The sequence below is a fragment of the Streptosporangium sp. LJ11 genome, assembly GCF_051918945.1.
Taxonomy (GTDB): Bacteria; Actinomycetota; Actinomycetes; order Streptosporangiales; family Streptosporangiaceae; genus Streptosporangium.
In genome coordinates, this window is record NZ_JBPXMB010000006.1 from 169,292 (window position 1) to 225,406 (window position 56,115).

The 56,115-nt window shown below is 71.1% G+C and carries 49 protein-coding genes (2 of these 49 only partly in view); 25 read left to right on the forward strand and 24 right to left on the reverse strand.

Annotated elements, in window-relative coordinates; translation table 11 throughout:
• Positions 1-384: the 5' end (the start) of a fumarylacetoacetate hydrolase family protein gene (locus tag ACTOQ3_RS11435; RefSeq protein WP_440083326.1), read on the reverse strand. Its footprint begins 465 nt before the window's first position; 384 of the gene's 849 nt are visible here — the first part of the coding sequence; the start codon lies at positions 382-384; its stop codon lies beyond the left edge, outside the window.
• 162 nt (positions 385-546) lie between these two features.
• Here ACTOQ3_RS11435 and ACTOQ3_RS11440 point away from each other — a divergent pair, with 162 nt between their 5' ends.
• The 4 genes from ACTOQ3_RS11440 (at position 547) to ACTOQ3_RS11455 (ending at position 5,701) form a co-directional block, all read left to right on the forward strand.
• Positions 547-2,847: a phosphoketolase family protein gene (locus ACTOQ3_RS11440; RefSeq protein ID WP_440083327.1), complete on the forward strand. Its 2,301-nt coding sequence runs from the start codon at positions 547-549 to the stop codon at positions 2,845-2,847.
• 199 nt (positions 2,848-3,046) lie between these two features.
• Positions 3,047-3,994: a TIGR03557 family F420-dependent LLM class oxidoreductase gene (locus ACTOQ3_RS11445; RefSeq protein WP_440083328.1), complete on the forward strand. Its 948-nt coding sequence runs from the start codon at positions 3,047-3,049 to the stop codon at positions 3,992-3,994.
• Between the two features lie 19 nt (positions 3,995-4,013).
• Positions 4,014-5,195 (forward strand): zinc-dependent alcohol dehydrogenase, encoded by a 1,182-nt coding sequence (locus ACTOQ3_RS11450; protein ID WP_440083329.1) that lies wholly within the window; start codon positions 4,014-4,016, stop codon positions 5,193-5,195.
• A 32-nt stretch (positions 5,196-5,227) separates the two neighbouring features.
• Positions 5,228-5,701 (forward strand): hemerythrin domain-containing protein, encoded by a 474-nt coding sequence (locus ACTOQ3_RS11455; RefSeq protein WP_440083330.1) that lies wholly within the window; start codon positions 5,228-5,230, stop codon positions 5,699-5,701.
• A 124-nt stretch (positions 5,702-5,825) separates the two neighbouring features.
• Here ACTOQ3_RS11455 and ACTOQ3_RS11460 read toward each other — a convergent pair whose 3' ends face one another.
• The 4 genes from ACTOQ3_RS11460 to ACTOQ3_RS11475 all read right to left on the reverse strand — a co-directional run bounded on the left by ACTOQ3_RS11460 (position 5,826) and on the right by ACTOQ3_RS11475 (position 9,903).
• Positions 5,826-6,113, reverse strand: a complete 288-nt coding sequence (locus ACTOQ3_RS11460; RefSeq protein ID WP_440066564.1) for a Fe-S cluster assembly protein HesB — start codon at positions 6,111-6,113, stop codon at positions 5,826-5,828.
• A 280-nt stretch (positions 6,114-6,393) separates the two neighbouring features.
• Positions 6,394-7,767 carry an FAD-dependent oxidoreductase gene (locus ACTOQ3_RS11465; protein WP_440083331.1) on the reverse strand — a complete coding sequence of 458 codons (1,374 nt, stop codon included), beginning with the start codon at positions 7,765-7,767 and terminating at the stop codon, positions 6,394-6,396.
• 130 nt (positions 7,768-7,897) lie between these two features.
• Positions 7,898-9,484, reverse strand: coding sequence for a multicopper oxidase family protein (locus ACTOQ3_RS11470; RefSeq protein WP_440083332.1), 1,587 nt, complete (start codon positions 9,482-9,484; stop codon positions 7,898-7,900).
• Positions 9,436-9,903 carry a hypothetical protein gene (locus ACTOQ3_RS11475; RefSeq protein ID WP_440083333.1) on the reverse strand — a complete coding sequence of 156 codons (468 nt, stop codon included), beginning with the start codon at positions 9,901-9,903 and terminating at the stop codon, positions 9,436-9,438. Before ACTOQ3_RS11475 ends, ACTOQ3_RS11470 begins: the two co-directional genes overlap by 49 nt.
• Before the next feature lie 573 nt (positions 9,904-10,476).
• On the opposite strand from ACTOQ3_RS11475, the gene ACTOQ3_RS11480 reads away from it, so the two are divergent.
• The 5 genes from ACTOQ3_RS11480 to ACTOQ3_RS11500 all read left to right on the forward strand — a co-directional run bounded on the left by ACTOQ3_RS11480 (position 10,477) and on the right by ACTOQ3_RS11500 (position 16,760).
• Positions 10,477-11,505 carry a LacI family DNA-binding transcriptional regulator gene (locus ACTOQ3_RS11480; protein WP_440083334.1) on the forward strand — a complete coding sequence of 343 codons (1,029 nt, stop codon included), beginning with the start codon at positions 10,477-10,479 and terminating at the stop codon, positions 11,503-11,505.
• Between the two features lie 289 nt (positions 11,506-11,794).
• Entirely contained in the window at positions 11,795-13,168 is a 1,374-nt protein-coding gene (locus ACTOQ3_RS11485) for an ABC transporter substrate-binding protein (protein WP_440083335.1), read from the forward strand.
• A 71-nt stretch (positions 13,169-13,239) separates the two neighbouring features.
• Positions 13,240-14,157, forward strand: a complete 918-nt coding sequence (locus tag ACTOQ3_RS11490; protein ID WP_440066576.1) for a carbohydrate ABC transporter permease — start codon at positions 13,240-13,242, stop codon at positions 14,155-14,157.
• Positions 14,158-14,173: 16 nt separating this feature from the next.
• Positions 14,174-15,154 carry a carbohydrate ABC transporter permease gene (locus ACTOQ3_RS11495; protein WP_440083336.1) on the forward strand — a complete coding sequence of 327 codons (981 nt, stop codon included), beginning with the start codon at positions 14,174-14,176 and terminating at the stop codon, positions 15,152-15,154.
• Between the two features lie 40 nt (positions 15,155-15,194).
• Positions 15,195-16,760 (forward strand): glycoside hydrolase family 13 protein, encoded by a 1,566-nt coding sequence (locus tag ACTOQ3_RS11500; protein WP_440083337.1) that lies wholly within the window; start codon positions 15,195-15,197, stop codon positions 16,758-16,760.
• Between the two features lie 589 nt (positions 16,761-17,349).
• On the opposite strand, the gene ACTOQ3_RS11505 is transcribed toward ACTOQ3_RS11500, so the two are convergent.
• Both ACTOQ3_RS11505 and ACTOQ3_RS11510 read right to left on the reverse strand, forming a co-directional pair.
• The gene (locus ACTOQ3_RS11505) at positions 17,350-17,958 is read right to left on the reverse strand and encodes a TetR/AcrR family transcriptional regulator (protein ID WP_440083338.1); all 609 of its coding nucleotides are present in this window, start codon (positions 17,956-17,958) and stop codon (positions 17,350-17,352) included.
• A gap of 183 nt (positions 17,959-18,141) precedes the next feature.
• A complete protein-coding gene (locus tag ACTOQ3_RS11510) occupies positions 18,142-18,522 on the reverse strand; it encodes a winged helix-turn-helix transcriptional regulator (RefSeq protein WP_440083339.1) in 381 nt (126 codons plus the stop codon).
• Between the two features lie 129 nt (positions 18,523-18,651).
• Between ACTOQ3_RS11510 and ACTOQ3_RS11515 the strand changes: the two genes are divergently transcribed.
• The 3 genes from ACTOQ3_RS11515 (at position 18,652) to ACTOQ3_RS11525 (ending at position 20,933) form a co-directional block, all read left to right on the forward strand.
• On the forward strand, positions 18,652-19,056 hold the full coding sequence (locus ACTOQ3_RS11515) for a RidA family protein (RefSeq protein WP_440083341.1): 405 nt from the start codon (positions 18,652-18,654) through the stop codon (positions 19,054-19,056).
• Positions 19,057-19,262: 206 nt separating this feature from the next.
• Entirely contained in the window at positions 19,263-20,153 is an 891-nt protein-coding gene (locus ACTOQ3_RS11520; RefSeq protein ID WP_440083492.1) for a lysostaphin resistance A-like protein, read from the forward strand.
• 15 nt (positions 20,154-20,168) lie between these two features.
• Positions 20,169-20,933, forward strand: a complete 765-nt coding sequence (locus tag ACTOQ3_RS11525) for a helix-turn-helix domain-containing protein (RefSeq protein WP_440083342.1) — start codon at positions 20,169-20,171, stop codon at positions 20,931-20,933.
• 200 nt (positions 20,934-21,133) lie between these two features.
• Here ACTOQ3_RS11525 and ACTOQ3_RS11530 read toward each other — a convergent pair whose 3' ends face one another.
• Positions 21,134-22,171, reverse strand: coding sequence for a GTPase family protein (locus tag ACTOQ3_RS11530; RefSeq protein ID WP_440083343.1), 1,038 nt, complete (start codon positions 22,169-22,171; stop codon positions 21,134-21,136).
• 137 nt (positions 22,172-22,308) lie between these two features.
• On the opposite strand from ACTOQ3_RS11530, the gene ACTOQ3_RS11535 reads away from it, so the two are divergent.
• Positions 22,309-25,830 (forward strand): AAA family ATPase, encoded by a 3,522-nt coding sequence (locus ACTOQ3_RS11535; protein ID WP_440083344.1) that lies wholly within the window; start codon positions 22,309-22,311, stop codon positions 25,828-25,830.
• Between the two features lie 4 nt (positions 25,831-25,834).
• On the opposite strand, the gene ACTOQ3_RS11540 is transcribed toward ACTOQ3_RS11535, so the two are convergent.
• Positions 25,835-26,605: an SDR family NAD(P)-dependent oxidoreductase gene (locus ACTOQ3_RS11540; protein WP_440083345.1), complete on the reverse strand. Its 771-nt coding sequence runs from the start codon at positions 26,603-26,605 to the stop codon at positions 25,835-25,837.
• A 205-nt stretch (positions 26,606-26,810) separates the two neighbouring features.
• On the opposite strand from ACTOQ3_RS11540, the gene ACTOQ3_RS11545 reads away from it, so the two are divergent.
• Positions 26,811-27,809: a LacI family DNA-binding transcriptional regulator gene (locus ACTOQ3_RS11545; protein WP_440083346.1), complete on the forward strand. Its 999-nt coding sequence runs from the start codon at positions 26,811-26,813 to the stop codon at positions 27,807-27,809.
• A 358-nt stretch (positions 27,810-28,167) separates the two neighbouring features.
• Here the strand turns inward: ACTOQ3_RS11545 and ACTOQ3_RS11550 are convergent, their stop codons facing one another.
• Positions 28,168-30,150, reverse strand: a complete 1,983-nt coding sequence (locus ACTOQ3_RS11550) for a hypothetical protein (protein WP_440083347.1) — start codon at positions 30,148-30,150, stop codon at positions 28,168-28,170.
• A gap of 226 nt (positions 30,151-30,376) precedes the next feature.
• Here ACTOQ3_RS11550 and ACTOQ3_RS11555 point away from each other — a divergent pair, with 226 nt between their 5' ends.
• Positions 30,377-30,706: a zinc finger domain-containing protein gene (locus ACTOQ3_RS11555; protein WP_440083348.1), complete on the forward strand. Its 330-nt coding sequence runs from the start codon at positions 30,377-30,379 to the stop codon at positions 30,704-30,706.
• 17 nt (positions 30,707-30,723) lie between these two features.
• Here ACTOQ3_RS11555 and ACTOQ3_RS11560 read toward each other — a convergent pair whose 3' ends face one another.
• Positions 30,724-31,893: an MFS transporter gene (locus tag ACTOQ3_RS11560; protein WP_440083350.1), complete on the reverse strand. Its 1,170-nt coding sequence runs from the start codon at positions 31,891-31,893 to the stop codon at positions 30,724-30,726.
• A 125-nt stretch (positions 31,894-32,018) separates the two neighbouring features.
• Positions 32,019-32,777 (reverse strand): DeoR/GlpR family DNA-binding transcription regulator, encoded by a 759-nt coding sequence (locus ACTOQ3_RS11565; RefSeq protein ID WP_440083351.1) that lies wholly within the window; start codon positions 32,775-32,777, stop codon positions 32,019-32,021.
• Positions 32,778-32,834: 57 nt separating this feature from the next.
• Between ACTOQ3_RS11565 and ACTOQ3_RS11570 the strand changes: the two genes are divergently transcribed.
• Positions 32,835-33,824 carry a helix-turn-helix transcriptional regulator gene (locus ACTOQ3_RS11570; protein ID WP_440083352.1) on the forward strand — a complete coding sequence of 330 codons (990 nt, stop codon included), beginning with the start codon at positions 32,835-32,837 and terminating at the stop codon, positions 33,822-33,824.
• Positions 33,825-33,965: 141 nt separating this feature from the next.
• Positions 33,966-34,709 carry an alpha/beta fold hydrolase gene (locus ACTOQ3_RS11575; protein WP_440083353.1) on the forward strand — a complete coding sequence of 248 codons (744 nt, stop codon included), beginning with the start codon at positions 33,966-33,968 and terminating at the stop codon, positions 34,707-34,709.
• 246 nt (positions 34,710-34,955) lie between these two features.
• Here the strand turns inward: ACTOQ3_RS11575 and ACTOQ3_RS11580 are convergent, their stop codons facing one another.
• The 3 genes from ACTOQ3_RS11580 to ACTOQ3_RS11590 all read right to left on the reverse strand — a co-directional run bounded on the left by ACTOQ3_RS11580 (position 34,956) and on the right by ACTOQ3_RS11590 (position 38,955).
• Positions 34,956-36,113 (reverse strand): LLM class flavin-dependent oxidoreductase, encoded by a 1,158-nt coding sequence (locus tag ACTOQ3_RS11580; protein ID WP_440083354.1) that lies wholly within the window; start codon positions 36,111-36,113, stop codon positions 34,956-34,958.
• 45 nt (positions 36,114-36,158) lie between these two features.
• Positions 36,159-37,382, reverse strand: a complete 1,224-nt coding sequence (locus tag ACTOQ3_RS11585) for an SfnB family sulfur acquisition oxidoreductase (protein WP_440083355.1) — start codon at positions 37,380-37,382, stop codon at positions 36,159-36,161.
• A 205-nt stretch (positions 37,383-37,587) separates the two neighbouring features.
• A complete protein-coding gene (locus ACTOQ3_RS11590; RefSeq protein WP_440083356.1) occupies positions 37,588-38,955 on the reverse strand; it encodes a S41 family peptidase in 1,368 nt (455 codons plus the stop codon).
• 88 nt (positions 38,956-39,043) lie between these two features.
• Between ACTOQ3_RS11590 and ACTOQ3_RS11595 the strand changes: the two genes are divergently transcribed.
• On the forward strand, positions 39,044-39,697 hold the full coding sequence (locus ACTOQ3_RS11595; protein ID WP_440083357.1) for a response regulator transcription factor: 654 nt from the start codon (positions 39,044-39,046) through the stop codon (positions 39,695-39,697).
• Positions 39,694-40,839 (forward strand): sensor histidine kinase, encoded by a 1,146-nt coding sequence (locus tag ACTOQ3_RS11600; RefSeq protein ID WP_440083358.1) that lies wholly within the window; start codon positions 39,694-39,696, stop codon positions 40,837-40,839. The genes ACTOQ3_RS11595 and ACTOQ3_RS11600 overlap by 4 nt, the downstream gene beginning before the upstream one ends.
• Before the next feature lie 271 nt (positions 40,840-41,110).
• On the opposite strand, the gene ACTOQ3_RS11605 is transcribed toward ACTOQ3_RS11600, so the two are convergent.
• From ACTOQ3_RS11605 to ACTOQ3_RS11615, 3 genes are all read right to left on the reverse strand, one after another.
• Complete coding sequence (locus tag ACTOQ3_RS11605) at positions 41,111-42,142, reverse strand: aldo/keto reductase (RefSeq protein WP_440083359.1); 1,032 nt, start codon at positions 42,140-42,142, stop codon at positions 41,111-41,113.
• Positions 42,143-42,552: 410 nt separating this feature from the next.
• Positions 42,553-43,350 (reverse strand): SDR family NAD(P)-dependent oxidoreductase, encoded by a 798-nt coding sequence (locus ACTOQ3_RS11610; RefSeq protein WP_440083360.1) that lies wholly within the window; start codon positions 43,348-43,350, stop codon positions 42,553-42,555.
• 242 nt (positions 43,351-43,592) lie between these two features.
• A complete protein-coding gene (locus tag ACTOQ3_RS11615) occupies positions 43,593-45,191 on the reverse strand; it encodes a DHA2 family efflux MFS transporter permease subunit (RefSeq protein WP_440083361.1) in 1,599 nt (532 codons plus the stop codon).
• A gap of 125 nt (positions 45,192-45,316) precedes the next feature.
• Here ACTOQ3_RS11615 and ACTOQ3_RS11620 point away from each other — a divergent pair, with 125 nt between their 5' ends.
• The gene (locus tag ACTOQ3_RS11620; RefSeq protein ID WP_440083362.1) at positions 45,317-45,853 is read left to right on the forward strand and encodes a MarR family winged helix-turn-helix transcriptional regulator; all 537 of its coding nucleotides are present in this window, start codon (positions 45,317-45,319) and stop codon (positions 45,851-45,853) included.
• 33 nt (positions 45,854-45,886) lie between these two features.
• Here ACTOQ3_RS11620 and ACTOQ3_RS11625 read toward each other — a convergent pair whose 3' ends face one another.
• Genes ACTOQ3_RS11625 through ACTOQ3_RS11635 form a run of 3 tightly spaced genes read right to left on the reverse strand, consistent with a single transcriptional unit; the run spans position 45,887 to position 48,226 of the window.
• Positions 45,887-46,519, reverse strand: a complete 633-nt coding sequence (locus ACTOQ3_RS11625) for a maleylpyruvate isomerase family mycothiol-dependent enzyme (protein ID WP_440083363.1) — start codon at positions 46,517-46,519, stop codon at positions 45,887-45,889.
• A gap of 55 nt (positions 46,520-46,574) precedes the next feature.
• Positions 46,575-47,876, reverse strand: a complete 1,302-nt coding sequence (locus ACTOQ3_RS11630) for an RNA polymerase sigma factor (protein ID WP_440083364.1) — start codon at positions 47,874-47,876, stop codon at positions 46,575-46,577.
• Between the two features lie 2 nt (positions 47,877-47,878).
• Complete coding sequence (locus tag ACTOQ3_RS11635; protein WP_362697082.1) at positions 47,879-48,226, reverse strand: YciI family protein; 348 nt, start codon at positions 48,224-48,226, stop codon at positions 47,879-47,881.
• A 403-nt stretch (positions 48,227-48,629) separates the two neighbouring features.
• On the opposite strand from ACTOQ3_RS11635, the gene ACTOQ3_RS11640 reads away from it, so the two are divergent.
• The 3 genes from ACTOQ3_RS11640 to ACTOQ3_RS11650 all read left to right on the forward strand — a co-directional run bounded on the left by ACTOQ3_RS11640 (position 48,630) and on the right by ACTOQ3_RS11650 (position 51,510).
• Positions 48,630-49,655, forward strand: a complete 1,026-nt coding sequence (locus ACTOQ3_RS11640; protein ID WP_440083493.1) for an LLM class flavin-dependent oxidoreductase — start codon at positions 48,630-48,632, stop codon at positions 49,653-49,655.
• A gap of 460 nt (positions 49,656-50,115) precedes the next feature.
• On the forward strand, positions 50,116-50,664 hold the full coding sequence (locus tag ACTOQ3_RS11645; protein ID WP_440066619.1) for a hypothetical protein: 549 nt from the start codon (positions 50,116-50,118) through the stop codon (positions 50,662-50,664).
• A gap of 15 nt (positions 50,665-50,679) precedes the next feature.
• Positions 50,680-51,510 (forward strand): hypothetical protein, encoded by an 831-nt coding sequence (locus ACTOQ3_RS11650; RefSeq protein WP_440083365.1) that lies wholly within the window; start codon positions 50,680-50,682, stop codon positions 51,508-51,510.
• 64 nt (positions 51,511-51,574) lie between these two features.
• On the opposite strand, the gene ACTOQ3_RS11655 is transcribed toward ACTOQ3_RS11650, so the two are convergent.
• From ACTOQ3_RS11655 to ACTOQ3_RS11665, 3 genes are all read right to left on the reverse strand, one after another.
• Positions 51,575-51,979 (reverse strand): ATP-binding protein, encoded by a 405-nt coding sequence (locus tag ACTOQ3_RS11655; protein WP_440083367.1) that lies wholly within the window; start codon positions 51,977-51,979, stop codon positions 51,575-51,577.
• Between the two features lie 246 nt (positions 51,980-52,225).
• Positions 52,226-53,740: a M1 family metallopeptidase gene (locus ACTOQ3_RS11660; RefSeq protein ID WP_440083368.1), complete on the reverse strand. Its 1,515-nt coding sequence runs from the start codon at positions 53,738-53,740 to the stop codon at positions 52,226-52,228.
• A 5-nt stretch (positions 53,741-53,745) separates the two neighbouring features.
• Positions 53,746-54,327, reverse strand: coding sequence for a hypothetical protein (locus ACTOQ3_RS11665; RefSeq protein ID WP_440083369.1), 582 nt, complete (start codon positions 54,325-54,327; stop codon positions 53,746-53,748).
• Between the two features lie 279 nt (positions 54,328-54,606).
• Here ACTOQ3_RS11665 and ACTOQ3_RS11670 point away from each other — a divergent pair, with 279 nt between their 5' ends.
• Both ACTOQ3_RS11670 and ACTOQ3_RS11675 read left to right on the forward strand, forming a co-directional pair.
• On the forward strand, positions 54,607-55,395 hold the full coding sequence (locus ACTOQ3_RS11670; protein WP_440083370.1) for a MerR family transcriptional regulator: 789 nt from the start codon (positions 54,607-54,609) through the stop codon (positions 55,393-55,395).
• 161 nt (positions 55,396-55,556) lie between these two features.
• Positions 55,557-56,115, forward strand: the 5' portion of a protein-coding gene (locus ACTOQ3_RS11675) for an alpha/beta fold hydrolase (RefSeq protein ID WP_440083372.1). 239 nt of this gene lie beyond the right edge of the window; the window shows 559 of its 798 coding nt (coding positions 1-559); its start codon is at positions 55,557-55,559; its stop codon lies off the right edge, out of view.

Below are 56,115 nucleotides of genomic sequence, written 5' to 3' on the forward strand. Positions count from 1 at the left end.
GGCCAGCTCGACCTCCCAGTCCAGGCCGGCCTCGTCCGGCGGCACCGGGACCGGCGTCCCGTCGACCGCGAGCGACGCCGTCCACCGCCCGAAGATCGCCGGTGTCTCCGGAATCGGGAAACCACCCTCGGCGGCGTGCGCCCGGTAGTTCAGCCCGACGCACACCACCCGCGCGGAACCGGCCACCGCCGGGGCCGGGCTCAGCTCGCCCAGCGCCCGCTCGTGCGGTCCCGGCTCGCCGCCGGCGAGCTCGCGCGCCCTCGCGGTCCAGCGGGGCAGATCCTCGTAGAACTCACCCGCCTCGGCCAGCGGCGCCACCCGGTCTCCACCGGTCAGCACGCCCACCCGGACCTGGCGCCCATCCCGAAAACCGACAAACCTCATCGTTCACTCCCGATGTTCCCGGTGACGGGAACCACAGCAGCCTCGAGCGCACCCATACGTCACTCTAGACTCATCCGGAGATCTTCGTACATTTCACCCCAATGCGGTAGGGGGAGTTCGCCGTACGGGGTTTGAACGCCTCAATTGAGGAACTGTCGATGTATGGACGCACTCGCGCACGTCGACGCCTACTGGCGCGCGGCCAACTACCTGTCGGTCGGCCAGATCTACCTGCTGGACAACCCGCTGCTGGCCGAGCCGCTGAGACCGGAGCACATCAAACCCCGGCTGCTGGGGCACTGGGGGACCACGCCGGGGCTGAACCTCTGCTTCGCCCACCTGAACCGGATCATCGCCGAACGCTCTCAGGACATGATCTACATCGCCGGTCCCGGGCACGGCGGCCCGGCGGCGGTGGCGCACGCCTGGCTGGAGGGTTCCTACACCGAGCGCTATCCCGACATCTCCCGGGACGCCGAGGGGATGCGGCGGTTGTTCCGGCAGTTCTCCTTTCCCGGTGGCATCCCCAGCCACGTGGCGCCCGAGACGCCCGGCTCGATCCACGAGGGCGGCGAGCTCGGATACTCCCTGGCCCACGCCTACGGGGCCGCGTTCGACAACCCGGACCTGGTGGTGGCGTGTGTCATCGGTGACGGGGAGGCCGAGACCGGGCCGCTGGCGGCCAGCTGGCACAGCAACAAGTTCCACGCGCCGGGCCGCGACGGCGCGGTGCTGCCGATCCTGCACCTGAACGGCTACAAGATCGCCAATCCGACCGTGCTGGCCCGCATCCCCGAGGCCGAGCTGGTCAAGCTCATGGAGGGCTACGGATACCGCCCGCATCTCGTGTCCGGGGACGAGCCCGAGGCCGTGCACCAGGCCATGGCCGAGACCCTGGAGACGGTGTTCGACCAGATCGCCGAGGGCGGCCGGCCGCCGATGATCATTCTGCGGACGCCGAAGGGGTGGACCGGGCCGCGCGAGGTCGACGGCCTGCCGGTGGAGGGCACCTGGCGCTCGCATCAGGTGCCGCTGTCGAGGGTGCGCGACAACCCCGAGCACCTGGCGATGCTGGAGGAGTGGATGCGCTCCTACCGGCCGGAAGAGCTGTTCGACGCCGAGGGGCGGCCGATGGCCGAGGTGGTGGGGACGGTGCCCGAGGGGTCTCTGCGGATGAGCGCCAACCCGCACGCCAACGGCGGCGAACTGCTGCGGCCGCTGGCGCTGGGCGACTTCCGCGAGCACGCGGTCGAGATCAAGTCGCCCGCCACCGCCACCAGCGAGCCCACCCGGGTGCTGGGCGCCTTCCTGCGCGACGTCATCGCCGCCAACCCGCGGACCTTCCGGCTGATGGGTCCCGACGAGACGGCCTCCAACCGGCTGCAGGCGGTCTTCGAGGTCACCGACCGGGCCTGGAACGCCGAGGTGCTGCAGACCGACGAGCACCTGGGGGCGGGCGGCCGGGTGATGGAGGTGCTCAGCGAGCACCTGTGCCAGGGCTGGCTGGAGGGCTACCTGCTGACCGGCCGCCACGGCCTGTTCAACTGCTACGAGGCGTTCATCCACATCATCGACGCGATGTTCAACCAGCACGCCAAGTGGCTGGAGTCCTCCCAGAAGATCCCCTGGCGCAGGCCGGTCGCCTCGCTGAACTATCTGCTGTCCTCGCACGTGTGGCGCCAGGACCACAACGGCTTCTCCCACCAGGATCCCGGCTTCCTGGACGTGGTGATGAACAAGAAGGCCTCCGTGGTGCGGGTGTACCTGCCGCCGGACGCCAACACGCTGCTGTCGACGGCCGACCACTGCCTGCGCTCCCGCGACTACGTCAACGTGATCGTGGCCGGCAAGCAACCGGTGCTGGACCTGTTCACCATGGACGAGGCGATCGCGCACTGCACGCGGGGGCTGGGCGTGCTGGAGTGGGCCAGCACCGACGCCGGGACCGAGCCGGACGTGGTGCTGGCGTGCGCGGGGGACGTGCCCACCCTGGAGACGCTGGCGGCCGCCGCCCTGCTGCGCGAGCATCTGCCCGAGCTGCGGGTCCGGGTGGTCAACGTGGTGGACCTGATGCGGCTGCAACAGTCCTCCGAGCACCCGCACGGCATGTCCGACGCCGAGTTCGACACCCTGTTCACCGCCGACCGGCCGGTCATCTTCAACTTCCACGGCTACCCGTGGCTGATCCACCGCCTGACCTACCGCCGCAACGGCCACGCCAACATCCACGTGCGCGGCTACAAGGAGGAGGGCACCACCACCACGCCGTTCGACATGGCCATGCTCAACGACATCGACCGCTACCACCTGGTGATGGACGTCGTCGACCGGGTCCCCGGGCTGGCCGGGCGCTCGGCGCACCTGCGCCAGCACATGGCCGACGCCCGCCTGCGCGCCCGCGCCCACACCCGCGAGCACGGCGAGGACCCGGCAGAGATCCGCGACTGGGCCTGGCCGTACTGATCAGGCCGTACTGATCAAGGCCCCTGACCCCTGCCCCGATCGCGGGGCAGGGCCCCGGTCGAGCTCGCCGCCGGGTTGCGCGGCTTCCTCGGGGAGGTCAGGGGGGAGATCGCGCCCACCCCCGCACACCCCCTCGTTTGACCTTCGCGGATGGGGTAAGGGAGACGTCACTGCAGCTCAGATGATCGGGGAGGGGAAAATGACCACGTTCGGATACTTCTTGTCGAGCGAGGAACACGGGCCGGCGGAGCTCGTACGGCAGGCCAAGCTCGCCGAGCGGGCGGGCTTCGAGGGCCTGTGGATATCCGACCACTTCCACCCCTGGCTGGACGTGCAGGGCCAGAGCCCGTTCGTCTGGTCGGTGATCGGGGCGGTGGCGGAGGCGACCTCGCTGCCCATCACCACCGCCGTCACCTGCCCGCTGGTCCGCACCCACCCAGCGATCATCGCGCAGGCCGCCGCGACCAGCGCGGCGCTGTCCGGCGGCCGGTTCCGGCTCGGCGTGGGCACCGGTGAGGCGCTCAACGAGCACATCATCGACTCGCACTGGCCCCCGGCCTCCGAGCGGCTGGAGATGCTCGAGGAGGCGGTCGAGCTCATGCGGGAGCTGTGGAGCGGGAAGCTGGTGACCCACCGGGGAGAGCACTACCGCGTCGACACAGCCCGCCTCTACACCCTTCCCGACGAGCCGCCGCCCGTCTACATGTCCGCCTTCGGGGACAAGGCCGTGCAGCTGGCCGGGCGCATCGCCGACGGCTACATCTGCACCTCCCCGAGCGCCGAGCTGGTGGAGAAGTTCCACAAGGCGGGCGGCGCGGGCAAGCCCTCCCAGGGCGGGCTGAAGGTCTGTTACGCCGCCGACGAGGCCACCGGCCGCAAGACCGCGCACCGGATCTGGCCGACCCAGGGCATCCAGGGCGAGGCCTCGCAGCTGCTGCCGCTGCCCCGCCACTTCGAGGAGCTCGCCGAGATGGTGACCGAGGACGATATCGCCGCCCCCTGCGGCCCCGATCCCGAGGTGCACGTCAGGGCGATCAAGGAGTACGTGGACGCCGGCTTCGACGAGGTCTACATCAGCCAGATCGGCCAGGAGCAGGACGCCTTCTTCGACTTCTACGCCAAAGAGGTCCTGCCCCGGCTGCGCTGACACCCCCGAGGAGAAGATCATGAAAGCTCTCACCTGGCACGGCAAGCGCGACGTACGGGTCGAGGAGGTTCCCGACCCGGTGCTCAAGGAGCCGAACGACGCGATCATCAAGGTCACCACCACCGCGATCTGCGGCTCCGACCTGCACCTGTACGAGGTGCTGGGGCCCTTCATGGGACAGGGCGACATCCTCGGCCACGAGCCGATGGGCGTCGTGGAGGAGGTCGGCCCCGAGGTCACCGCCGTCAAGCCGGGCGACCGGGTGGTCATCCCCTTCAACATCTCCTGCGGTCACTGCCACATGTGCGGCCTGAACCTCTTCGCCCAGTGCGAGACCACCCAGGTCCGCGACCAGGGGATGGGCGCGGCCCTGTTCGGCTACACCAGGCTGTACGGCGAGGTCCCCGGCGGGCAGGCCGAGTACCTGCGGGTCCCGCAGGCGCAGTTCGGCCCGATCAAGGTCCCCGAGGGGCCGCCGGACGAGCGGTTCGTCTACCTGTCCGACGTGCTGCCCACCTCCTGGCAGGCGGTGGCGTACGCCGACATCCCCGGCGACGGGAGCGTCACCGTCTTCGGGCTCGGCCCGATCGGGCAGATGACCTGCAGGATCGCCAGGCACCTCGGCTACCGGGTCATCGGCGTCGACGGGGTGCCCGAGCGGCTCGCGATGGCGCGCAGGCACGGCGCCGAGGTGCTCGACGCCTCCGTGACCGGCGACATCCCCGAGGCGGTCAGGGAGCTGACCGGCGGGCGCGGCACCGACTCCGTGATCGACGCGGTCGGCATGGAGGCGCACGGTTCCCCGGTCGCCAAGTTCGCCCACGCCGTCACCGGCCTGCTGCCCGACGCGATCGCCGCCCCGCTGATGTCCAACGCGGGCGTGGACCGGCTGGCCGCGCTCAACCAGGCCGTCGACACGGTACGGCGCGGCGGCACGATCTCCGTCGTCGGCGTCTACGGCGGCATGGCCGACCCGATGCCGATGCTGAGGATGTTCGACAAGGGCGTCACCCTGCGGATGGGCCAGGCCCACGTCAAGCGCTGGATCGACGACCTGATGCCGCTGGTGACCGACGACTCCGACCCCCTCGGGGTCATGGACCTGGCCACCCACCGGCTCCCCCTCGACCGGGCGCCGCACGGTTACGAGATCTTCCAGAAGAAGCGGGACGGGGCCATCAAGGTCCTGCTCAACCCCTGATCACACCGGCACATGTCGTTGGAAGGAGAAAGATGGACGCGATCGTTCTGCTCAAGGACGACCACAAGACCGTCGAGAAGCTGTTCAAGGAGTTCGAGAACGCGGGCGAGCGGGCGTACAAGAAGAAGCGGGAACTCGTCGACCAGATCATCGAGGAGCTCACCGCCCACGCCCACATCGAGGAGCAGATCTTCTACCCGGCCGCCCGCGAGAGCGTTCCGGAGACCTCCGACCACGTCCTGGAGAGCGTCGAGGAGCACCACGTGGTGGTCTGGATGCTCTCCGAGCTGGCCAAGCTCGATCCCAAGGACGAGCGGTTCGACGCCAAGGTCACGGTGTTGATCGAGAACGTCCGCCACCACGTCGAGGAGGAGGAGCAGGAGTGGTTCCCGCAGGTGCGGGAGGCCATGGGGCGCAAGAGGCTCCAGGAGCTCGGTGAGGAGATGGAGAAGGCCAAGCCCACGGCGCCCAGGGACCCGCTCGCCCTGAGCAGCGCCCGCGCCTGACCTCGCCCGCGCCCTGAGGGCCTGACCTCGCCCGCGCCCCGCGGAGAGGTCCCCGGGAAGAGCACGCACGGGCCCCGGTCCCGCGAGGGGACCGGGGCCCGCGTGCCGGGTCCACCCGGAGTGGTCAGTGATGCTGTTCGGTGACGAGGAACGCGACGCCGCCCCCCTCGTCGACGTCGGCGTCCAGCGACTTGTCGTCGAGCATGTCCACGACCTGCGGGTCGAGGAAGATCCGTGCTCCTTCCGACTCCACCACCCTGTCGGCGGATTCGGGGTGTTCCGCGATCGAGAGCACGAGCGATCCGGTCCCGTCGCTCTGGGATGAAATGCGAACCCCGGTATCCGGAGAGTCTGTCACCTGCGAGCTGAGATCCCGGATTACCTGGGCAGCCGTGTCCGTCAATGTGAGCATTGCTCCTCCTTGTCGGTATCGGGCCTTCGATTCTTCGCCCTTGCCCGCTCTCATCCGGCCCAACCATCTCCCCGGTGTTTCCCGCGACCAGGCGATCACGCGAGCGCGCCGCGACCCGGCCGGGCCGGGCCGGCGGTTGACGGCGTGGACGACGGCGCGGACGACGGTGTGGTTTCGGCGGCGGACCGACGGCGGTGCGGAGCCACCGGGCTCTGGTGGATCATGTCTCTGCCGCGTCCCCGGGCGACGGCGGGTGCCGGGCCGGTGAGCCACCGAGCGGTCAGGCCTTCCCGTCGAGGCGGTCGATGTGCTCGGCCGCCTTGCGCGCGGCGATCAGTACGGGGTCCCACACCGGGGCGAACGGGGGAGCGTACGACAGGTCGAGCCCCGACATCTCCTCCACCGTCATCTCGTGCCAGATGGCGACGGCCAGGGCGTCGATCCGCTTGGCCGCGCCCTCCTGGCCGACGATCTGGGCGCCCAGCAGGCGGCCCGTCCCCCGGTCGGCGATCGTCTTGATCTTCATCTCGCGGGCGCCGGGGTAGTATCCGGCGCGCGTGGTGGACTCCACGATCCCGCCGACCGGCTCGAACCCGGCCTCCTGCGCCGCCGCGGTCGTCAGGCCGGTGCGCGCCACCTCGTACTCGCAGATCTTGGACACCGCGGTGCCCACGACGCCGGGGAAGGCGGCGTGCCCGCCGCCGATGTTGATGCCCGCGACGCGTCCCTGCTTGTTGGCGTGGGTGCCGAGCGCGATCGCCACCGGCCGCCGGGAGACCCGGTGGAAGTTCTCGACGCAGTCACCGGCGGCCCAGACGCCCTCCACCGGGGTCCGCATCCGCCGGTCGGTCACGATCCCCGAGGTCTCGCCGACCGGGATGCCCGCGGCCTCGGCCAGCGCGCTGTTCGGCCGGGTGCCCAGCCCCAGGACGACCAGGTCCGCGGGCAGGGTCCGGTTCTCGGTGCGGGCCGCCGTGACCCGCCCGCCGGACTCCTCGAAGCCCTCGATGCGCTCGCCGAGGTGCACCTTCACGCCCAGGTCGCGCAGGGCGTCGGCGACGAGGGCGCCCATGTCGGGGTCGAGCGTGCCCATCGGCTGCTCGGCGGCGTCGACGAGCGAGACCTCCAGCCCGCGCCGTACCATCGCCTCGGCCATCTCCAGGCCGATGTAGCCGCCGCCGACCACCACCGCCCTGCGCGGCTCGTCCTCCAGGGCCCGTAGCAGCGCGATGCCGTCGTCCAGGGTCTGTACCCCGTACACCCCCTCGGCGCCGGCGCCGGGCAGATCGGGGCGGGCCGGCACGGCGCCGGTGGCGACCACGAGCTGGTCGAACGGCTCCCAGCCCCGGCCGCCCCGCTCGTCGCGCACGGCCACCGCGCGCCGGTCCAGGTCGATCTCGACGACCTCGCTGCGCAGCCGCAGGTCGATGTCCAGCTCGTCGCGGAACACCTCCGGGCGCCGGCTGATCAGCGACTCCACGTCGGTGACCTCCCCGCCCACGAGGTAGGGGATGCCGCAGGCCGAGTAGGAGGCGTGCGCGCCCTTCTCGAAGGCGACGATCCGCAGATCGCCGGGCCCGCGCCGGCGCCTGGCCTGGGAGGCCGCGCTCATCCCCGCGGCGTCGCCGCCGATCACCACCAGTCGTTCCGCCATCGTTCCCATCCCCCCTGTGGACCGCCGATGGTACGGCTTCCTCGGCAGGAGGCTCCCAAACGGCCGCTTCGCCACGCCGCCGCGCTCATCGAGACCTCGGCCGGACGGGCCGCGACGTGGCACCGGAGCGCTAGACCACCTCGAAGTCGGCCATCATCGCCATGTCCTCGTGTTCGAGGTTGTGGCAGTGCATCATGTAGCGCCCCCGGAAGCCCTCGAAGCGCACCAGGACCTCCACCACCTCGTACGGGCGGAGGTCGACGGTGTCCTTCCAGCCGCCGTCCGTGGCCGCCGGGGCCCGGCCGTTGCGTGACAGCACCTGGAAGTGGGCCATGTGCACGTGCACGGGGTGGTGGAAGTCGCTGGTGAGGCGCCAGACCTCGGTGGTGCCGAGCCGGGGGCGGGCCAGCGGGCTGCCGGGCCGGAACGGCAGCCCGTTGATCGTCCAGGCGGCGTCCGGGCCCTGCCCGGTCCTGCGGAAGTCGAAGAGCCGCGAGGCGGCCGCCGACGACCTGACGGCCGGTTCGACCGCCGCCAGGCGCCCCGGCACCGCGCCGTCCTCCCGGGCCCGGCGCGCGACGCGGAAGCGCATCACGTCGCGCGCCGGGCCGGTGCCGAGGGTGTTGACCATCGTCACCTCGGTGCCGACCGGGTAGGCGGAGAAGTCGACGACCACGTCGAACCGCTCGGCGGGGGCCATCGTGATCGCCTCGTGTGCGACGGGGGCGGCCAGCAGCCCGGCGTCGCTGCCGACCTGGACGAACCTGCCGCCGGGGGTGAGCTCCAGCCGGTAGCGGCGGGCGTTGGAGGCGTTGAGCAGCCGCAGCCGGTAGCGGGTGGCCGAGACCTCGAGCACCGGCCAGGGGGCGCCGTTGACCAGGATCACGTCACCCTCGACGCCCTCCATGTAGGCGGCCTCGACCCCGGCGCTCACCAGCAGGCTGGGATCGGTCGCCGGGTAGCGGAACGAGCCGTCCTCCTCGAACGCGCGGTCGCAGATCATCAGCGGGACGTCCCGCTCGCCCCTGGGCAGCGGCAGCGCGTCGTCCTCGTCGTCCCCGACGATCATGAATCCGGCCAGCCCCCGCCAGACCTGCGGGGCGGTGAAGTCCATCCGGTGGTCGTGGTACCAGAGCGTGGCGGCCCGCTGGTCCAGCGGGTACGCGTAGTCCCTGGCCCCGGCGTGCAGCGTCCACTGTGACGGATCCATGCGCATGCCGTGGTGGGAGTGGCCGCCGGGCGGGGGTCGGAAGCCGCGGCCCTCGGCCACCACCAGGTCGGTGGGATAGCCGTCGGAGCCGGCCGGGGTCACCCCGCCGTGCAGGTGCGTGGAGGTCGGCACGGGCAGCTCGTTGCGGACCCGGACCGTGACGGGGCTCGCGCGCCGCACCTGGAAGGTCGGCCCGGGGAAGGTGCCGTCGAACCCCCAGACCTCGGTCGTCGTCCCCGGGACGATCTCCACCTTCGCAGGACGCTGGACCACCTCGTAGTGTCCCGGCCGCGCGGGACGCGCCACGGCGGGGATCGGCAGCGGGACGGTGAACGGCCTGGGCAGCGGCAGCGCGCTGGACAGGACCTGGCCCGCGGTCTCGGCCGAGACCGCACCGCATCCGGCCGCGGCCAGGCCCGTCACGCCGAGCGCGCCGCCCAGGAAACGCCTTCTGGAGATCACGCGGCCGCCCTCCGCCGACCCCGCCACGTCCAGGCGGTCATCCACACGGCCAGGCCGAAGATGACCATCGCCAGCGGGATGTGCGCGGCGACCATGCGCTCCTGACCCAGCACGATCTGGGCGTTCACCAGCGCCAGTTGCAGGACGCTCACCCCGAGCGGCCACAGCGGGCCGCGTCCCGGTCGCCACAGCGCGATCGCGGCGATGAGCTGCAGGCCCACCAGCGCCGTGGTCACCATGGCGCCGAGATTGTGATGGGCCAGCAGGTCCACCTTCCCGGTGACGAACATGCCGGCGGTGACCGCCTGGCCGAGCACGGTCACCAGGTGCAGGGTGGCGGTGACCCGCAGGGACCAGACGATCCAGGCGGGCACGCGGGCCGGATCGGTCCGGGCGGGCACGCGGGCCGGGTCCGCGGGGACGGGCACGCGGGCCCGCCCGGTCGGAGCGGGTGGGGAACTCATGGACACCTCCGTCGGATTTCGGTGTCCAGGTTCCCGGTCCGGGGCGCGGGCGTCGTCATCCCGGCGAAGCGCTCGGCCGTACTTCTCGTGGTGTACACGGGGCCGGTCGCCCCCGGGTGTACGACCGGGGGAGTACGGGTGCCGCGCGGCCCGCCTGACGTCCGCACGCCCCGAAGGGGTGACCCGGCCATGTGGCCGGGTCACCCCTTCGTCCGTCGGTGGCCGTGTGGCGATGCCGCCGTCTCGGCAGAAGAGCGGTATCAGATGATACAAAAACCACAGGATGACGAACAGCTGACCGCAATATTTAGTCCTTATTCCGCAAAGAAGTGCTCGTCGTGCGTTCCCTGCTGTCGTGGATGTGACGCCGAGTGGATCCCCTCAGGCTCCGCAGGCAGGTGGAGCTGCCCGGCGAGGCCGCGCGAGCAGCGAGTTGAGGTCCGGCAATCGACTTCATCCGGGCATGAAGCCCACATCTCGGACTGTCATGACACGTCATCCCCGCGAGCCGGTATGACACCGATCCGCAAAGCGGATGTAAACGCTTGCGAAAGCCGCCGTATGCTTGCGGGTATGACGCGGAGGCTTGCTGAGGTGGCCAAGAGGGTCGGGATGAGCGAGGCGACGGTCAGCCGCGTGCTCAACGGCAGGCGCGGCGTCTCCGAGTCGACCAGGGACGCCGTGCTGACGGCGCTCGACGCCCTCGGCTACGAGCGCCCGACCCGGCTGCACCGCGACCGCGCCCGCCTGGTCGGCCTGGTCTTCCCCGACCTGCACAACCCGGTCTTCCCCGCGTTCGCCGAGGTCGTCGGCGGGGCGCTCGCCCAGCAGGGGTTCACCTCCGTGCTGTGCACGCGCACCTCGGGCGGGCTGCAGGAGGCCGACTACGTCGACCTGATGCTGGCGCAGCACGTCTCGGGCGTGGTCTTCGCCGGAGGCGCGTACGCCGACGGGGACGCCTCCCACGAGCACTACGCGCGCATCCTGGAGCGGCGCCTGCCCGCCGTCCTGGTGAACGCCTCGGTCGGACACCTCGGTTTCTCCCAGGTCTCCTGCGACGACGTCGCCGCCGCCGAGATGGCGGCCGGACATCTGCGCGCCCTCGGGCACGAGCGCGTCGGGATGCTCCTCGGGCCTGCCGACCACATGCCGTCACGCCGCAAGCTGGAGACCTTCGCCGCCTACGCGCGGGCGCACGGCATGGACTTCGGCGACCGCTTCGTCGAGCACGCCATGTTCTCGATGGAGGGCGGCCAGGCCGCCGCCACCCGGCTGGTGCGGCGCGGGGTCACCGGCCTGATCTGCGGTAGCGACCTGCTCGCGCTCGGCGCGGTGCGCGCCGCCCGGCGCGAGGGGCTGGCGGTGCCGCGCGACGTCTCGGTGATCGGGTACGACGACTCGGCCATGATGAACCGGACCGACCCGCCGCTGACCACGGTGCGCCAGCCGATCGAGGCGATGGGCCGCGCGGCCGTGGACCTGCTGGTCGCCCAGATCGACGCCGCCGCCCTGCCGGGGGGCGAGCTGCTGTTCGACCCCGAACTCGTGGTCCGCGCCTCCACCGCGCCGGCGGCGCCCAGGGCCGGGGCCGTACCGGCCTGACCGTTCCCGAACCGCCGCCGGCTCCTCCCGCCCTCTTCCCGGCAGTCGTCTCTAAAAATTTCGACAGGAAGATGACGTCACCAAGCATCTTCCCGCAAGTGGATGACTCCACTCCGTGTCATGTCCGTGTAGCCCCAGGTGGGGCGGGGTTCTCGCGCGCGGCGGAGGTGTTACCGGAAGATGGCCGATGGATCACTGTCACTTTTTTGCATCTGAATTGACGGGCTCTTGCTAGTTCCTGCACGCCTCTATATGTTTCTCGCAACCGACCCGCCAAGGAGTGCCTCGGATGAAATCCCCCAAGCTCTCGATGCTGCTCGCCGCAGCCATCGCGCTCACCGCCGCCGGGTGCGGCAACGACGACAGCGGATCACAGGCCGCGGAAACCAAGCCGAGTGCCGCCGGGGCCGAGGCTCCGGTCACGATCTCCGTCGGCTGTCAGCCGCCGAAGAGCAACCCGCTGGAGCGCACCGCCTGGGACGAGGACGTGGCAGCGTTCAAGAAGCTGCACCCGCACATCACGATCGACAGCAAGGACGCCTTCCCCTGCATCAACCCGGACACCTTCCAGGCGAAGCTGGCCGGTGGCTCGATGGAGGACGTCTTCTACGTTTACTTCACCGACATCAAGAAGATCATCGCCGCGGGCCAGGCCGCCGACATCACCCCGTACGTCGGCGGCATCAAGTTGCTGAACGACATCAGGCCCGACGTCCTGGCCACCTTCAAGGAGGGTGAGAAGCTCTACGGCCTGCCCAGGAACAACTACTCGATGGGCCTGGTCTACAACCGCAAGCTCTTCACCCAGGCCGGTCTCGACCCCGCCGCACCGCCCAAGACCTGGGCCGAGGTGCAGGCGGCCGCCAAGAAGATCAGCGCCCTCGGCCCCGGATACGTCGGTTTCGGCGAGTACAGCGCCGGCAACACCGGCGGCTGGCACTTCGCCGCCTCCCTCTACGGGCGCGGCGGCGAGATGGTCACCCCCGACGGCAAGTCCGCGGCCTTCAACAGCCCCGAGGGCAAGGCCGTCCTGGAGAACCTCAAGACCATGCGCTGGACCGACAACAGCATGGGCGCCAAGCAGCTCCTCCAGTGGGAGGACCTGATGCGGATGATGGGCGGCGGCAAGCTCGGCATGATGATCGGCGCCCCCGACGTCGTCCAGGCCGTCAACAACGACTTCAAGGGCAAGTTCGAGGACTACGGGGTCACCGCCCTGCCCGAGGCAAAGGCCTCGCTCAGCGGCGGCGACGGCTACATGATCAACCCCAAGGCCACGCCCGAGAAGATCAAGGCCGCCATGCTGTGGCTGGAGTTCCACGAGCTGACCCCCGGTCAGGGCCAGTTCAACTACGCGCGCAGCAAGCAGCAGGGCCGCCCCGTCGGCCTGCCGATCCCCGACCTGTACGGCGACACCGCGCCGGGCAAGGAGATCACCGAGCTGCGCAAGGCGAACGCCACCGTCCCCGTGGAGAACTTCGCCCCCTTCGTGGAGGGTTCCGCGGCCATCCAGAACAAGCTTGAGCCGCCGAAGTCGCAGGAGCTCTACGCGATCCTCGACGTGGCCATGTCGGCGGTGCTGACCAGGCAGGACGCCGACATCGACAAGCTCCTCGCCGACGCCGAGGCCAAGGCGAACAAGGTGCTGGCGAAGTCGAGCTGACCTTCTGACACCCGGGGTGCCGGCCCGTCGGCCGGCACCCCGACACTCATGTTGATATCGGGAGTCAACCGATGACCACTTTGACCGTGAAAGGTCCACGGCGGCGAAAGCCGGGAGCGTTCCGGCGAGGGCTGCGACGCAACCTGACCGCCTACGGGTTCCTGTGCGCGGCGCTGATCTGTTTCGCCTTCTTCTCCTGGTACCCCATGGTGAGGGAGGTCCTGCTCAGCTTCCAGCAGACGAACTTCGTCGACGACCCCACCTGGGTCGGCCTGGACAACTTCCGTACCGTGACGGAGGACTCGGCGTTCGCCCAGGCGTGGATCAACACCATCGCCTTCACCGGCCTGGCGCTCGTGTTCGGCTACGTCGTCCCGTTCGTGGCGGCGATCGTCCTGAACGAGCTGCGGCACGCGCGGGCCTACCTGCGGTTCATCGTCTACCTCCCGGTGATGCTGCCGCCCGCCGTCGGGGTGCTGCTGTTCAAGTGGTTCTACGACCCGGGCGCCGGCCTGTTCAACCAGATCCTGGACCTGGCGCACCTGCCGGCCCTGAGCTGGCTCGACTCCACCGACACCGCGCTGATCTCCCTCGTCATCGTCTCCACCTGGATGAACCTGGGAACCGGCACGCTGATCTACCTCGCCGCGCTGCAGAGCATCCCCGGCGAGCTGTACGAGGCCGCGGAACTGGACGGCGCCGGGCTCTTCAAGCGGGTCTGGCACGTGACGATCCCGCAGACCAGGCTCATCCTGCTGGTGATGCTGCTGCTGCAGATCGTGGCGACCATGCAGGTCTTCATCGAGCCGTACCTGCTCACCGGCGGCGGCCCGGAGAACGCGACGCTCACCGTCGCCTACCTCATGTACCAGTACGCCTTCAACTTCGGCGACTTCGGCGCCGGAGGCGCGCTCGGGCTGATGCTCATGGTCGTGCTGATGGTGTTCTCCGCCTTCTACCTGCGCCTGTCGCGGGACAACCAGAGCTAAGGAGGCAGCTGAGCCGATGTCGAACCTCACCGTTCAACCACGTCGCCCGGCTCCCGCCCCGCCGCAGGAGCGGGGTTCCGGGAAGAGTGCCCGGCGGCCGCGCAAGCCCAAGGAGCCGACCAGGGAGTTCCGGAGCCTGGTCTCCCCGCACACCCTCACCACCCCGCACGGGCGGCTGATCTACCGCGCCGTGCTGACCTTCGTGGTGCTCCTGTTCACCGCCGTGTTCGTGTTCCCTCTCTACTGGATGGTCACCGGCGCGCTCAAGACCCCCGAGGAGCTCGCCCAGATCCCGCCGAGCTTCTTCCCGACGTCGTTCGACTTCGGCGTGTACGCCGAGGCGTGGGACCAGCTGGACCTGGGGTTGTTCCTCACCAACACCGTCATCTACGCCGGCGGCGCCTGGCTGTTCACGCTCGCCGTCGACGTCTCGGCCGCCTACGCGCTGTCGAAGCTGCGGCCGGTGCTGGGCAACCTGGTCCTGGGCATGATGCTGGCCACACTCATGATCCCGCCGATGGTCATCCTGCTGCCCGCCTACCTGACGGTCAAGGACATGCCGATCTTCGGCTGGGACCTGCTGAACACCCCGTGGGTGATCTGGCTTCCCGCCGCGGCCAACGGGTTCTTCATCTTCCTGCTGAAGCGTTTCTTCGACTCGATCCCCAGGGAACTGCTGGAGGCCGCCCAGATCGACGGCGCCTCTCCGGCGCGTATCCTCTGGTCGATCGTGCTGCCCGTCTCCCGGCCGATCCTCGGAGTGGTGTCCATCCTCTCCGTGGTCAACGTCTGGAAGGATTTCGTCTGGCCGCTGCTGGTGCTGCCGGACGGGGAGAAGATGACGATCAGCGTGGGCATCGCCTCGCTCTCGGCGCAGATGCCGCAGAACGTGCTGATCGCCTCGCTGGTGATCGCGAGCATCCCGACGATGATCGTTTTTTTCGTCTTTCAGCGCAGCATCATGGCCGGCCTCACCGCCGGCAGCCTCAAGGGCTGACCTCGTCACCCACCCACAGCTACTAAGGAGTTGTTCCAGCATGTCCGAAACGTGGTGGCGGGGAGCCGCGATCTACCAGGTCTATCTCCGGAGCTTCGCCGACGGCAACGGCGACGGCGTCGGCGACCTCGCGGGACTCCGCGCGCGCCTGCCGTACCTCTCCGACCTGGGCGTCGGCGCGATCTGGCTCAACCCCTGGTACCCGTCGCCGATGGCCGACGGTGGGTACGACGTGGCCGATTACCGTGACATCGAGCCATCGTTCGGCACGCTCGCCGAGGCGGAGGAGTTCATCGCCGAGGCGCATGCCCTGGGCATCAAGACGATCACCGACATCGTCCCCAACCACGGCTCCCACCGGCAGAAGTGGTTCCTGCAGGCGCTGGAGGCCGGGCCGGGCTCCGCCGAGCGGGAGCGCTTCCACTTCCGCGCGGGCCGGGGGGAGAACGGCGAGCTGCCGCCCAACGACTGGCAGTCGATCTTCGGTGGCCCCGCGTGGACCCGGATCGCCGACGGCGAGTGGTACCTGCACCTGTTCGCCCCCGAGCAGCCCGACTTCAACTGGGACAACCCGGAGGTCGTCGAGGAGTTCCACGACGTGCTGCGGTTCTGGTTCGACCGGGGGGTGGACGGCATCCGGATCGACTCGGCCGCCCTGCTGGTCAAGGACATGGACAGCCTGGGAGGCGAGGAGGCCTACACCGACCTCGACGGCGTCCACGAGATCTACCGCGGCTGGCGCAGGGTGGCCGAGGAGTACGAGGACAGGATCCTGATCGGCGAGGTGTGGCTGCCCGACCAGGAGCGGTTCGCCCAGTACCTTCGCCCCGACGAGATGCACACCGCGTTCAACTTCGACTTCCTGGCGTGCACCTGGGACGCGGCCGCGCTGCGCGGGTCGATCGACCTGACCCTGGCCACGCACATCCCGCTGGGCGCGCCCCCCACCTGGGTGCTGTCCAACCACGACGTGACCCGCCCGGTGACCAAGTACGGCAGGGCCGACACCTCCTTCAGCCACGCCGACCGCAAGCACGGCATGCCCTCCGACCCGGTGCTGGGCGAGCGCAGGGCGCGCGCGGCCGCGCTGCTGGCGATGGCGCTGCCCGGCGGCCTCTACGTCTACCAGGGCGAGGAGCTGGGGCTGCCGGAGGTCGAGGACATCCCCGACGACCTGCGCCAGGACCCGATCTGGATCCGCTCGGGCCGCACCGACCGCGGCCGTGACGGCTGCCGGGTGCCGCTGCCGTGGTCGGGCGACGAGCCGCCGTTCGGGTTCGGCGCCGGGCCGACGTGGCTGCCGCAGCCGCTGGAGTGGAAGGCGCTGACGGCCGAGGCGCAGGCCGCCAACCCCACGTCCATGTTCACCCTCTACCGCGCCGGGCTGCACCTGCGCCGCGAGCTGCTCGGCGACGGCACGCTGACCTGGCTGGACGCGCAGGACGAGGTGCTGGCCTTCCGCCGAGAGTCCGGCCTGGTCTGCGTGGTCAACCTCGGCCAGGAGCCGGCCTCCCTGCCCGAGCACGAGTCGGTCCTGCTGGCCAGCGGCCCGCTGGAGGGGAACCTGCTCCCCTCCGACACCGCCGTCTGGCTCCGTACGGCCTGACCCCGCACCCCTCGGGACTCCCGACTCGGGGCCGCCGGCGTCCCGGCGGCCCTGGGCGCCCCTGACCGGCCGGACCCCGTTGGCCCCGGTGATCAGTGTGACGGTCATGGGTTTCACACGGTCCGATCGTCGATGAACTCGTACATCTGATCGAACCTGTGGGCGCTGAGCTCATCGATGTAGCGCGGGTGGAACCCGCGCAGATCACTGTCGGACATCAGATGTCCCTTTCTGTACGGCAGTTGCAGGGCACCGGGTAAGGCGATCCCGGTGCCCTCGAGAAGCCCATGGGAGTCGACCTGCGTCGATTTCCGCATCGATCACTTCAGAAGGGCGTGGACCTGTGGGGACGGAGACGGGTGACCGCGGTCAACGGTCATGCGAAACCGGCCGGGACGGCTCGTGAACGTCGGGAAGCGTCACAGCCCGGCCAGGCTGCGCAGAACGCAGGAGTCGTCGCTTCAAGAATCAGCCGGGCACCTTGACCGAGACGCGGCAGGGGACTCTCCACCGGCAGCGCCTGATGCTCTTGGTGCCGAACCAGGTTGACAAACACAGGCTGTCCGCGAAGGCGGACACCGGGCGGTTCTCAGCAGGGTGGCCAGTTGCGCAGGGCGGCGTCGGCCATGTCCTGGAGTTCGTCGCGGCCGACGCCGCCGGCGGCTTGCACGGCGATGCCGTAGGTCAAGGCGGTGACGTAGCGAGCGAGCAGCGCCGGGCTGGTCCCCGGTGGTAGGTCGCCGTCGTCGACGGCTCGTTCGAACCGTTCCCGGATGCGGGAGTAGCCGCTGTCGCGCCACGCGACGAGGAGGTCGCGGGCTCCGCGGCTGGAGTCGCCGGCGGCCAGGGCGCCTTGGACGCCCAGGCACCCGTTGGGACCGGTCGGGCGGGTGGTGGTTCGGACGGTGCCGGCAAAGATCGCGGTGACGACGCCGAGGGCGGTCGGCTCGTCCAGGGCTCGGGCCAGGTAGGCGCTCGGGCCCTCGGTGTAGCGCTCCAGGGCCTTGCGGAAGAGCTCCTCCTTGTTGCCGAAGGCGGCGTACATGCTGGTGGTGGAGATGCCCATCGCGTCGGTCAGGTTGGCCAGACTGGCCCCCTCGTAGCCCTGCTCCCAGAACATCAGCAGGGCGCGCTCGAGTGCCTCGTCGGCATCGAATCCCCGCGGCCGGCCGATCGGGCGGGGCTTCCCGGTCTCCACTCCCGCAGTCTAACCATTCTGTAGTGATCGATGCAGAATACGCTGACCTCTGCTTCCACCTCGATCGATATCGATGCGGAAGCAGAGGGTACTCCACACGGGACTGCGTGAAGGCAAGACCACTCCGGTCAGCCGATCAGGTCTTCAGGGGCGTCCTTCGTCCTGTCCACGTGAACCGAGCCGTCAGGCGTCGAAGCGCCGGCGGGCGGTCTCGATGTGGCCGAAGTGCTGGTGGGTCCAGCCGCAGATGAGGTCAACCGTCGCGCGCAGGGCCTGGCCCGGCGCGGTGAGGGTGTACTCGACCCGCGGCGGCACCGTGGGATACACCTTCCGCTCGGCCAGGCCGTTGCGCTCCAGCATGCGCAGATTCTGGGTGAGCATCTTGTGGCTGATGCCCTCGACCTCGTCGCGCAGTTCGCTGAAGCGGAGGGTGCGCTCACCGAGAGCCTCGATGATGAGCAGCGCCCACTTGTTGGCGACATCCGAGAAGATCTCCCGCGCCAGGGAGTCCGCGCGCCTCAGGTCCGCTTCGTCGGCCGTGCCCGCGAACTGCTTGGTCACCATGAGGTTCCCCAGTCTCTAAAAAGTGCGTTCTTCCACGTCAGCGCACACTCTCCTATGGTTTCCGAGTAACCGCAAGAGAGCACGGGCGCCCCTCCGGCGCCTCGATCACATAACCGATCAGGAGATCTCGTGACTGTTTCGCTCATCAACCCCGACAGGCATGTCCAGGTCCCGCTCTACCACCACGTCGCGGTGGCGAGGGGGAGCAGGCAGGTTCACATCGCGGGACAGGTCGCCTGGGACGAGAACGGCGAACTCGTGGCACCGGGCGACCTCGCCGGGCAGGTCACCCAGGTCTACCGCAACGTCGCCAAAGCGCTGGACGCGGCCGGAGCGACGTTCCACGACGTCGTCCGCGTCACGTGGTACGCCGCAGGCTGGAAGAGAGAGATGTACGACACCTTCAACGCGGGCGTCGAACAGGCGGCCCGCGAGTTCGACATCGCCACGCCACCGGCCGCGCTGATCGGAGTGGACGTGCTTTTCGAGCCCGGCATCCTCATCGAGGCCGAAGTCACCGCGGTCATCGACTGAAGCGGTCACACCAGGTGCGAGTAGCGGGGACCTGCGACGTCCGGGCGACTTGAGTGTGCCCCCAGGGCATGGTGTTCGCTCATGAGCGCGGCAACCGATTCGACCCCGAGAGGAAACCCTTCCCGATGGATGTGCCAGGACCCGACGATCTCCGAGACGCGACGAGTCGCCCGAACCCCGTGGCCTCGAGCAACCCGGGCCCCTTGATGCAGGAGCGCTCCCGGCCGGCCGTCGACGACTCCCGGCCGTTCGGCGCGCACCTCCGCATGAGCTGGTGGAAGCCGCTCGTGGTCATCATCGTGCCGCCGCTGGTGATGGTGGTCCTGCAGATCCTGCTCTACCAGATCGTCGGCATCGTCGAGGGCAGCGGCGACCCGATGGCGGCCACCTTCACGCCGTTGAAGTTCCTGGCCGTCAACGTCAGCGTGGGCGCGGCCGGTGCGCTGGCGATCGGGCTCCTGGCGTGGACGGCGAAGGTGCCGTGGCGCAGCCTGATCAGCTCACCGCGAGCGTTCGACGCGCGCCGCTTGACGCAGTACCTTCTCGGCGCGGCGCCGCTGCTGGGCGCCGGGATCGGCGTCGTGGCCCTGGTCGCCCCCGACGCTCCGGGCTGGACCGCCTTCGGCGTGAGCGCCACGACGATCGCCATGCTGGTGATCACCCTCCTGACCACTCCGATACAGGCCGCCGGGGAGGAGCTGATGTTCCGAAGCGCCGTGCTGCCCGCCGCCGCATCCTGGGTGCGTGCGGTTCGCCCGGCGCTGGTCGTCGGGCTCGTGGTCTCCAGCCTGGCCTTTGCCGTGGTCCACGGGTCGACCGACCCCTGGCTGTTCGGCTACTACGTCGTGTTCGGCGTCTGCACCGGGCTGATGGCGATCATCAGCAGGGGCGTCGAGGCGCCGGTCGCGTTCCACGTCGCCAACAACGTCGTGGCGACGACCGTCAATACACTGATGGCGGACGGCGAGGCGTTCCCTCTCGACCGATCCACCGACACCGGCGACGCGTCCCTGCTGATCCTCGCCGCCGTCAACGTCGGCATGGTCGTCCTGGTCTGGCTGCGCGAGCGGCGTCGCCGGACCCGCGGAACCGCATGAGGAGGCGGGCAACCCATGACCTGGAGCACTCGTGAGATAGCCGAGCTCGCGGAGACCACGGTGAAGACGGTGCGCTACTACCACGAGATCGGCCTGCTCGACGAGCCTGACCGCGAACCCAATGGCTACAAGCGGTACGAGGTCCACCACCTGACGCGGCTGCTGCAGATCAGGCGACTGACCGGGCTGGGCGTGCCGCTCGCACAGGTGGCCGCGATGGGAACGGACGCCGACGGTCAAGCCTCGATCTTCCGGACCGTCGACGCCGAGCTCGAGGCGACGGTGGAGCGACTCCAGAAGATCCGGCAGGCACTGGCCACGCTGTCCGAGCCGGGCGCGTCAGCGGACGTGCCGACCGGGTTCAGCGGCGTTGCGGAGCACCTGCGCGACAACGATCGCGCCCTCCTCACGATCTACGCCCAACTGTTCTCGGACGAGTCGATGGACGCCGTACGGCGGACCCTCGAGGCACGCCCCAACCTCGCACTCGACGAGGAGTTCCGCGACCTCCCCGAGGACGCCGACGACACCACGAGGCAGGCCCTCGCCGAGCAGATCGCACCGTTCATCGACGGCGCGACCACCGATCACTCGGTCACGTTGGAGCTCAAGGCCTCCGCGCCGCGGCAGGTCCGAGCTGCCCGAACCGCCCTCGGCCGTGCCCTCGAAGCCCTCTACAACCGCGCTCAGATCGACGTGCTACGCCGGGCACAGATGATCAGCACAGCCGGTGGCGATGTACGCTCAGGGCCGCGCGACGGAGTCGGTGGAGGGGAGTAACACCCGGAAGGAATCTCCCTGAGACGCAGCACAGCGTGCCGGCAGAACTCCGCCGCACCGCTCGGTCGATCTCACCGGCGCGCGGGGCGCGGATCACCCGCCGGGGCACTCCAGGGGCGACGCTCGTCGAATTGCCGCCGAGCCTGACGCGGACCGGATCCTCGAAGCCATCGACGGCGAGGAGCCGCAAGCTCGGTCGTTCACGGCGGAGAAGCCGACAGCGGGATCTCGGTGAGGTCGAACGCCTTGGCGCCGCGCTCGCCGTCCCAGATCATCATGTTGCCGTACGTGCGCGCCGTGGCCACCGGCACGGCGGAGAGCTCGTCGACGTCCTGGAGAAGGCGCCGGAAGCGGAAGACGGCCGTCGGGCCGAGCCTGTTCACGACGCCGGTCATCAGCCGCGTGAGATTGAACCTGAACAGCGCCGAGCAGGGCAGCACGCGATGGTTGTCGCGCAGGCGGGAGAAAACCTCCCGGTGTGCCGGATAACGCGCCGAGTAGGCGTCGCACACCCGCTGCGAGAAATAGCCGCGATAGTGGACACCGCGCCGGTCGAAGCCGAGCCTTTCGTCGGAGACGGTGAACTCCCCGGTGCCGTAGGTGCTCGTGAGGAGGATGTCCGCGCGGGGTTCGAGAAAGACGCTCTCGTAGTAGGCGGCCTTTTCCTCCAGGCGTCGCAGGAGTGCCCCGCCCGGGGCGAAGGTGCCTCGCTCCCCGCGCATGTCGAAGATCCACGGGGGCGGGGTCAGGGTGTCCGCCTTGGTGAGGAGGAAGGTCAGCTTGCTCATGACGAGCCGCCGCGTCTCGATCGCGACACCGTCGAGCAGCCCGCTCAGGCACTGCTCGTCGTAGGCGGTGGAGCGGCTGTCGGCGTGGAAGGCCCAGATGACGACGTCGCACTGGACCAGCCTCTCCAGGTACATGGCCAGGTAGGTCTCGTCGGCGGCGGCGGACTCCCCGATTCCCGGCATGTCCCAGAAGGTCAGCATGTGGCCCGAGGCGCCGGGTACCGAGACCGGCTCCGGTCTCCGGGTGACCGGCCGGACGTGACCGACGGCGAGATCGGTGCCGAACAGGCAATTCAGCAGCGAAGTCTTACCTACTCCCGTTTGTCCCATTATTGCCACACTTAGTGGTTTATCTAATTCGGCACTTCTTCCGCGCCGGCCATTCTCTCCGGCCTTTCTCCGCGGGCCGTCGCCCGGCGGGCCGATGGAAAAATCATCGATCTTGGCCATGCGGTCATCTCCTGTGACATCGTTGTCGAGCGCTTCGAGCTGCTTTTCACGCTCCTGTCCACGATGGGGCGGACGACCTTGCGACGACCTTGCAGCCGGAGCCGTCGCCGGAAAACACGAATCGATCCCCCCGGGCGGTGGACGTGGCGAGCTTCGAGATCAGGTTGTTCGGCGCGGTGGACATCGTGATCGACGGGGTGCCGCAGAAGATCAACCCGCAGCTGGCGAAGACGCTGGCGATGCTGGTCTCCGCCCGCGGCCCGATCTCCCCGGCCGCCCTGGCCGCCGGGCTGTCGGAGCCCTCCGCGGACAGGCACGTGGAGGTGGCGCCGCCGGTCTCGCGGCTGCGCGGGCTACTGCGCGGCAGCGGGCTGGACATCCCGCGGGCCAGGCGCTCGCACGTCTACGAGCTGGTCGAGGACGCCCCGGGCCGCCTCGCCGCCACCGTCGACACGCGGAGGTTCGAGGCGTACCTGCGCGACGGGCGGACGCTGCTGGAGAGGGGCGACCTCGCCGCGTCCCTGCGGACGTTGCGGGAGGCCCTCGGGGAGTGGTCCGGCGACCCGTTCGCGTCGCTGGCGGGCGGGTGGATCCCGCCCAGGGTCTGCGAGAGCTACCACGCCCGGCTGCGGGAGCGGCGCCGGGAGCTGATCAGGCTCGTCGCCCGCGTCGCCATCCGGCTCGACCTGCTGGGCGACGCGGCGTTCCTCACCGGCGAGGTCGCCGCCGAAGGGCAGGAGGACAGCGGCCCGCTGTGGCTGCTGCGCTTCCTCATCACCCTGCGCGACGAGGGAGCGGTCACCGCGAGGGAGCTGATCGAGCGGCGCCGCGCGATCTCCCCGGGGGACGACGCGGTGAGCCGGGCGCGGGACCTGCTGGCCCTGCGCGGGCACGGCCTCGGCCGCCCGCCGTCGCCGCCCCCCGCCGCCCGCGGGCACGCCTACGGTCACGGTGGCCCGCGGTCCCTGATCGGCCGCAGGGACGAGGTCCTCCGGCTCTCCGCGCTGGCCGGGCGGCTCGAACGCGGCGAGCCGGTGGCCCTGGCCGTCTGCGGCGTCCCCGGAGTCGGCAAGACCAGGCTGGTGGAGGAGCTGGCCGTGCTCCTGCCCCCGAGGATGCGCATGGTGACCGTCCCGTGCCAGGAGTTCGGCGACCTGCAGCCGTGGCGGGTGCTGGTCGGGACCCTCTGGGAGGACCTGCGGCGCGACCTGGCCGCCCCGGCCGTCCCGCTCGGCGCCGAGGAGCGCGAGACGCTGGAGGGCCTGATGTCGGCGGGCCTGTTCGTCTCGCTCGGCGGGCCCGGCCACGAACGCGATCCGCGGCGGCTGGTCGCCCTCCTGGTCTCCCTGCTGCGCCTGACCGCCGGCGCCGGTCTCCTGGTCGCCTTCGACGACGCCCACCTGCTCCGCTCCGACGCCGAGGAACTGCTGCACAACGTGCGGGAGGCCCTCGGGGAGGCCCCCGTCGGCTTCGTGCTCACCGACCGCTCCGAGCCGTCGCGCCGGCGGGGACGGATGGACGTGCTGGCCCTGTCCCGGCTGGGGGCCGCGGAGGTGGCGGAGTGGCTGGGCGCGGCGTGGGGCCGCGAACCGACGCGCGCCGAGACCTGCAGGGCCGTGGACGAGACCGGGGGGCTGCCGCTGGACCTGTGCCGGATCACCGAGGCCGGTGACCTCCCCCGCGACCGCCCCCGGCACGACACCGCCTCCAGCCCGATGTTCCGCTGGCTCGCCGCGGCGGCCGTCACCGCCCTGGGCAGGGAGATCGACCCCGATCTCGTCGCGGGCATGCTGGAACTCGACACCCGGGAGGCGAACCGCAGGCGCGCGGTGGCCGTGACGGCCGGAACGGTCGTCGACCACCAGGGACTGCGCTTCGGTCACGACACGGCCAGGGAGAGCCTGCTCCAGGAGCTGAGGCGCCATCCGGCACTCGCCATGGAGCTGCACCGCCGGGCGTTCGAAAGCCTGGACGAGCGGATGGCGCGGACGACCGGGGACGGCTGGATCGACCCGGCGCTGCCGGTGCGCGTCGCCGAACACGCCCGCTCCTCGGGAAGCGGGCTGGCCCGGGAACGTGTCGCCGCGGCCTGCCTGGGCGCCGCGCGGGCGCAGCAGCGCGGCTTCGCCACCGAGGGGGCGATCACGTGGGCGCTGGCCGGGCTGGAGCTGCGGTGCGACACCGAGACCCGGACCGGCCTGCTGATCACGCTGGGGGACGCGCGCACCGACGCCGGCGACCTGGAGGAGGCCGAGCGCCTGTACCTGCGGGCCCACCGCGACGGCGAGAGCCTGCCGAGGCTCGCGGCGGTGGCGGCCATCAGGCTGGCGCGCCGCTGGTCGGATCCCGGACAGGCCGACCGGCAGCTGCTGCACGTGCTGAGCGACAGCCTGGAGGCGCTCCGCGACGACACCGGCGAGGAGGCGGTCCCGCTGCGGCTGCAGCTGCGGGCGCATCTCGCCCACAAGCTGACGATGGCGGTCAGCGACAGCCTCGACCCCACGTACGCCGGCCTGCGGCCCGGGGTGGAGCTGGCCCGCGCGACGCTGCGCGAGCTGGAGGAGTCCGGGGCCGGGCCGCTCATCCGCTGCGAGGTGCTGAACGAGTGCAGATGGGGCCTGTACGACTTTGCGCACCCGAAGGAGCTGCTGGGCATCGCCGAGCGGCTCCAGGAGGCGAGCATCCAGGCGGCGTCCGCGCACTTTCGCAGCGAGGCCATGGTCGCCCTCACGATCGACCAGCTGAGGCTGGGCCGCCTAAGAGAGGCCGCCGCCACCGTGGCCGGTCACCGCAGGCACGTCGCGCGCAACCACCGGGTCTTCGGCCCCTGGCTGCAGACCACCCTCGACACGCTGATGGACGTGTGGCACGGGGAGTTCGGCCGCGCCGAGGAGCGCGTCCTGGCCGAGTGGGAGCAGCTCGGCAAGGAGGGCGAGAGCGGGGGAGTGGCCGCCGACACCCTGCGGCAGACCCTGATCGGGCAGCACTACTGGCTGCTGCGTGAGCAGGGAAGGCTGGGAGAGCTCTTCGGCTCCGGGCTCGCCAGGCAGGTGGTGGAGTACGAGTACTTCCCGATCTGGCGCGCGGCGCTCATCCTGGCGCTCTGCGAGATCGGCGGGCACGAGGACGCGAGGGACCGGCTGAGGGCGTTCTTCCGTGAGACCTCCGATCTCGGCGCGCTGCCGCCCGACGGGTGGTCGGTTCCGACGCTGGCCCTGCTGGCCGAGTCGTGCGCGCTCCTCATCGAGGCGGGCCACGGCGATCCCGAGCTGTCGCGGTGCGGCGCCCTCGTGCGAGAGCGGTTGTCGGCCCATCGGGGGCAGATCGCGCTCGCCGGGTGGCCCACGATCCTGCTGGGGCCGACGGACCGCTATCTCGGGCTGCTCGCGCTGGCCGAGGGGGACGCCGAGGAGGCGCTGCGGTGCTTCGACGAGGCGCTCCCGCTCGCCGGCGCCGCCTCACCGCTGATCGCGCACCTCCACCTCGACCGTGCCAGGGCGCTGCGCCTGCGGGACGGCGCGGGCGCCTCGGGGGTCCTCTTCGGAGACGCCTTCGGAGGCTCCGAAGAGGATTCCGCCCGCCTGCTCCGCCGCGCGCTGCGCCTGGCCGAGCGCCTGGGCATGGCCGGGGTCGCCGCCCGGGCCCTGTCGCTGCTGTGACCTCCTACGACTCGGGATCGCGCGCGAGCACCGACCGCCCGCCGTCGACGGGCACGGTCGCGCCGGTGACGAAGCCGGCGTCGTCGGAGAGCAGGTGGGCGATCACGGCCGCGACCTCCCGGGGCCGCGCCACCCTGCCCAGCGGGTGCGACAGCGCCATCTCCCGCTCGATACGGGCCGCGCCGGCAGGCCCCTGGGCGCCGAGGAACTCCGCGTAGCGCTCGGTGTCCACCGAGCCCGGCGCCACGGCGTTGACGCGGATGCCGCGCGGGCCGTACTCGACCGCGAGCGCACGGGTCATCCCCTCGACGGCCGCCTTGGCGGTGACGTACGGCAGGCAGCCGGGGACCGCCTGCCGCGCCTGGTGCGAGGAGACGTTGACGATCGCGCCCGGGGTTCCCGCCGCGAGGAAGCGGCGGACCGCGGTCGCGCACCCGACGACGGCGGCGTTCAGGTTGGCCGCGATGAGATCCAGCACCTGTCCGGTCGTGGCGGAGTGGAGGGAGGCGTCCCGGAACACGGCGGCGTTGTTGACCCAGCCGGAGAGGGGGCCCGCGGCCCGCGCGAGCTCGGCGGCCCGCTCCGCCACGGTCTCGTCGGCCGCGTCACCGGCGACACCGGCCAGGCGTGCGCCGGCGGGGTGGCCGTCCAGCCAGGTCAGGGCCGCCGGGTCGCGCTCGACGGCGACGACGGCGCCGCCGTCGCCGAGCAGGCGCTCGACCACCGCCCTGCCGATGCCGCGACCCCCTCCCGTCACCACGTACGAACGGCTCATGCTCTTCCCCTCCCGCCGACGCGCTCCCGCCCGCCGCGACGCGGACCGGTGTTCCTCTCCCGCCCGGACGCAGGGCTGTTCCCTCCCCATGAGACGTGATCGTCCGCGAAAATGTCAACTACTTCTATCGAAGCACTTCGATAGCTTCGGGCGCTTGATACGATTCCTGCCGGCGGCGAGACCGCGCTTTCGGAAGGAGGGCCGCATGGCGACACGGACGACCATCTACGACGTCGCCGCCGCGGCGGGCGTCAGCATCTCCACCGTGTCGCTGGTCCTCAACTCCCCGGCCCGGGTCAGCCAGGCGACCAGGCACAAGGTCCTCGCGGCGGCGGACGCGCTCGGCTTCGTCCCCAAGCAGGACGCGGTCGCCAAGGCGCGGCGCGGCGTGGGGCGCGTCGGTGTCATCGCGCCGTTCACCTCGTACCCGTCCGTCGCCCGGCGCCTGAACGGCATCCTGCGAGCCGTCGGCCACCGGCCCCTGGAGGTCGTCCTGTTCGACCAGGAGTCGGCCGCGCAGAGCTCCTCGCCGTTACTCGCCAGCCTGCCCGTCACCGGCCGCCTGGACGGGCTCATCGTCGTCAGCCTCTCCCTCGACGAGGCGGTGGCCGACCGTCTGACCGACCTGCGGCTACCCGCGGTCCTGGTGGACGTCCGCCATCCCCGCTTCGACTCCGTGCACACCGACGACGCCACCGGCGGCCGGCTCGTCGCCGAGCATCTGATCAGCCGTGGTCACCGCCGATTCGGCTTCCTCGGTGAGGCGCAGAGATCCGGGCTGTACGTCTCGCCGTCCCAGCGACGGCTGGCGGGCTACCGCGCGGCCCTGGCCGAGGCCGGCCACCCCCTCGCCGACGCCGACGTGCGGCTGACCGCGCACGGCGTCGCGCCGGCCCGCGCCGCCGCCGGGAAGCTGTTGTCGGCACCGGACCGCCCGTCCGCGGTCTTCGCCGCCGACGACACCCTCGCGGCCGGAACTCTGAGGGCCGCCCACGACCTCGGCCTCGCCGTCCCCGGCGACCTGGCGGTGGTCGGCTTCGACGACAGCGACCTGGCCGACGCCCTTGATCTCACCACCGTGCGCCAGCCCCTGGAGGAGTCCGGGCACGCCGCGATGGAACTGCTCATCCAACGACTCGACCGGCCCGGGACCGCCCGCGAGGTGGCGCTGAGGCTGCGACTGGTCCCACGCGGCACGAGCTGACCCGGGCCCCTCGTCCGGCCGCCGGAGGGCCCCCACACCCTAAAGATCATTTTTTGGCGTACGGTCTCGTTCCAATGTACCTTGCAAGCCGTGTCACCGGGGGTACGTCTCCACCGGGTGAGCACCTCGCCGGGCGATCTTCCCCCGGGTTGGTAACCATGACTGCTGTAACCGTGGTCACCAGCCTCGAGGAGCGCTTCGTGGAAGGCCTCCCACTCGGGTCCGCGTCACCCGGGGCAAAGTAACTCTGGGTGACGATGGAGACGGGGGTGCTCTGCTGACCGTGGCCCCAGCTCCTAGGTAGATCACCCTGTCAGTGGCTGCTGAGAGGGCGCCAAGGTGGCCGCTTCCGGTCGTGTTATTGGCGCGAGAGTGCGCGAGTGAGGCCTGCCAGGATGGTCGTTGCGAGGGTCCACCCTGCAGTGATCATCGTGGCGGCGAGCCACTGTTGTGCGCCGCGCGGGCCGAAGGCCGTCTCTTGTCCGAAGCTGATGATCGGGAGGAGCAGGTCCAGGGTGTAGAGGAAGGCGTTGAAGGGGGGAGCCTCGCCTGGCTTGAAGGCCGGTGGCTGGTGGGCGGTGAAAACGACCGTGCCGATAAGGAGAAGGGCTGCGAGCCAGAGCGCGGCGCGGAAGGGTCGGTAGCCGTACCCGACGGTCCAGTCCTGCACATATCCCCACAGCCGCGCCCCGAGCCGTCGCCCCGTGCGGCGGCGACGCTGTTTGGCCAGCAGCACGTCCCGAGCAGCCTCATCGTGACCCTGCCGGCGGTAGACGGCGGCCAACTGCTCATAGGGTTGAGGTTGGTAGGCCTCCCTGGCCAGCCAGTCAAGTCGCTCCTGGACAGGCAGGGGAGCCTCCAGGCCGTCATAGGTGAAGCCGTTCATCAGGACGTGAGCAGGCCACCGGCTGGGAGCGTCATCGAGCACGCCGACCCGACTGTGGCGAAGGTCGACGGCCCGCAGCAGTTCCGTCTGGGGCCCGATCTTCAGCGAAGCCGCTTCCACACCACGAAGGTGAAGGTCACCGTCGATGGTGGTCTCCGCAAGGCACAGTGTGGCGGCGATCCGGGAGTTCCTGATCGAGACGTCTCCCGTGGCCGCGAAGCCTTCGCAGCAGTCGATGCCCCCGCCCGCGATCACCTCCCATAGGGACAGAACCCGCCCGCCGGGATTGCTGAGGGCGGCACCGTGAAACTCCAAGCTGCCCTCGATCCGGGCGTTGATGAGCACGATCTCCCCGTCGGCACGGAAGCCTTCGCTGCAGCTGAGCCTGCCGGTGACCCCCAGCCGACGCAGGGAAAGCGCCGTCGCACCCGGGTTGGACAACGTCCCGCCGTCGAGGTTGACCGATCCGCGGACCTGGGTGGAGTCCAGAAAGACCTCTCCGTTCGCCACAAAACCTGGGGTGAGTCGCAGTCCGCTGCCGATCTCCATCAGCGGCGCGTTCAGCGCGCGTCTTCCCGGATTGGCGAGGCTCGCCTGCGCGAAACGGAGCGAGCCGGCCACGCGGGCTCCGCGCAGAAGGACCTCACCTTCGGCCGAGAAGCCGTCATCGATGCGCAGCCCGCCCTCGACGCTGAGTCTCTCCGCGTTCAGGGCGATGCCGTCCGGGTTGGACAGCTGGGCTCCGCTGAAGACGCACCGGCGCCCTATCCGGGCGTCCTGCACGCTCAGCTCCCCCCAGGAGCGGAAACCGCGGGCACACGACAACCCGCCGTCGATGACGACCCCCTCGGCGGTGAGGCTGAAGCCGCCTGACCGCCCGACCCGCGCGCCATCGAGGGTCATCGTCCCGCCGATCCTGGCGCCGACAACACGTAACTCACCGTCGATGACGGCGTTCGCGCACAGAAGATCACGGTCGACGATCAGGCCGTCGGCATGGACAGCCTGAAGTGCGTGGATCGCTGCGCCGCTGAGATTCAGTGTCCCGGACACATGGGCCCCGGCGAGCTGGATCGGGCCGGCCATCTCGCAGCCTTCCAGGCGCAGTGCCCCGCCGATCACAGCGTCTACAGCCTGCAGTCCGGGTGCCCGGGAGGCCGCGAGGTCCACCAGGCCGGTGCGGGCTCCGGTGAAGACCGGCGCTTCCTCGAACTCGCACTTGGTCAAGATCAGAGGGTGCTGTACCTCGGCGTACGACAGGTCCAGTCGGCCCGCGATCCGGGCGCCGGACAGGTGCACGCCGGGCGTCTGCCCTGCAAGGCGTTCCCGGGCGCCGAGCAACATCCTTGCGATGATCGCAGCCCGAACGGGGGTGCCAGGAAGATCCACAGGACGCGCTGTGGGAAACGCCTCCCAGAGGGCGAGTTCCGGCTCGGACAGATCCTCGATGATCACAGGGCACTCCTGGAAGGTCGCACGCGTCGGTAAGGAGAGCCTCCAAGGTCACCACCTGTCTTGGCAACCTTCATGCCCGGCCCATCCCTTGGATCGCAAAGTGCGCGATTCGCAGAAATGACCAGTTCTGCGAGACGACGAACACCGGCGACGCGCGTCCTGTTTGTCGCTGACCGTCGTTCTCGGAACCTCTCGCCAAAATGGTGGTCCCAGTAGGTTCTGCGACATGAGCGAGCCTGCCGATCCAGCTGCTGCCGTCGAGGCCTTCGACTGCCCCATGTGCGAGGCGCCGGCGGGCAGCGCCTGCCGGACCCGAGGCGGCAAGGTCGCACCGAAGTACCACACGCCCCGCTTCATGCTGGTGTCCTCGCTGCGCGCGGAGCTCGAGGTCCGTACCCCGGCCGGGCGCGGACCTGGCCGCCGGTGGCAGGCGGGCCCGATGGTCGACGCCGCGGTGGTGCCGGTGGCCTCGGTTCGCCCGACCCGGGTCGGTTACGCCCGATGCAGCACCGCGCAGCAGGAGCTGGACAGCACCGTCTCCCTCCTGCTGCCCTGAGGTCGTGGTTTATTGATCTACTTTGTAAAGGGCGAGGTCCTGAGCGCCCTGGCCGCCAGGGCAACAAAAAGGGCCAGCAGGGCGGGGATGGCCAGCGCGCGGGGCAGGCCGATCAGCTCGGCGGCGCCACCGATCAGCACGGGCCCGCTGAGGAATCCCACGTAGCCCAGGCTCGCCACCCGGGCCAGTGCCTTCCCGGCCCGGGCCGGGTCACGCCGGCCCGCCGCGGAGAAGACCTGCGGGACGATGCAGGACAGGCCGGCCCCGAAACAGCCGAAACCGATCACCGCGGCGATCTGGTGGCCGGCGAGCAGGCCCAGGCCGAGCCCGCAGGCGGCCAGCGCCCCGCACGCGCGCACCAGGTTGACCGGCCCCAGCAGGGTGGCCAGCCTGTCGCCGGCGAGGCGGCCCGCGGTCATCATGATCGAGAAGGCGGCGTAGGCGGCGGCGGCGAACCCGTCGGAGCTGTTGAGGCTCTCGCTCAGGTAGACCGAGCTCCAGTCGGCCGCGGCCCCTTCGCCGAGCATGCAGCAGAAGGCCAGGACGCCCAGCAGCAGCACCCCGCCGCCCCCGCCGGTCGCCGGCCCGGTCCCGGTGGGGGCGGCGTGCGCGGTCAGGGACAGCGCCCAGCGGGCGGCCCAGAGCGCGAGCGCGACGATCACGACGGCGACCGCGGTGAACGTCACCCCCGGGCTGAGGCCGGCCTGGGCGAGCAGCCCTCCGGCGGTGGCGCCGAGGAAGCCGCCGATGCTGAACACGGCGTGGAAGGACGACATGATCGGACGGCCGGTGGCCTGCTCGATCTCGACGGCGTTGGCGTTCATCGCCACGTCCAGCGTGCCGTGCACCGCCCCGAAGACGAACAGCGCGACGGCCAGGACGGCCAGGTTCGGCACGAAGGCGGGCAGGGTCAGCGCGAGGGCCTGGGCGAAGGCCATCGGCAGCATCACCTTGACGCTGCCGTGGCGGTCGACCAGGCGGCCGACCACCTGCATGCCGGCGATCGCCCCGGCGGCGATGCCGAGCAGCCCGAGGCTGAGCTCGCCCTCGCTCAGCCCCAGCCCCTGTTTGATCGACGGGATGCGTGCCGTCCAGGTGCCGATGGACATGCCAGAGAGCAGGAAGAGCAGGTAGACCGCCACCCGGCCGCGTAGCAGCGCGGCCCGGTCGAGGGGGACGACGTGCATGGGGGAGGACTCCAGTCAGAAGGGGCGGATCAGGGAGGGCGGGCGAACCCCGCGCGTCCAGCACGGCCGCCGGGCGGATTCCGGCCGGACGCCGCGCTCGGACGCCGCGAACCAGGTGGTGTGGCTCAGACGGTGCGGACGACGACGCCTGCCGCGATCATGGCGTCGTGCTCGGCGGGGGGCAGTGCCGTGTCGGTGACGACCATGTCGAGGCGGTCCAGCGGGCAGACCGCGCCGAACGCGGTGCGGGTGAACTTGCCGGAGTCGGTGGCCACGATCACGCGCCGGGCGGAGGCGATCGCCGCCTGTTTGACGGCGACCTCGGAGAGGTCGTGGGCGGTGAGGCCGTGCTCGGCGGACAGGCCGCAGCAGCCGATGACCGCGGTGTCGAAGCGCAGGGACCGGATGGCGTTCTCGGTCAGCGGGCCGGCGAAGTTCAGCTCGCCGGGGCGGACCTCGCCCCCGGGGAGCACCAGGCGGATCCGGGAGGCCGCGCTGAGCTCGGTGGCCGACTGCAGGCAGAGCGGCAGGACCGTCAGGCGGCGGTCGCGGATCACGCGCGCGATCTCCAGGGAGGTGGTGCCGCTGTCGAGCAGCACGGCCTCCCCGTCGGCGAGCAGGGCCGCGACCTCGGCGGCGATCCGCCGCTTGGCCTCCACGGCCTCGCGCTCGCGCACCCCGAAGGGCGGCTCGTCCCCGCGCAGCAGCAGGCTCACCGCGCCGCCCCTGACCCGCCTGACCACGCCCTGCTGGGCGAGCTCGTCGAGGTCGCGGCGGATGGTCATCTCCGACACGGCGTGCTCGACCGCCAGCTCCGCGACCGAGACCGCGTCGCTGGCCCGCAGCGCCGACATGATCGCGCGAATACGATTGTTGCTCTCCACATGTTCATTTGAACATGAGGTGTGTGAGGTTGGCAAACGTGCGGGACAATGGCCGTCATGCGCGCGAGTCGGCTGCTCTCACTCCTGCTGCTCCTGCAGACCCGGGGGCGGATGACGGCCACCGAGCTGGCCGGGGAGCTGGAGGTCTCCGTCCGCACGGTCTACCGCGACGTGGAGGCGCTGTCGTCGGCCGGGGTGCCGGTCTACGCCGACCGCGGCCCCGCCGGCGGATACCGCCTGCTGGACGGCTATCGCACCCGGCTCAACGGCCTGACCGCCGCGGAGGCGTCCTCGCTGTTCCTGGCCGGGCTGCCCGGTCCCGCCGCCGACCTGGGGCTGGCCGAGGTCGCGGCCAACGCCGAGCTGAAGATGCTCGCCGCGCTTCCTCCCGAGCCGCGCTTCCACGCCGCCCGGATGCGCGAGCGCTTCCACCTGGACGTCCCCGGCTGGTACCGCGACGCCGACCCGGCCCCCTTCCTCGGGGAGGTCTCCGAAGCGGTGTGGGAGCAGCGGCCGCTGCGGATGACCTACCGGCGCTGGGGCCCCCGCGACGTCGAGCGGCTGGCCCACCCGTACGGGCTGGTCCTCAAGGGCGGGGCGTGGTACATGGTGGCGGTCGCCGGCGAGGGAGGGCCGCGCACCTACCGGGTGTCGCGGATCGTGAGCGCCGAACTCGCGCCGGGGCACTTCGAGCGTCCCGCCGACTTCGACCTGCCCGTCTTCTGGCGGGAGTACGCCGCCGACTTCCGCGAGCGGATGCACACCGGCGAGGCCGTGGTGCGGATGGCGCCAGGCACCGAGGGGATGCTGGGCCACACGGTGGGCGCCGAGGTCGCCGAGGCCGCGCTCGCCGAGGCGGGGCCGCCCGACGAGCACGGCTGGGTCGTGCTGCGCCTGCCGACCGAGTCCACCCGGCACGCCCACTGGCAGCTGCTGCGCCTGGGCGCCGACATCGAGGTGCTGGAGCCGCCCGAGCTGCGCGAGCAGATGGCCGCCACCGTCGCCGGCCTCGCCGCGCTGTACGGAACGGGCCCGGGCTCCGGCTGACACCGGCCTGTCTCGCGTGCTCCCGGGCCCGGTGGCGCGGGCCGTGTCCGTGGTTAATCGATTGCGGACACCCGGGGGCGGCCGCGACGATGGCGGGATGTCCCTTCTCACCTCGGGCGATGCTCGTTCTCCGGTGGTCCGATGACGCTCGCCCACGACGACGGGGGAGTGGGCGAGCCGGTGGTGCTGCTGCACTCCAGTGCCGCCGACTCGCGGATGTGGGACCCGCAGTGGGAGGCGCTGACCGCCCGCTTCCGGGTGATCCGGCCAGACCTGCGAGGTCACGGCCGCACGCCGTACGCCTCCGAGACCCCCTACTCCGACTCCGGTGACGTGGCGGACCTGCTCGCCGCGCTCGCGGTGGAAAGAGCCGCGCTGGTCGGCTCCTCCTACGGGGGCCGGGTCGCGCTGGAGGTGGCCACCGCCCATCCGGCGCTGGTCTCCCGGCTGGTGCTGCTCAATCCGGGCTGCGGGCTGGAGCCCACCCCCGACCTCGCCGCGTTCGGCGAGGAGGAGGACCGGCTGCTGGAGGCGGGGGAGGTCGAGGCCGCCGTCGAGCTCAACGCCCGCACCTGGCTCGGCCCCGAGGCCGACGGGGAGACCCGCGCCCGGCAGATGGCCATGCAGCGCCACGCCTTCGAGGTCCAGCTCGCCGCCGACCCCGAGCCGTCACAGCTGGAGGGGAGGATCGACCTGTCCAGGGTGACCATGCCCACGCTGGTGGTCAGCGGCGCCCACGACCTGCCCTACTTCCAGATGACGGCCCGCCGTCTGGCCCGGGAGCTGGCCTCGGTGACGGCGGTGCACCTGGAGTGGGCCGGGCACCTGCCGAGCATGGAGCGGCCGGGGGAGATCACCGCACTGATCCTCGAACACCTCACCTGATCCGCGTCGCGGGGCGAACCTCCTCAAGGCACCCCCGAAGGCGTTGAAACGCCATGCGCCTCGGCCTGACCTCTCGGACGTCGACCGGCCGGCGGCGCGCCGGCCGGGGCCTGTTCCCGGCCGGACCGTCCGGCACGGCCGAGCGGGTGCGGGAGATCGGCGACGACCGACGTTCCCGGCGTCCCGCCGCCATCCGCGCGGCCTCCAAGGGTTGCGGAAACACCCGGATGAAAGGTGGAGCGTCGCTCAGCTCGTTCCGGTGGACGCGAACGGGATCGAGGCCGGTTCGTGCGCGGTCGCCGCGGCGGGGTGTTCCCACAGCCCGCGCTCGCGCAGGAGCGGCAGCACTCCCTCGCCGAACCAGTACGCCTCCTCCACGTGCGGGTGGCCGGACATGACGAACTCGGTGATGCCCAGGCGGGCGTACTCCTCGATCCGGTCGGCCACCTCGGTGTGGCTGCCGACCAGCGCGGTGCCCGCGCCGCCGCGGACCAGCCCGACCCCGGCCCACAGGTTGGGGGAGATCTCCAGCCCGTCGCGGCTGCCGCCGTGCAGGGCGAGCATCCGCTTCTGGCCCTCGGACTCGCTGCGGGCCAGGCCCGCCTGCACCTTCTCGATCGTGGCCGGGTCGATGCCGTCGAGCAGCCTGCGGGCCTGCGCCCACGCCTCGTCGGAGGTGTCCCTGTTGATCACGTGCAGCCGGATGCCCTGCCGCAGCGCGCGGCCCTCGGCCGCGGCCAGGCCGCTCACCCAGGCGATCTTCTCGGCGACCGCGGCGGGCGGCTCGCCCCAGGTGAGATACGCGTCCACGTGCCGGGCCGCGACCCGGCCGGCGGCCGGGGAGGATCCGCCGAAGTAGATGTCCGGCACCGGGTCGGGCACCCGGTTCAGCCTCGCGTCCTCGACCCGCAGGTGCTCCCCGGTGAAGTCGACGCTCTCGCCGCGCCACAGGGCCCGCACGATGTGCAGGAACTCGTCGGTCCGTGCGTATCGCGCGTCCTTGTCCAGGAAGTCGCCGTACGCGCGCTGCTCGTGGCTCTCGCCGCCGGTGACGACGTTGAGCAGCAGGCGCCCGCCCGAGTGCCGCTGGAAGGTGGCGCCCATCTGCGCGGCCAGGGTCGGAGTGACCAGGCCGGGCCGGAAGGCGACCAGGAACTTCAGCCGTTCGGTGGTCTCGGTGAGCATGGCCGTGGTCAGCCAGGCGTCCTCGCACCACGCGCCGGTCGGCGTCAGCGCGCCGACGAAGCCGAGCTGCTCGGCGGCGTGCACGATCTGCCGCAGGTAGGCCAGCGTGGCCGGGCGGGCGCCGCCGGCCACTCCCGGGGGCAGGCCGTGGCCGCCGCCGACGATGTCGCGGCTGTCGCCGTAGGTGGGGAGGAACCAGTGGAACGTCAGGTTTGTCATGGCACTTCCGTAGTCGTGGTCGGTCGCCGTCTTGCCGGAGAGGTGCTAGAGCAGGCCGTGACGGGGCGGGAGCCGTCCGTTGAGCACGTAGCGGCCGATGTGCTGGATCTTCCAGCGAGCCGGGTCGTGCAGCGTGTGCGTCCTGGCGTTGCGCCAGTGGCGGTGGAGGTTGAGCCCGTCCAGGCTCGCGCGGGTGCCGCCCAGTTCGAAGACCGCGCTGCCCAGCTCGACCGCGACCGGGTCGACGTACGCCTTCACGGTGGCCACCGCGATGGACGCGGCGGCCGCCGACTCCTCCGTCAGGTCCGCCGCCGCGGCGTCCACCTCCCGGCCCGCCGCGGCGAGGAGCGCCTCCGCGGCCCGCACCTTGACCGCCAGCTCGCCCGCCCGCTGGATGATCAGCGGGTCCTCCGCGGCGCTGTCCACCCCGCTCTCGAACCAGGGCCTGGCCCTGGTACGGACGAACTCCAGCGCCTCCGTCAGGGTCCCGCCGGCGATGCCCACGTCGATCGCGGCGTGCAGGAGCTGGGCCACCGCGCCGTGGAGCTGGGGTCCGGTGAACGTCAGGTGGTGCGGCACCACGCGGTCGGCGGGCACGCGCACGTCGTCGAGGCGCACGGTGCCGCTGGCCGTGGTCCGCTGGCCCATCCCGGCCCAGTCGTCGATCACCGTCAGCCCGTCGGCGTCCCTGGGCACGTACGCCACGTGCAGCGTCTCGTCCTCGCGCCGGGCCGGCACCGGGATCCAGTGCGCGAACAGCGCGCCGGTGCTGTAGTGCTTGACCCCTCGCAGCAGGAAGCCGTCCTCGCCGTCGGGCACCAGCCGCGTGCGGTAGTCCTGCACGTGCTTGGTGCCGGCCTCGGACTGGGCGTTGCCGAGCCTGGCTCCGGCGAGCACCTCGCCGAAGAAGAACTTCCGCTGCTCGGGGGTGCCCTGGCGGCGGAGCACGTTGACGTAGACGAAGTGGCTCTGCGGGATCTGCGCGATGTTCGGGTCGGCGGCGGCCAGCAGGCGCACCACGTCCGCGAGGGTCTCCGCGCGCACGTCCGCGCCGCCGTGCTCGCGCGGCACGGTGATCGCGAGCAGCCCGCTCGCGGAGAGCCGGTCCAGTTCCGCCGCGGGCAGCAGCCGCCCGGCGTCGCGTTCGGCGGCGCCGGGCGCGAACTCTGCCGCCAGCGCGCGGGCCGTGGCGACCGCCTCCGCGTCATCGGCGATCACATGCGCCCCCGGCAGGCCGGGAGCCTGGGAGGTCGTGCGGTCGATACTCATAGCGGATCCGTTCTGCGTGTCGCGTTAGGATCACCCTAATTCATGTATAAATGGTAGGCAATATCCGTTTTGATGGTGCGCGGTGGCAGGCCGGGCGACCGGGTCGCCGCCCATTCTGAAGATCATCGCTGTCGGCGGCGGAACGGACCCGGCGAGAACCGCCGTGGAGGTGGTCCGCGGGCGCGGGCGCCCGCGGACCACCGGACTACAGGAGCGAGAGCGCCTTGGACACGCCCGGGTCGCGCCCGGTGGCCAGGTCGAGGGCGGTCAGGGGAGCGTGGTGGTCGACCGGCACGCCGATCGTGTCGATGATCTCGCGGTCGGGGCCGAGGTGCCGGACCCTGGGCAGCAGCAGGACGCTGCCGTCGTCGAGGAGGAACGCGGCGGCGGGACCGGAGACGGCTCCGGCGGTGCGGGTCCCCACGAGAGTGCCCAGGCCGTTGCCCCTGACGGCCGCGCTGAAGTCCTCGCAGGCCGAGGCGCACCCGCGGTCGGTGAGGACGACCAGGCGCAGGCCGAGCAGCGGGACGCTGTCGTCGGTCCTGTTGGGCACGCACTCGCCCTTGGGCGGGCAGAAGTAGCTGGTGACCTTGCCGTGCGCGAACGCGCCGAGCAGCCGCGTCACCTCGCGAGGCGATCCGCCGCCGTTGCCGCGCAGGTCGAGGATCACCGCCTTCGATTTGCCCCCCAGCTTGGCGATGACCTGGTCGGCGGCGCCCTCGTAGAATCCGGGCAGCTGGACGTACGCGACGTCGCCGGGAAGTGTCTTCGACGTCACCGCCGGAGGCTGCCGGGTGATCGGCCCCTCCTTGAGGTCGATGGTGCGGGTCCGTCCCGTCGTGGGGCGCTTGAGGGTGATCCGTACCGTGCCTGAGGCGAAGGCCTCGATGAAGCTCTGGTTCACCTTCTCCCCGACGAACGGCGGCATGCCGTTGGCCTTGAGCACGATGTCGCCGGGCCTGACGCCGGCCTTGGCGGCGGGGCTGCCGGGCAGGACGCGGGTGATGAACAGCGGCGGCCGGGCCGCCGGGTCGAGTTCCCCGCCCCGGACGGCGGACGCGCCCACGATGCCCGTTCCGACGGGACCGCCCTCCGAAGGCGGGGACGGCCTCTCCCAGCGGGCGTGGTTGTCGTGCAGCCCGGCGACCATGCCGGTGATCGCGGCGCGCAGCGCGGTGGGGTCACCGGTGCCCAGGACCTTCGCGAAGGCGGCCCAGTCGGTGTCGCGGCCGCCGGTGAGCGCGGGCAGCTGGAGGTCGGCCCGGTCGGCGCCGCGCCGCATCAGATCCTGGGTGTAGGCGGCCAGGGCGTTCTTCAGCAGCTCTCTCGAATCCAGGGCGGGGCCGCCGTAGTAGTTGTCCAGCACGCAGAAGTACGCCTGCCGGAGCGTGTTCACCGAGGTCGGCGGCGCCGATTCCGGCGGCGGCGCCGTGATGAGCGCGCAGTCCCCGTCCGGGGCGGCCGGTGAGGACGAGGGCTTCGGCCGGGGCGACGGGTCCGCCGCGAATACCGGGGCGGGCGCGGGCAGGGAGCAGGCCGTCACCAGGACAGCCGCGCAGAGGGTTCTGATCATGAACGTCAGCGTGGCCGGAAGCGGGTTTCGCGGCGGTGAACGGATCGGTTAACGCCGCTGTTACCCCCGTTCGAGTAAGAACGTCGGCATGCGGGTTCTGGTGGCCGAAGACGAACGCGACCTGGCCGATCTCGTGGCGATGGGACTGCGCCGCCACGCCATGGCCGTCGACGTGGTGTACGACGGCGCCGCGGCGGCCGAACGGCTGGCGCTGCACGACTACGACGTCCTCGTGCTGGACCGGGACCTGCCCGGGACGCACGGCGACCTCGTGTGCCGTGAGCTGGTGGCGCGCGGGAGCCGTACGCGGATCCTGATGATGACGGCGGCGGCGTCGGTGCCCGAGCGGGTCGAGGGCCTCGGGATGGGCGCCGACGACTACCTGCCCAAGCCGTTCGACTACGCCGAGCTGGTCGCGCGGGTGAAGGCGCTGGGGCGGCGCAGCCGGTCGCCGGTGCCGCCGGTGCTGGCGCGGCACGGGATCGTGCTCGACACCCACCGGCTCCAGGCGTCGCGGGACGGGCGGCACCTGCACCTGTCGCTCAAGGAGTTCGCCGTCCTGGAGGTGCTGATGAGGGCGGACGGCGCGGTCGTGAGCTCCGAACGGCTGCTCGAGGAGGCCTGGGACGAGAACGCCGACCCGTTCACGACGGTGGTGCGGGTCGTGGTCAGCCGCCTGCGGGCGAAACTGGGCGACCCGCCGTGCGTCCAGACGATTCCCGGCGCGGGGTACCTGCTGTGACGACGGTCCGGGTACGGCTCACGCTGGCCTACTCCGGGCTGTTCCTGCTGACCTCGGTCATCCTGCTCGTCACGGTCAACCTGCTGCTGGGCCAGACGCTGCGCACGCGGATCGCGCGCTTCCCGGTGCCGCCGCCCCCCGAGCCGAGGGGACCGGTGCCGGGGATGCCGACGGATCGGCCGGCGCCGGTGCCGCTGCCCGACCTGGTGGACGACGTCATCGGCTACCAGTGGGAGGTGACCGCGCTGACGGTCGGGATCCTGGCGGTGGTGTCGGTGGTCGTCGGATGGCTGGTCGCCGGGCGTATCCTGCGGCCCGTCCACCGGATCACCGCCACCGCGCGGCGGCTGTCCCTGTCGAACCTGCACGAGCGGATCGCGCTCACCGGGCCGAAGGACGAGCTGAAGGAACTGGCCGACACGTTCGACGCGATGCTCGACCGGCTCGAACGCTCGGTCGAGGGGCAGCGGCGGTTCGTCGCGAACGCCTCCCACGAGTTGCGCACCCCGCTGGCCGTCCAGCGGGCGGCGATCGAGATCGGCCTGCCCGAGGACGTCGGCGAGATCCGCGACAAGCTCCTGTTCCACAACCGCCGCACCGAGAACCTCATCGACGCCCTGCTGGTCCTCGCCCAGGCGGAACACGGCCTGGAAAGGCTGAGACCGGTGGCCCTGGACCAGGTGGTACGCCTCGTCCTGGCCGAAGAGGGATCCGGCGACATCACCGTGACGGCACGGACGGAGCCGTTCGTCGTCCACGGCGATCCGATCCTGCTGAACCGGCTCGTCACCAACCTCGTCGACAACGCGGTCCGCCACAACCGTCCCGGCGGAACCGTCGAGGTGACGCTCGCCGACGGGGTCCTGACCGTCAGGAACACCGGCCCCGAGGTGCCGGAGGAACGTTTCGGCGACCTCTTCGAGCCCTTCCGGCGCCTGCACACGACCCGGGAGCAGGGCGCCGGGCTCGGGTTGTCGATCGTCGCGTCGATCGCGAAGGCGCACGGGGCCGGCGTACGGGCGAGCCCCAACCCGGGGGGCGGGCTGGAACTCGTCGTGGCGTTCCCCGGATCTCGGGATCGGAGCCGGGAAACCCCGCCCGGCCGAACCGAACCCACCCGCCGTACGTCGTGGTGGACATGATGATGCGCGTACTCGCCGTGCTCGCGATGGTGGCGGCTCTGACGGCGGTCTCCGGGGGTACGGCGAGCGCCTGCTCGTGTGCGGTGCCCGGAACGCGCCCGCCTGGCGGTCGCTCTGGTGGTGGCGGGCATCGCGGGGGGTCGCGCGGGCCCGCCGGACAGGCCCCATGATGAGCGCCTCCCCGGATTTGATCAGGAACCCCGTGGAACACCGGCACCGCCGAAAGTCCGATACGCGGCCCGTACCGGGCGGGCACCGCCGGCCCGGAGGCCTATGGCCCGGGGACCTGTGAGCGGACGCGGGGCTGCGTGGGCGCCTCGCCGAACACCCACGGGCCGGCCTCGCACTCGGCGATGAAGTCACCGGGGAATCCCACCTCGAACCCCGTCGCCGACTCCAGGCGCCGGACCGCCTCCTCGGGGAGGACGACGTCGATCGCGCCCAGGTTCTCGGTGAGCTGCTCGACGTCTCTCGCGCCGACGATCGGGTGGACGGCGGCGAAGCGGGTGCGGGTCCAGGCGATCGCCACCTGGGCCGCCGTGACGCCCAGGTCGCCCGCGACGTCCCGTACGGCACCCGCGACCGCGTGGTCCCGCGCGGTGAGGGAGCCGGGATCGACCCGGGTGGCCCCCTCCATGGCCGCCTGGCCGGTGAACTTCCCCGACAGCACGCCGCCGGCGAGCGGCCCCCACGCGGCCACGCTCATCCCGAACGCCTCGGCCATCGGCAGCAACTCCCGCTCGACGTCGCGCCTGAGCAGGTTGTACGGCACCTGCAGGCCCGCGAACGGCGTCCAGTCCCGCCACTCCGCCAGCGTGTTGGCGCGACTGATCAGCCACGCCGGGGCGTTGGATATGCCCACATAGAGGATCTTCCCGGCGCGCACGGCGTCGTCCAGCGCCCGCATCGTCTCCTCCACCGGGGTGTGGCGGTCCCAGATGTGCACCCAGTGCAGGTCGATGTGGTCGGTCCGCAGCCGCCGCAGGCTGCGCTCCAGCGACAGGGTGAGGTTCTTGCGGTGGTTTCCGGCGGCGTTCGGGTCGTCGCGGTCGCGGGAGAGCGTGTACTTGGTGGCGACGACGAAGCGGTCGCGGCGGCCGGTGAGGAGCTCGCCGAGGATCTCCTCGCTCTCGCCGTACGCCGAGGCGGTGTCGATGACGTTGCCCCCGGCGTCGGCGTAGGCGTCGAGCATGGCCCGGTACCCCTGTGGCACGTCGGAGCCGCCGCGCTCGTAGAAGGTCATCGCGCCGAAGAACAGCTCGGACACCCGCAGCCCGGTCCGGCCCAGTGGTCGGTAACGCAAGGAAGGTCCTTTCCTGTGGTCCGGTGGTCGTGGAGGCCGCGTTCGGAGGCCCAGCGACCCCGTGACCCCGTGGCCTTGGGATCCCGCCGCAGCCGTCCCGCCATGCCGGAGCCGGCGACCCCGCCGATCACGATCGCCCCGGCCTCGGGATCGTAGATGACCCCCACCGGCCTGACCGCCGGTCTGCCGTCGCGGCCGACCGTGGCGAGGCGTCCCAGCGGCCGGCTGGTCTGGTACGCGATTTCGCCGTCGTGAATGCGCTCATGGGGTCGAGCCTGGCAGCCGGGACCGCGCCCGGGGAGGCCGCGGTGAGACCAGCCCCGGCAGGGCCACGATCCCGGCGCCGCGAGGAGGGGATGACCCGCGCGTGCGGCGGCCGGGAACCCCCTCCCCCCGGCGGGAGGTGGACGTCAGTTGCCTCCGGCGACGTGGACCACGCTGCCGGTGATGTTGCCGTTGGTCGCGGACGCGAGGTAGAGGACGATGCCGGCGACGTCCTGGGGCGTGGAGATGTGACCGGCCGGCCTGCCCCTGTTCAGGAAGCGCTTGATCTCCTCCGCGGACCTGCCGGCGAGATCCTGTCTGAACTCCTCGGGGACCCGCGCGAGGAAACCCCTGGTGACGGTGGGGCCGGGGGCGACGACGTTGACGAGGACGCCCTCCGGCGCCAGCTCGGTGGCCAGCGTCCTGCTCAGCCCGTGCATGGCCATCTTGCTCGCGACGAACGCCTCGTCGCCGCCGCCGCCGCGCTGGACGATGTCGGCCGAGATGAAGACGATGCGTCCCCAGCCCCGCTTCTTCATTCCGGGCAGGGCCGCCTGCACGGTGTGGAAGGAGCCCTCCACGTCGGCGCGCAGCGATGACCGCCACTCCTCGACGGAGATGTCCTCGAAGGCGACCGGATCGACCTTCGTCCCCGGAATGGCCGAGGCGTTGACGACGAGCACGTCCACACCGCCCCACTTCGCGGTGACCGTGTCGAAGGCGGCGCGGATCGACGCGGGGTCGGTCAGGTCGTACCGAACGATGATCGCCTCACCGCCCTGTTCGACCACGTCCTGCGACACCCGGTGCGCGCCGTCCTCGTTGCGGTGGTACGTGATCGCCACTCTGGCGCCCTCTGCCGCGAACGCGGCGGCGAGGTGAGCGCCGATCGAGCCGCTGCCGCCCGTGACGAGGACGACCTTCCCGACGAGACCGAGATCCATTTTCACAAACTCCTTCTGTGGTTGACGGGTGAGCGAGGTGTTACGTGATTCACGCCGGACGGCACCGAGCGGAGGCCGATCGTGCCGTTGCGTCGCGTCTCGGTGGACGGTTCGACGCCGGCCTTGCCCTGCGGGTCGCGCGGCCGCCGGCACTGCTGCAGGGCCGTCGAGCATCGGCCCGGACCCCTTCGTCTCGTGCTCGGAAGGGGGCGGTCGTCAGGAACGGGACGGGGACGGAGGCCTCACCGCAGTGCCGGTTCCTCCTCGGGGGCGGGAAGCGTGGCCGGGCCGGGCCGCTTGGCGGCGAGGCTCAGCAGGCCCGCGACGATCACCACCGCGGCGCAGGCCAGCAGGGTCCATCGCAGCGCGCCGACGAAGGCGTGGTCGAAGGCCAGCTGGGCGCTCTCCCGCATCTGCTGGGCGAGCCGGTCGCTCACCCCGGGGGGCGGCCGCATCCGGCCGGCTCCCGCCTCGGCGCCTCCGGCCGCCGCGGTGACCGCGTCGACGAAGTCCTCGCGGTACCGGCCGGGGAGCCGCTCGGCCTGGCGTCGCGCCTCGTCGCCGAGCCCGGTGCTCAGGCGGTTCTGCAGGACCGCGCCCATCGCGGCGATCGCGATCAGGAAGCCCAGCTGGCGGATCGCGTTGAAGGCGCCCGACGCGGCACCGGTGAACTCCTTCCGCACGTCCCGCATGGCCATCGTGACGGTCGGGGCGAAGGCGGCCGCCTGGGCGATCCCCGCCAGGACGAGCGGCCCGAGCAGCGCGAGCCGGCCGGAATCGGCCCGCGCCGTCACCGCGATGAGCACCAGGCTGATCGGGTAGAGGGTGAGCCCGCCGATGAGGACGTACTTCCCGCCGATCCTGTCGATCAGGAAGCCCACGACCGGGAAGGAGACCATCATGGCGAGCGCGGTCGGCGCGAGCGTGAGCCCCGCCTGGAGCGCGCTGAGGCCGAGCACCCGCTGCAGGTAGATGGTGAGGGTCAGCGACAGCCCCATCATCCCGAAGGAGACGGCGACGATCACGAAGCTCATCAGGGAGAAGCCGCGGTCCCGGAAGACACCCAGGGGGAGCAGCGGCTCCCGGGTCCGCGCCTGGGTCGCCAGGAACACCGCCAGCAGCACCAGGCCGGCCCCGATGACCATCGGGACGGTGAGGAAGGAGGTGATCGTCCCCCACCCGTACCGGTCGCCTTCGAGGAGCCCGTAGGTGATCGCGCCGAGCGCGGCGGTCGCCAGGAGCGCCCCGGTGAGATCCAGGTGGGGACGCCCGCCCGGGCGTGTGCCGGGAATGAGGACGAACGCCATGATGACGGTGACGATTCCGATCGGCACGTTGACGTGGAAGATCCAGCGCCAGCCGCCCTCCGCGACGAGGAGCCCGCCGAGTGTCGGACCGGCCAGTCCGGCCAGCCCGGCCGTGACGCCCCACACCGCGCTGGGCAGGCCGCGCCTTTCGGGCGGGAAGACCGCCGTCAGGATGGTCAGGGTCTGCGGGGTGATCAGCGCGGCGCCGACGCCCTGCGCGGCGCGGGCGGCGATGAGCTGCCAGGGTTCCCGGGCGGCCCCGCACAGCGCCGACGCGACGGTGAAAAGGATCATGCCCGCGATGAAGACGTCGCGGGGTCCGACGATGTCGCCCATCCGGCCCGCCGTGATCACCAGCGCGGCCACCACGAGGATGTAGGCGCTCATCACCCACAGGGCCTCGGTGATCGTCGCGTCCAGGTCCGTGAGGATGTCGGGGATGGCGATGTTGACGATCGTGGTGTCCAGGACGGTGATGAAGGACCCGACGCAGAGTGTCGCCATGACGGCCCAGGGATTGCCGCGTTCGCTCATTCCTCGCACCTCCTTGGGGAAGACCCGGATCCCGGAAGTCGCCTCGACGGGGCCCGGGGGGTGTGTTGCCGGGAAGATCGGTATATGATTCGACTGTCGAGAAGTCTAGTAGTTAGAAATTTTAAATGTCAAAAGAAAAATGGAAGTCCCTGGTGGACGAGGTCCAGGTGGCCATGATGGAGCTGCAGAACGTCTCGGACGCGGTGGACGAGGCCGCGGCGGCACGCCTGGGGATCAACCGGACCGACATGCGCTGCATGGGGTGCGTGTTCGCGCTCGGTCCGATGACGGCGGGGGAGCTGGCCGTGGCCGCGAAGCTGTCCCCCGGCGCGGCGACCATCGCCATCGACAGGCTGGAGCGGGCGGGGTACGCGCAAAGGGTCCGGGACCAGCGGGACCGGCGACAGGTGCGGGTGGTGCCGACGCCCCAGGCCGAGCGGGTCGCCCAGGAGATCTGGGGTCAGCTGAGCGAGGAGGACGAAGCCGGGCTGGCCGATCACACCGAGGAGGAGCTGGTGATCATTCGGGACTTCCTCCGGGCCACCGTCACCCGGCACGCCCGCCAGGCCGACCGTATCCGGCACGGGCAGGTCATCTCCGAGGAGGCCGGCGCGCCGGCGGCACCGGGGGCCGAACCGGGGGCCGAGCCCTCCCGGCCGTGACCCCCGGCGCGCCCCCGTCAACAGAGCTCTCGCCTACAGAGCGGCCGCGACCCGTTCGACACCCGGACCGGACAGGCCCGCGAGCCCCGCGGCCCGCCCGGTCGCCAGCAGAAGGAGATCACCCGCCGGACCCCGGACCTCGTCCGGGCCCTCGCCCGCCGACCAGTCCAGGTCGGTGGCGACCAGTCTCGTGCCGCGCAGACGCCTGGGAGCGCCGTAGAAACCGGTCCCCAGGACGCGGCCGAGCCCCGCGACCGCCCGCTCGGCGGGCATCTCCCGCACGCGCCCGAGCGGGCGCGCGACGTCCTGCCCGTGCACCAGCGCGTCGACGAGCGTGTCCAGCGGACGGGAGCCGAGCCCGCGGCGCCGTGAGCCGGCCGCCTCGCGGAGCTGCGCGACGAGCTCCGCGGGCCCGAACCTGGCCGCCCGGTCCCGCGCCTGGTCGGCGAAGACCCGGTTGATGTCGCCACGCGTCCGGATCATGCCCCTGAGCGTGTCGAGGAACAGGGTGTGCGTGGACAGCGTCATGTGAGCGGCCACGTCGTGCACCGTCCAGCCGGGGCACAGGGAGGCCACCGCCCATTCGTGGTCGTCGAGCTCGTCGAGCAGGGCGGCGAAGCCGAGCCGTTCGTCCACTGTCCAGGAAAAGATCTCTTCGTCGTCCATGTACGGCTCTTCTCGCTCGTGTGCGTGGGTGACGACGGCCGGGGGTGTCCCGCCGTCATGCGCCGGCCGTGCCGCCGGGATCGGATGTCTCGACCGCGCCGAGCCTGCGCAGCAGGTGCGCCCGTTCGGGATCGGTGCCGGCCAGGTCGAGCGCCTCCCGGTAGGCCGCGGCGGCCTCGGGGAGGCGCCCGAGCCGGTGCAGCAGGTCCGCCCGTGCCGTCGGGTAGGGGTGGTGGTCGCGCAGCCGAGGCTCGCCGGCCAGCTCGTCGAGCAGTGCCAGCCCCGCCTCCGGCCCGTCGCGCATCGCCACCGCCACGGCCCGGTTCAGCGCGACCACCGGGGACGGCGCGAGGGCGAGCAGCACGTCGTAGAGGGCCACGACCTGCGGCCAGTCGGTGGTCGCGACGTCCGGGGCCTCGTCGTGCAGGGCGGCGATCGCGGCCTGCACCCCGTACGGGCCGGGCGGGCCGCCGGTCAGCGCGACGAGCACCAGGTCACCACCCTCCTCGATCATGGCGCGGTCCCACCGGTCGCGGTCCTGGTCGTCGAGCAGCACCAGCTCGCCGCCCGGGCCGGTGCGCGCCTCGCGCCGCGCGTGGACCAGCAGCATCAGCCCGAGCAGCCCGGCGACCTCCCGCTCGGCGGGCAGCAGCCGGCGCAGTATCCTCCCCAGCCGGATGGCCTCCTCGGCGAGGCCGAGCCGCTGCAGGTCCGGGCCCGAGCTGGCCGCGTAGCCCTCAGTGAAGATCGAATAGATGACCTGGAGCACCCCTGGCAGGCGCTCCGGCAGCTCGTCGACACCGGGCACGCGGAACGGGATGCGGGCCTCGCGGATCTTCCTCTTCGCCCGCACGATCCGCTGGGCCATCGTCGCGGACGGGACGAGGAAGGCCCGCGCGACCTCGGGCGTCGTCAGCCCGGCGAGGCAGCGCAAGGTCAGGGCCGTGCGATCGTCGGCGGGAAGGGCCGGGTGGGCGCAGGTGAAGAACAGCCGCAGCCGCTCGTCGGGGAGATCGCCGTCCGCGTCCGCGTCCGCGGGCGGGGCGGGGTCGGCCCGGTCCGCCTCCACCTGCAGGACGGCGAGCCGGGCGGCGTAGGCCCGGTCCCGCCGCAGCCGGTCGACGGCCCTGCGCCGCGCCGTCGTCAGCAGCCAGGCCCCTGGCCTGAGCGGCACCCCATCGACCGGCCAGTGCACCAGCGCCGCCTCGACGGCCTCGGAGGCGACCTCCTCGGCCAGGTCGAGGTCGCCGAAGCGGCGGACCAGGGAGGCGAGCAGCCGGCCGCGTTCCTCACGGAACACCGACTCCACGGACGACCTGGCATCGCCGGCCCGCTCGTCCGCCTCCCCACCCGTCACCGTCAGACCTCGAACTCGTCGATCGGCCGCACCACGACCGATCCGCCGTAGCGCGCGCCGGGGCAGCGGGCGGCCCAGTCGAGCGCGACGTCGAGGTTCGGCACGTCGATGACGTCGTAGCCGCCGAGGATCTCGCGGGTCTCGGCGAACGGCCCGTCGGTGGTGACGATCCGCTCGCCCGCCGGGCCGATCCGGATCGTCGTGGCGGTGCTCACGTCCTTCAGCGCGTGCCCGGAGACCAGGACCCCCGCCTCCTTCAGCGCCTTGTCGTAGACCACCCACTCCTCGAAGTCGCACTGGTCGTCCCCGTCGGCCGTCGCGGCACCGTACATCAGCAATATGTACTTCACGGTCTGGCTCCTTCGTGTTTTCGCTCGGCGGGCTGCCGTACACCATGACGACGAACGGGGCACGGCCGGATCGACAGGCCCCGAGGATTCCCCGGAGATTCCCTTTCGGCCTCGTCGCACGCGAGAAGGGCTCCGGCCGGGGACGGTGATCGCGGTCGGCTTCCGGCCGTGCCCGGCGGGTCATGCTCGTCGCCGTTCAGGCGTCGACGACCACCATCTTGCCCCCGGCCTGGCCGGCCTCCGTCACGCGGTGGGCCTCGCGAACCCAGCACCGCGTCCACCGCCGAACCTTGACGGATTCGGCACGTGATCTCTAGCCTCGCGAAGCGACCGGCCGGACACGAGATCCCCGAACGAGTGCTCCCCGTCGTCGCCGACCCGTACGTGAGAGGGCGTGAGCAGGATGCGGATCGGAATCTTCCTGGTCGCGGCGGGTTTCCCCGGCAGGCCGCAGGGACAGGTGCTGCGTGACTGCGTGGAGGCGATCGAGGTCGCGGAGGAGGCGGGATTCGACGACGCGTGGATCGCCGAGCACCACTTCATGTCGTACGGGGTCTGCCCGTCGGCGGCCACGCTGGCGGCCGTGGCACTCGGGCGTACGCGGACGATCGGGGTGGGGACGGCGGTGAGCGTGCTGTCCACGCAGCACCCGGTGGCGCTGGCCGAGCAGGCGGCGATGTTGCACCACCTGTCCGGCGGGCGTTTCACGCTGGGGGTCGGCAGGGGCGGGCCCTGGGTCGACCTGGAGGTGTTCGGCACCGGTCTGGAGAGGTTCGAGCGCGGCTTCGCCGAGTCGCTCGACCTGTTGTGCCGGGCCCTGGGGCGGCGCACGGTGTCGGCAGAGGGGGAGTTCTTCCGTTTCCGCGAGGTCGCGATGGTGCCGGCGGCGTCGATGCGGCCCGTGGTGGCGTGCACCTCGCCGGAGACGGCGCGGCTGGCGGCCGAGCGGGGGCTGCCGATGCTGCTGGGCATGCACATGGACGACGCGGGCAAGGCGGCGATGCTCGCCGGGTACGACGCGGCACGCCCACCCGCGCCGCCCCTCCCACCGGAAGCGGATGTGGACGCGGACGCGGGTGCGGTACGGCATGTGGCCGCCGTCGTCGGACACGTGGCCGACTCGACGAGGGCGGCCGTGCGGGAGGTGAGGGCCGCCGTGCCCCGCTGGCTGGAGCCCGGCCTGGCCGGGTACGTGCCGGTGGACGGCCGGCGGCGGCCCGTGCGGGACGTGGGGGAGTACGTCGACTTCCTGACCGGCGTCCATCCGGTGGGGGACGCCGACCACTGCGTGGAGACGATCCGGCGCACCCGCGAGGTGACCGGGCTCGAACACCTGATCCTGATGGTCGAGGGTGCGGGCGAGCATGCCCGCACCCTGGAGAACATCCGCCGGCTGGGCGCCGAGGTGCTGCCCGGACTCGACGGCTGACACCGGGCGGCCGGGACACCCGCCGAACTCGCGGCGAAACTCGCCGGCCCCGGCGGCCTGGTGCGGCCCGGGCGGGTACGGATCGCGACTTTTTGATCTACATTGTAAAGCCGGACGGTTGTTGTCAAAAGCATCTCCCGGAACCGAAACAACTCTCCGAGGTCCGGCGATTCACCACACGGAATTCCATCCTTTGATAATTGCCGTGAAACGACCGCCAAAGTGATTCTCCTACCGCTTACCGGGATGTATGCGAAATCGCATGTTGTTTAGCAACAAAACGCCGCTAAACGATTTTAATTTTCTTGACACGGCGGAATGGCGATGACACTTTTACTTACGCTCGGCGCGCCGATCCAGGTCAGCGCCGTGCGCGTTCTCAACCGCCGTCAGGGGCGCGCCCGTCAGGGGGTGCGCGGAAACCCCTGATCCCGCTCGACCCAGCTCGGAGGTGCGGTTCATGCGTAACCCTTTTCGCAGGATCTCCACAACGGCCGGCATCGTGGGCGCGATGCTTCTCGCGATGTCCCAGACCTCGGCGATCGCGGTTCCGGAGAGGTCCGCCCCACCGCCCGCCCCGGTTCCCACGCCCGCCCCCGCGGGCGGCGAGGCGAGTTCCAGGAACTCGGGTTCCCCGGAGAACGGCCGGGCGCCTTCCGCGGTGTGCTTCTTCCAGACCATGGGCGACTACGTCCACATCTCCGGGTCCGCCTTCGAGGCGTCCGGTCACGGCTGGTGGATCAACGGCAACTGCAACGCCACGCTGGCGATCGTCACGGTCCAGCTGCAGCAGTACTACGCTGACGGCACCTGGAGAAACGCCGGTACGGCGGGCAGTGCGACGGTGAGGTCCGGCGGCGGGGCCGGCAACCGCGCGACCGGGCGCGCGGTCTGCACCAACGGCAGTCTGACGGGGTGGCGTAGCGTCGTCGACGTGGACCTGGTCGGCCTGGCCGACGACCCGGGCAAGCTCTTCACACCGGGGCAGAACATCTACTGCAGGCGATGACGCGAGAGGGGCGACGTGAGTATCAGACCCGACGGCACCATGCTCGCGGCTCTGTACGGCGAGCTGGTGGTGCACCCGTGGCGGGATCCTCTCGTCGCCTCCTCGGACGCCTACAGCCTGTTCGTCGCGAGGTCGTCCGCGATGGGATGGCTCACCGAGGCCGAGGAGAACGCGGTCGGCGGCCTCTGGGGAATGAACGACGCCGGGCACGACCCGGCGTCGGCTCCGGCCTCGCTATCGCGGCCGGCACGCGTCGCGTGGTTTCAGGTGTCGCTGACCGGACCGGTCCCGGACGGCCGGCCGTTGCCGGTGCAGGCGTTCCTGTCGTGCGCGGACGACGTCGTGGCGCGTATCGGCACCGCTCACCTGCGGGCGGTCCAGCTTCTGCTGCCCGTGCAGAGCCTCGACGCGCCGGTGGGCGCGTCGTCGCGTGCGGGCGCGGTGATGACCCTGCTCCAGGACGCGGGCTGGTTCGCCGACGGTGATCCGCGCCTGAGAGCACGGGTGCGGGTGACGTTGGACGGCGGGCAGGATCCGTCCGTCCGCTCGGCGGCGCCCGGGATACTCCGGTGGGTGCGGGAATTCGATCAGGACGTCTTCTGGTGCGACGCGGTCTCCGTGACGGACGACGACGATCTGGTCCTGGAACCCGCCGTCATCGACGAGGTGTGGCTCGGGCCCGCCCATCACCGGGTCACCTTCCACGGCACCCTTGCCGAGTGGTCGCTGGACGCTCTGGGATGGCTGGCCGCCTTCCTCGCCGACGCGAGTTCCCGGCACGGGGTCGATACCCCGTTGATGTTCACGGCCGGCCGCTTCGCGGAGCCTGATCCGCGAAGCGGCTGAGTCCGGCGGCGGTCCGTGCGGGGGCACGGGCTTGCCGGGCGCGTAAAACGGTGGGCGCCGGCCGCTATCCGGCGCCGGAGGGGGCGTGCAGGTGCATTCGCAACCGGACACTGGACCGGCCACCGCTCTGGCAGATGGTGAACTCGTCGCAGAGCCGGCCCATCAGCCACAGCCCGAATCCGCGGACCGCGCCCGGGCCGGGCCGGTGGCGGTCGGCCTGGTCGGGGGCGAGGCGTCCGGCGTCGTCGACGACCTCGACGACGAGGTCCGCCTCGTCGCGCCAGACGCTCACGCTGCCGGCCGCGTCGCCGTGTTCCAGCACGTTGATGACGGCCTCGTTGGCCGCCAGCAGCAGGTCGTCGCGTCGCGTCCCGGCCAGCCCGACCTGGCTCATGTGGCGGTACAGATGCCGGCGCAGGCCGATCAGGTCGGTGCTGATCGGCCAGTGGCCCCGCTGATCGGTATGCATGTCCGGTCCCCTTACGTGAGTGCCGTCTGTGGCGTTCAGCGGGGGGCTACCGACGTGTCCGCCAGGATCAGAACGGTCGCTGTGAAAGTTGTGCAGGGGTACTACCCGCTCTGACCTGCTCAATCATCGATCGGCGGTGGGAGCGCTCCATCCCCAGGTGAGGTGGTCCGGATCGTGCCGGTGCCGCCGTCGCCCCCGAGGCTGACGGCGGCACCGGCGGGTGTGGAGGGCTTGCGGGGAAGCCGGTCACGCCGTGGGCTTCCAGTCCGGGTGACCCGGCATCGGCGGAGTCTGCGCGTTGTGGATCCAGCCGTTGACGTAGCCGGTCAGGTCCTTGCCGCTCACCCGGTTGGCGACCTCGATGTAGTCCCGGGTGTCGGCCGAGCGGCCGCGGAACTCGGCGAAGAAGGTCTTCTCGATCCGCTGGAAGGTGTCCTGGCCGACCATCTCCCGCAGGCCGAACAGCATCAGCAGGCCCGCGGTGTTGGTGCCGACCAGCACGTCCCGCGCGTGCTTCATCCTTCCCGGAGGGCCCGACTCGGCGCGCTTGTCCCCGTCGAAGTCGTAGCGTGCGCGCAGCCCGCGCGAGGGGTCGTCGAGGTCGCGCCAGCCCTTCTCCGCGGCGTACAGGAGCTGGTAGAACTCGGCGTGGCCCTCGCTGATCCACATCTGGTTCCAGTCGCGCACCGCGACGGCGTCGCCGAAGTACTGGTGGGCCAGCTCGTGGACCATGGTGATCGCGTCGTCCCGGGTGTCCTGGGTGGTCACCCGGCCCTGCCGGTCGGTGCCGGTCAGGCTTTCCACGGCGTAGGTGGAGATGGTCGCGCTCTCCAGGGCGACGCCGTTGTAGCCGCCGGGCACGCCGAGCACGCCGTAGGTCTCGAAGGGGAAGGGGCCGACCTGCTTTTCCATCCAGGTCATCTGGTCGGCGATGCCGTCGACGAGGGCGCGGGTCCTGGCGGCCTGTGCGGTGGCGACGTGGCTGCGCAGCGGCAGGCCGTGCGGTCCCGTGCCCTTGATCAGGGTGAAGCGGCCGACGGCCGCCTGCACGACGTGGGTCGGGATGGGGTCGCGGGTGGTGAAGACGTGGGTGACGCGGCCGGCCTTCTCCGTCCGTGAGCGGAGCGTTCCGTTGGCGACCGCCTGCAGGCCCTTCGGGGTGGTGATGCGGAAGGTGATCCTCGCCTTGTCGCCGGGATGATCGTTGCTGGGGAAGTACAGGTGGGCTCGGTCCGGCTGTCCCATGACCGCGAAGCCGTCCTTCTTGTCGACCCAGGCGGTGCGGTGCGGTTTCTCGTCCTGGGGAAAGGCGGGGGACTGGGGGTTGGCGGCGCGGTCGACACGGTAGGAGACGTCCACGCGAAACGGCCGGCCTCGGGGCAGTACCCGCCCGGGCGTGATCAGCAGTTTCTCCCCCGCGACGCGGAAGCCGGCGGGGCGGCCCTCCACGGCCACCTTGGTGATCTTCTCTACCGCCGCGTCCAGGCTGAAGCCGGACAGGGCGTGCGTCGCGGTGGCCCTGATCCTCACCGAGGCGTCCATCTTCGTGGTGCCGCCGCGGTAGTCGTAGCTCACGTCGTAGGAGCCGACGTCGTAGCCGCCGTTGCCCAGGTAGGCGAAGAGCGGGTCGCCCGCGCTTCGCGCGCCGGGCTTGGCGGGCGCCGGCGGTCCGACCGGCGTGCTCGCGCCACCGCATCCGGTCAGCGCCATCGCGGATGCGGTGACCGCGGCCAGCGCGCTGGTCATTCGAAAAGGGAACATGGCCATCATCCTTCGCGAATCGGATATCGATCCCGTCGAGGCCGCGTATGCGGCGGCGCTCGGTCACGTATCGGCCGGGTATCCGCCGTCCCCGGCCGGGGCGCTGCGGGGCCGGTCAGCGCGGTTCGGATGGCGGCCCGGCTCACTCCATGCGCGCGGGCGAGAGCCGCGATCGAGGTGCCGTGGTCGACGAACACCGATCGAACCTCCTCAAGCCGGGAGCCGGCCAGGGCGGGCGGCCGGCCGCGGTAGCGGCCTTCGGCGGCGGCGATCCCTTCGGCGGTCAGCTCGTTTTGCAGGTCGCGCTGGAATTGCCCGACCGCGGTGATCACGTTGATGAGCAGCGCTGTCGTGGCGTCGTTGACGGCGAGGTCGTGGAAGTTCGACAGCGGGCCTGACAGGACGCGCAGGGCGACGCCGCGGGCCCGGTCGGCAGCGGTGGACAGGGTGTAGATCCGGATCGAGTTCAGCGAGGCGTGCCCGAGCAATTCGGAGACCAGCACGATGTCCGCGCCGGCTCGTGTCCGCCTGCTATCGCCGCCAGACACACGAATCTGCCGGCGGACTTGACCCTGACGCTGCGTCAACCCTGCATGCTGGCTGTCATGAGCATCCCGCCGACAACCGATCAGGTCCAGGAGACCGCATGTAGGTTCCGGCGAAAAATGGCCGGGAATCTCCGGAGCTACGTGGCCAGACATGATCCCTTGACGGCAGATGTACGGCCCCGCCGTGTGGCGGGGCCGTACATCTGCCGATGTGGTGGGTCATCGTTGCCTACCTGTTCACCAACCTCCCCTACCGTCGCAGGATCTCCTGGGCCGGCGCCGGCCGGGTCTAGGCGAAGTTGAGAGCAGGATCAGAGCATGCTGACCATCAGTCAATTGGCGGCGTATGCCGGCGTCACGGTGCGGGCGGTGCGGCACTATCACCAGATCGGACTCCTGCCCGAAGCGGACCGGGATGCCTCGGGCTACCGGCGCTACGGCGCAAAGGCAGTCGTGTCGCTCATCAAGATCCGAACCCTCGCCAACGCTGGCGTGCCGCTGTCTCAGATCGGTCAGATGCTCCAAGCCGACGCATCGACCTTTGCCGAAGCGGTCCAACGAATCGACAGTCGCCTGCACGACGAGATCGAACGGCTTGAGACCAGCCGCAAGCAGATCGCGCAGCTCGCCGCCGGGGACAGTATGGCGCTTCCGCCGGAGGTGATCTCCTACCTCGATCTGCTTCGGGAGATCGGGGTAGGAGAGCGGATGGTGGAGGCGGAGCGGGACGGGTGGATCCTGGTTGTTGCTGCCTCCTGGCCCGGAGACATCCCCGCGGTTATGGCCGCAAAATTCGCGCAGCTCGATGACCCGCAACTCGTTCGGCTCTACCGGATCCTGTCGGAGATCATCGAAGACGACGACGCAGGCGACGACGATCCGCGTCTGGCAGAAGCCGCCGATATCATGGCCGGCCTGGCCGAGCAGGCATACACCTCCGGCGAGATCAACCCCGACGAGGTCGCGCACGACGACCTACCGGTTGACCTTCTGGACGCACTTGCCGTCGAGTCCGACCCGCGGGTGGAGCGGCTGCTGGACCTGATGCGCGAGCGCGGCTGGGCCGGTTGGCACCGGATGGAGCGGCTGGCGGAGCCCCCCGACTGACCTGCGGGCGTCGTTTCACGCCTGGACGTCCACTACTCATGTCGGCGGGCGACGGGGTGCAGGACCAGGCTGGTGGAGCGCGGTACAAGGCCGGCGTCACCCCGAGACAGCAGGATGGCAGCCGGCCACCGTTCCCGATTCACTTCTGAGAAAGGAAGATCATGACCATCAATCGATCCCCCTGGACCGGCATGGTCCCAGTAGACGATACGGCCTTAGCCGTCACCGACACCGACACCGACGGTGTCCCCGTGATCTACCTCAACGGTCACGCCGCCGTTCAGCGGCAATGGCGGCGGGTCCTTGCCGAGTTGGGGACGGAGTGGCGGCATATCACCTACGACATGCGGGGGCGTGGTAAGTCGAAGCGTTCGGCGGATTATTCGTTCGAGACGAACATCCGAGATGTCGATGCTGTCCTCGCAGCCCGGGGTGTGGCCCGGGCGGTGATGGTGGGCTGGTCCTATGGAGCGTTTGTCGCGGCGCACTGGGCCAGCCGGAATCCGGCCCGTACCGTGGGCGCGGTCTTGGTGGAGGGCGCGCAGCCCTACGACTGGTTCGACGAGTCCATGGAACCGGGGATGCGCAAGATATGGAAGCGGATCTGGTGGCCCATGCAGCTGCTGCGCCCGTTCGGTATGGCTCCACGGATGACCGGCGACCAGCTGGCAGACAGCAACATCGAGGTCGGCAAGATCGCCCGCGAGCGTGACCTGGGCC

Excerpts from the sequence above, each read along its gene's own strand:
- ACTOQ3_RS11625 (WP_440083363.1), bottom strand. The coding sequence starts at position 46,519 with ATGGACGACGAAGAGATCTTTTCCTGGACAGTGGACGAACGGCTCGGC.
- ACTOQ3_RS11580 (WP_440083354.1), bottom strand. The coding sequence starts at position 36,113 with ATGACAAACCTGACGTTCCACTGGTTCCTCCCCACCTACGGCGACAGC.
- ACTOQ3_RS11595 (WP_440083357.1), top strand. The coding sequence starts at position 39,044 with ATGCGGGTTCTGGTGGCCGAAGACGAACGCGACCTGGCCGATCTCGTG.
- ACTOQ3_RS11525 (WP_440083342.1), top strand. The coding sequence starts at position 20,169 with ATGACCTGGAGCACTCGTGAGATAGCCGAGCTCGCGGAGACCACGGTG.
- ACTOQ3_RS11485 (WP_440083335.1), top strand. The coding sequence starts at position 11,795 with ATGAAATCCCCCAAGCTCTCGATGCTGCTCGCCGCAGCCATCGCGCTC.
- ACTOQ3_RS11615 (WP_440083361.1), bottom strand. The coding sequence starts at position 45,191 with ATGAGCGAACGCGGCAATCCCTGGGCCGTCATGGCGACACTCTGCGTC.
- ACTOQ3_RS11520 (WP_440083492.1), top strand. The coding sequence starts at position 19,263 with ATGCAGGAGCGCTCCCGGCCGGCCGTCGACGACTCCCGGCCGTTCGGC.
- ACTOQ3_RS11490 (WP_440066576.1), top strand. The coding sequence starts at position 13,240 with ATGACCACTTTGACCGTGAAAGGTCCACGGCGGCGAAAGCCGGGAGCG.
- ACTOQ3_RS11555 (WP_440083348.1), top strand. The coding sequence starts at position 30,377 with ATGAGCGAGCCTGCCGATCCAGCTGCTGCCGTCGAGGCCTTCGACTGC.
- ACTOQ3_RS11620 (WP_440083362.1), top strand. The coding sequence starts at position 45,317 with ATGTCAAAAGAAAAATGGAAGTCCCTGGTGGACGAGGTCCAGGTGGCC.
- ACTOQ3_RS11645 (WP_440066619.1), top strand. The coding sequence starts at position 50,116 with ATGCGTAACCCTTTTCGCAGGATCTCCACAACGGCCGGCATCGTGGGC.
- ACTOQ3_RS11560 (WP_440083350.1), bottom strand. The coding sequence starts at position 31,893 with ATGCACGTCGTCCCCCTCGACCGGGCCGCGCTGCTACGCGGCCGGGTG.
- ACTOQ3_RS11475 (WP_440083333.1), bottom strand. The coding sequence starts at position 9,903 with ATGAGTTCCCCACCCGCTCCGACCGGGCGGGCCCGCGTGCCCGTCCCC.
- ACTOQ3_RS11450 (WP_440083329.1), top strand. The coding sequence starts at position 4,014 with ATGAAAGCTCTCACCTGGCACGGCAAGCGCGACGTACGGGTCGAGGAG.
- ACTOQ3_RS11460 (WP_440066564.1), bottom strand. The coding sequence starts at position 6,113 with ATGCTCACATTGACGGACACGGCTGCCCAGGTAATCCGGGATCTCAGC.
- ACTOQ3_RS11530 (WP_440083343.1), bottom strand. The coding sequence starts at position 22,171 with ATGGCCAAGATCGATGATTTTTCCATCGGCCCGCCGGGCGACGGCCCG.
- ACTOQ3_RS11500 (WP_440083337.1), top strand. The coding sequence starts at position 15,195 with ATGTCCGAAACGTGGTGGCGGGGAGCCGCGATCTACCAGGTCTATCTC.
- ACTOQ3_RS11495 (WP_440083336.1), top strand. The coding sequence starts at position 14,174 with ATGTCGAACCTCACCGTTCAACCACGTCGCCCGGCTCCCGCCCCGCCG.
- ACTOQ3_RS11455 (WP_440083330.1), top strand. The coding sequence starts at position 5,228 with ATGGACGCGATCGTTCTGCTCAAGGACGACCACAAGACCGTCGAGAAG.
- ACTOQ3_RS11640 (WP_440083493.1), top strand. The coding sequence starts at position 48,630 with ATGCGGATCGGAATCTTCCTGGTCGCGGCGGGTTTCCCCGGCAGGCCG.
- ACTOQ3_RS11575 (WP_440083353.1), top strand. The coding sequence starts at position 33,966 with ATGACGCTCGCCCACGACGACGGGGGAGTGGGCGAGCCGGTGGTGCTG.
- ACTOQ3_RS11570 (WP_440083352.1), top strand. The coding sequence starts at position 32,835 with ATGCGCGCGAGTCGGCTGCTCTCACTCCTGCTGCTCCTGCAGACCCGG.
- ACTOQ3_RS11670 (WP_440083370.1), top strand. The coding sequence starts at position 54,607 with ATGCTGACCATCAGTCAATTGGCGGCGTATGCCGGCGTCACGGTGCGG.
- ACTOQ3_RS11610 (WP_440083360.1), bottom strand. The coding sequence starts at position 43,350 with ATGGATCTCGGTCTCGTCGGGAAGGTCGTCCTCGTCACGGGCGGCAGC.
- ACTOQ3_RS11480 (WP_440083334.1), top strand. The coding sequence starts at position 10,477 with ATGACGCGGAGGCTTGCTGAGGTGGCCAAGAGGGTCGGGATGAGCGAG.
- ACTOQ3_RS11655 (WP_440083367.1), bottom strand. The coding sequence starts at position 51,979 with ATGCATACCGATCAGCGGGGCCACTGGCCGATCAGCACCGACCTGATC.
- ACTOQ3_RS11590 (WP_440083356.1), bottom strand. The coding sequence starts at position 38,955 with ATGATCAGAACCCTCTGCGCGGCTGTCCTGGTGACGGCCTGCTCCCTG.
- ACTOQ3_RS11465 (WP_440083331.1), bottom strand. The coding sequence starts at position 7,767 with ATGGCGGAACGACTGGTGGTGATCGGCGGCGACGCCGCGGGGATGAGC.
- ACTOQ3_RS11510 (WP_440083339.1), bottom strand. The coding sequence starts at position 18,522 with ATGGTGACCAAGCAGTTCGCGGGCACGGCCGACGAAGCGGACCTGAGG.
- ACTOQ3_RS11440 (WP_440083327.1), top strand. The coding sequence starts at position 547 with ATGGACGCACTCGCGCACGTCGACGCCTACTGGCGCGCGGCCAACTAC.
- ACTOQ3_RS11585 (WP_440083355.1), bottom strand. The coding sequence starts at position 37,382 with ATGAGTATCGACCGCACGACCTCCCAGGCTCCCGGCCTGCCGGGGGCG.
- ACTOQ3_RS11545 (WP_440083346.1), top strand. The coding sequence starts at position 26,811 with ATGGCGACACGGACGACCATCTACGACGTCGCCGCCGCGGCGGGCGTC.
- ACTOQ3_RS11540 (WP_440083345.1), bottom strand. The coding sequence starts at position 26,605 with ATGAGCCGTTCGTACGTGGTGACGGGAGGGGGTCGCGGCATCGGCAGG.
- ACTOQ3_RS11445 (WP_440083328.1), top strand. The coding sequence starts at position 3,047 with ATGACCACGTTCGGATACTTCTTGTCGAGCGAGGAACACGGGCCGGCG.
- ACTOQ3_RS11660 (WP_440083368.1), bottom strand. The coding sequence starts at position 53,740 with ATGTTCCCTTTTCGAATGACCAGCGCGCTGGCCGCGGTCACCGCATCC.